48 protein-coding genes and 3 tRNA genes (2 of these 51 running past the window's edge) are annotated in these 57446 nt (G+C 71.0%); 23 read left to right on the top strand and 28 right to left on the bottom strand.

Annotated elements, in window-relative coordinates:
• Positions 1-345: the 5' portion of an AIM24 family protein gene (locus ACWD02_RS02045; RefSeq protein WP_451203480.1), read on the bottom strand. Its footprint begins 333 nt before the window's first position; only the first 345 of its 678 coding nucleotides appear in the window; it begins with the start codon at positions 343-345; the stop codon falls past the left edge of the window.
• A 142-nt stretch (positions 346-487) separates the two neighbouring features.
• Between ACWD02_RS02045 and recO the strand changes: the two genes are divergently transcribed.
• Positions 488-1240: a DNA repair protein RecO gene (gene recO, locus ACWD02_RS02040; RefSeq protein ID WP_451203478.1), complete on the top strand. Its 753-nt coding sequence runs from the start codon at positions 488-490 to the stop codon at positions 1238-1240.
• A 49-nt stretch (positions 1241-1289) separates the two neighbouring features.
• The gene (locus tag ACWD02_RS02035) at positions 1290-2111 is read left to right on the top strand and encodes an isoprenyl transferase (protein WP_365817162.1); all 822 of its coding nucleotides are present in this window, start codon (positions 1290-1292) and stop codon (positions 2109-2111) included.
• A 69-nt stretch (positions 2112-2180) separates the two neighbouring features.
• Here ACWD02_RS02035 and ACWD02_RS02030 read toward each other — a convergent pair whose 3' ends face one another.
• The 4 genes from ACWD02_RS02030 to ACWD02_RS02015 form a co-directional block, all read right to left on the bottom strand.
• A complete protein-coding gene (locus ACWD02_RS02030) occupies positions 2181-2594 on the bottom strand; it encodes a Fur family transcriptional regulator (protein ID WP_451203476.1) in 414 nt (137 codons plus the stop codon).
• Positions 2595-2674: 80 nt separating this feature from the next.
• Complete coding sequence (locus ACWD02_RS02025; protein WP_451204356.1) at positions 2675-3580, bottom strand: metal ABC transporter permease; 906 nt, start codon at positions 3578-3580, stop codon at positions 2675-2677.
• Positions 3581-3585: 5 nt separating this feature from the next.
• On the bottom strand, positions 3586-4395 hold the full coding sequence (locus ACWD02_RS02020; RefSeq protein WP_451203474.1) for a metal ABC transporter ATP-binding protein: 810 nt from the start codon (positions 4393-4395) through the stop codon (positions 3586-3588).
• A 35-nt stretch (positions 4396-4430) separates the two neighbouring features.
• Positions 4431-5432 carry a metal ABC transporter substrate-binding protein gene (locus ACWD02_RS02015; RefSeq protein WP_451203472.1) on the bottom strand — a complete coding sequence of 334 codons (1002 nt, stop codon included), beginning with the start codon at positions 5430-5432 and terminating at the stop codon, positions 4431-4433.
• Positions 5433-5588: 156 nt separating this feature from the next.
• Here ACWD02_RS02015 and ACWD02_RS02010 point away from each other — a divergent pair, with 156 nt between their 5' ends.
• Both ACWD02_RS02010 and ACWD02_RS02005 read left to right on the top strand, forming a co-directional pair.
• Positions 5589-6968 carry a glycine--tRNA ligase gene (locus ACWD02_RS02010; protein ID WP_190081032.1) on the top strand — a complete coding sequence of 460 codons (1380 nt, stop codon included), beginning with the start codon at positions 5589-5591 and terminating at the stop codon, positions 6966-6968.
• A gap of 92 nt (positions 6969-7060) precedes the next feature.
• Positions 7061-7273 carry a hypothetical protein gene (locus tag ACWD02_RS02005; protein WP_451203469.1) on the top strand — a complete coding sequence of 71 codons (213 nt, stop codon included), beginning with the start codon at positions 7061-7063 and terminating at the stop codon, positions 7271-7273.
• A 59-nt stretch (positions 7274-7332) separates the two neighbouring features.
• Here the strand turns inward: ACWD02_RS02005 and ACWD02_RS02000 are convergent, their stop codons facing one another.
• Both ACWD02_RS02000 and ACWD02_RS01995 read right to left on the bottom strand, forming a co-directional pair.
• Entirely contained in the window at positions 7333-7761 is a 429-nt protein-coding gene (locus ACWD02_RS02000; protein ID WP_451203467.1) for a protein-tyrosine phosphatase family protein, read from the bottom strand.
• Positions 7758-9233 carry an MFS transporter gene (locus ACWD02_RS01995; RefSeq protein WP_451203465.1) on the bottom strand — a complete coding sequence of 492 codons (1476 nt, stop codon included), beginning with the start codon at positions 9231-9233 and terminating at the stop codon, positions 7758-7760. Before ACWD02_RS01995 ends, ACWD02_RS02000 begins: the two co-directional genes overlap by 4 nt.
• Positions 9234-9776: 543 nt before the next feature.
• Between ACWD02_RS01995 and dusB the strand changes: the two genes are divergently transcribed.
• Positions 9777-10907, top strand: a complete 1131-nt coding sequence (gene dusB / locus ACWD02_RS01990; protein ID WP_451203463.1) for a tRNA dihydrouridine synthase DusB — start codon at positions 9777-9779, stop codon at positions 10905-10907.
• A gap of 590 nt (positions 10908-11497) precedes the next feature.
• Positions 11498-14260 carry a pyruvate, phosphate dikinase gene (gene ppdK / locus ACWD02_RS01985; RefSeq protein ID WP_451203461.1) on the top strand — a complete coding sequence of 921 codons (2763 nt, stop codon included), beginning with the start codon at positions 11498-11500 and terminating at the stop codon, positions 14258-14260.
• 127 nt (positions 14261-14387) lie between these two features.
• Here ppdK and ACWD02_RS01980 read toward each other — a convergent pair whose 3' ends face one another.
• The 8 genes from ACWD02_RS01980 to ACWD02_RS01945 all read right to left on the bottom strand — a co-directional run bounded on the left by ACWD02_RS01980 (position 14388) and on the right by ACWD02_RS01945 (position 26808).
• The gene (locus ACWD02_RS01980) at positions 14388-14936 is read right to left on the bottom strand and encodes a hypothetical protein (protein WP_451203459.1); all 549 of its coding nucleotides are present in this window, start codon (positions 14934-14936) and stop codon (positions 14388-14390) included.
• A 10-nt stretch (positions 14937-14946) separates the two neighbouring features.
• Positions 14947-19443, bottom strand: coding sequence for an RHS repeat-associated core domain-containing protein (locus ACWD02_RS01975; protein WP_451203457.1), 4497 nt, complete (start codon positions 19441-19443; stop codon positions 14947-14949).
• A gap of 627 nt (positions 19444-20070) precedes the next feature.
• Complete coding sequence (locus ACWD02_RS01970; protein ID WP_451203455.1) at positions 20071-21009, bottom strand: oxidoreductase; 939 nt, start codon at positions 21007-21009, stop codon at positions 20071-20073.
• Between the two features lie 73 nt (positions 21010-21082).
• A complete protein-coding gene (locus ACWD02_RS01965) occupies positions 21083-21859 on the bottom strand; it encodes an SDR family NAD(P)-dependent oxidoreductase (protein ID WP_451203453.1) in 777 nt (258 codons plus the stop codon).
• Between the two features lie 127 nt (positions 21860-21986).
• Positions 21987-22571: a TetR/AcrR family transcriptional regulator gene (locus ACWD02_RS01960; RefSeq protein ID WP_451203450.1), complete on the bottom strand. Its 585-nt coding sequence runs from the start codon at positions 22569-22571 to the stop codon at positions 21987-21989.
• A gap of 45 nt (positions 22572-22616) precedes the next feature.
• Complete coding sequence (nirD, locus tag ACWD02_RS01955) at positions 22617-22940, bottom strand: nitrite reductase small subunit NirD (protein WP_451203448.1); 324 nt, start codon at positions 22938-22940, stop codon at positions 22617-22619.
• The gene (nirB, locus tag ACWD02_RS01950) at positions 22940-25546 is read right to left on the bottom strand and encodes a nitrite reductase large subunit NirB (RefSeq protein ID WP_451203446.1); all 2607 of its coding nucleotides are present in this window, start codon (positions 25544-25546) and stop codon (positions 22940-22942) included. Before nirB ends, nirD begins: the two co-directional genes overlap by 1 nt.
• The gene (locus ACWD02_RS01945; protein WP_451203443.1) at positions 25546-26808 is read right to left on the bottom strand and encodes an NAD(P)/FAD-dependent oxidoreductase; all 1263 of its coding nucleotides are present in this window, start codon (positions 26806-26808) and stop codon (positions 25546-25548) included. The genes nirB and ACWD02_RS01945 overlap by 1 nt, the downstream gene beginning before the upstream one ends.
• Before the next feature lie 463 nt (positions 26809-27271).
• Here ACWD02_RS01945 and ACWD02_RS01940 point away from each other — a divergent pair, with 463 nt between their 5' ends.
• From ACWD02_RS01940 to ACWD02_RS01930, 3 genes are all read left to right on the top strand, one after another.
• Complete coding sequence (locus ACWD02_RS01940; RefSeq protein WP_451203441.1) at positions 27272-28717, top strand: ferredoxin reductase family protein; 1446 nt, start codon at positions 27272-27274, stop codon at positions 28715-28717.
• Positions 28718-28753: 36 nt separating this feature from the next.
• Entirely contained in the window at positions 28754-28945 is a 192-nt protein-coding gene (locus ACWD02_RS01935) for a hypothetical protein (protein WP_451203439.1), read from the top strand.
• A gap of 114 nt (positions 28946-29059) precedes the next feature.
• Entirely contained in the window at positions 29060-29842 is a 783-nt protein-coding gene (locus ACWD02_RS01930) for a sulfite exporter TauE/SafE family protein (RefSeq protein ID WP_451203437.1), read from the top strand.
• A 55-nt stretch (positions 29843-29897) separates the two neighbouring features.
• Here the strand turns inward: ACWD02_RS01930 and ACWD02_RS01925 are convergent, their stop codons facing one another.
• From ACWD02_RS01925 to ACWD02_RS01915, 3 genes are all read right to left on the bottom strand, one after another.
• Positions 29898-30500, bottom strand: a complete 603-nt coding sequence (locus ACWD02_RS01925) for a class F sortase (protein WP_451204354.1) — start codon at positions 30498-30500, stop codon at positions 29898-29900.
• Between the two features lie 228 nt (positions 30501-30728).
• Positions 30729-31280 carry a hypothetical protein gene (locus tag ACWD02_RS01920; protein ID WP_451203435.1) on the bottom strand — a complete coding sequence of 184 codons (552 nt, stop codon included), beginning with the start codon at positions 31278-31280 and terminating at the stop codon, positions 30729-30731.
• Positions 31281-31641: 361 nt separating this feature from the next.
• On the bottom strand, positions 31642-32433 hold the full coding sequence (locus ACWD02_RS01915; RefSeq protein WP_451203433.1) for an aminotransferase class IV family protein: 792 nt from the start codon (positions 32431-32433) through the stop codon (positions 31642-31644).
• An 83-nt stretch (positions 32434-32516) separates the two neighbouring features.
• Between ACWD02_RS01915 and ACWD02_RS01910 the strand changes: the two genes are divergently transcribed.
• Entirely contained in the window at positions 32517-33185 is a 669-nt protein-coding gene (locus ACWD02_RS01910; protein ID WP_451203431.1) for an NADPH-dependent FMN reductase, read from the top strand.
• 13 nt (positions 33186-33198) lie between these two features.
• On the opposite strand, the gene ACWD02_RS01905 is transcribed toward ACWD02_RS01910, so the two are convergent.
• Positions 33199-34845, bottom strand: a complete 1647-nt coding sequence (locus tag ACWD02_RS01905) for an ATP-binding protein (protein ID WP_451203428.1) — start codon at positions 34843-34845, stop codon at positions 33199-33201.
• Positions 34842-35558, bottom strand: coding sequence for a hypothetical protein (locus ACWD02_RS01900; RefSeq protein WP_451203426.1), 717 nt, complete (start codon positions 35556-35558; stop codon positions 34842-34844). The genes ACWD02_RS01905 and ACWD02_RS01900 overlap by 4 nt, the downstream gene beginning before the upstream one ends.
• Before the next feature lie 193 nt (positions 35559-35751).
• On the opposite strand from ACWD02_RS01900, the gene cutA reads away from it, so the two are divergent.
• From cutA to ACWD02_RS01885, 3 genes are all read left to right on the top strand, one after another.
• Entirely contained in the window at positions 35752-36108 is a 357-nt protein-coding gene (gene cutA / locus ACWD02_RS01895) for a divalent-cation tolerance protein CutA (RefSeq protein WP_451203424.1), read from the top strand.
• Positions 36105-36542 carry a gamma-glutamylcyclotransferase family protein gene (locus ACWD02_RS01890; RefSeq protein WP_451203422.1) on the top strand — a complete coding sequence of 146 codons (438 nt, stop codon included), beginning with the start codon at positions 36105-36107 and terminating at the stop codon, positions 36540-36542. Before cutA ends, ACWD02_RS01890 begins: the two co-directional genes overlap by 4 nt.
• 281 nt (positions 36543-36823) lie before the next feature.
• Positions 36824-37135: a DUF6355 family natural product biosynthesis protein gene (locus ACWD02_RS01885; protein WP_451203420.1), complete on the top strand. Its 312-nt coding sequence runs from the start codon at positions 36824-36826 to the stop codon at positions 37133-37135.
• Positions 37136-37186: 51 nt separating this feature from the next.
• On the opposite strand, the gene ACWD02_RS01880 is transcribed toward ACWD02_RS01885, so the two are convergent.
• Both ACWD02_RS01880 and ACWD02_RS01875 read right to left on the bottom strand, forming a co-directional pair.
• On the bottom strand, positions 37187-39388 hold the full coding sequence (locus ACWD02_RS01880) for a molybdopterin oxidoreductase family protein (RefSeq protein WP_451203418.1): 2202 nt from the start codon (positions 39386-39388) through the stop codon (positions 37187-37189).
• Positions 39389-39791: 403 nt separating this feature from the next.
• Positions 39792-40547 (bottom strand): SanA/YdcF family protein, encoded by a 756-nt coding sequence (locus ACWD02_RS01875; protein WP_451203416.1) that lies wholly within the window; start codon positions 40545-40547, stop codon positions 39792-39794.
• Positions 40548-40742: 195 nt separating this feature from the next.
• Here ACWD02_RS01875 and ACWD02_RS01870 point away from each other — a divergent pair, with 195 nt between their 5' ends.
• From ACWD02_RS01870 to ACWD02_RS01850, 5 genes are all read left to right on the top strand, one after another.
• Positions 40743-41651: a sirohydrochlorin chelatase gene (locus tag ACWD02_RS01870; protein WP_451203414.1), complete on the top strand. Its 909-nt coding sequence runs from the start codon at positions 40743-40745 to the stop codon at positions 41649-41651.
• Between the two features lie 56 nt (positions 41652-41707).
• On the top strand, positions 41708-43021 hold the full coding sequence (locus ACWD02_RS01865) for a deoxyguanosinetriphosphate triphosphohydrolase (protein ID WP_451203412.1): 1314 nt from the start codon (positions 41708-41710) through the stop codon (positions 43019-43021).
• 142 nt (positions 43022-43163) lie between these two features.
• Positions 43164-44426: an NAD(P)/FAD-dependent oxidoreductase gene (locus tag ACWD02_RS01860; protein ID WP_451203410.1), complete on the top strand. Its 1263-nt coding sequence runs from the start codon at positions 43164-43166 to the stop codon at positions 44424-44426.
• A gap of 43 nt (positions 44427-44469) precedes the next feature.
• On the top strand, positions 44470-46386 hold the full coding sequence (dnaG, locus tag ACWD02_RS01855; protein WP_451203408.1) for a DNA primase: 1917 nt from the start codon (positions 44470-44472) through the stop codon (positions 46384-46386).
• A 118-nt stretch (positions 46387-46504) separates the two neighbouring features.
• Positions 46505-47827: an RNA polymerase sigma factor gene (locus ACWD02_RS01850; protein ID WP_451203406.1), complete on the top strand. Its 1323-nt coding sequence runs from the start codon at positions 46505-46507 to the stop codon at positions 47825-47827.
• Between the two features lie 17 nt (positions 47828-47844).
• Here ACWD02_RS01850 and ACWD02_RS01845 read toward each other — a convergent pair whose 3' ends face one another.
• The 4 genes from ACWD02_RS01845 to ACWD02_RS01830 form a co-directional block, all read right to left on the bottom strand.
• Positions 47845-49767, bottom strand: a complete 1923-nt coding sequence (locus ACWD02_RS01845; RefSeq protein ID WP_451203404.1) for an ABC transporter ATP-binding protein — start codon at positions 49765-49767, stop codon at positions 47845-47847.
• Positions 49767-51500, bottom strand: coding sequence for an ABC transporter ATP-binding protein (locus tag ACWD02_RS01840; RefSeq protein WP_451203402.1), 1734 nt, complete (start codon positions 51498-51500; stop codon positions 49767-49769). The genes ACWD02_RS01845 and ACWD02_RS01840 overlap by 1 nt, the downstream gene beginning before the upstream one ends.
• Before the next feature lie 139 nt (positions 51501-51639).
• Positions 51640-53070, bottom strand: coding sequence for a xylulokinase (locus ACWD02_RS01835; protein ID WP_451203400.1), 1431 nt, complete (start codon positions 53068-53070; stop codon positions 51640-51642).
• Between the two features lie 62 nt (positions 53071-53132).
• Positions 53133-53435, bottom strand: a complete 303-nt coding sequence (locus tag ACWD02_RS01830; protein ID WP_451203398.1) for a YtxH domain-containing protein — start codon at positions 53433-53435, stop codon at positions 53133-53135.
• A 189-nt stretch (positions 53436-53624) separates the two neighbouring features.
• On the opposite strand from ACWD02_RS01830, the gene ACWD02_RS01825 reads away from it, so the two are divergent.
• The 4 genes from ACWD02_RS01825 (at position 53625) to ACWD02_RS01810 (ending at position 54450) form a co-directional block, all read left to right on the top strand.
• A tRNA-Asn gene (locus tag ACWD02_RS01825) sits at positions 53625-53697 on the top strand.
• A 5-nt stretch (positions 53698-53702) separates the two neighbouring features.
• Positions 53703-53775, top strand: a tRNA-Asn gene (locus tag ACWD02_RS01820).
• A gap of 175 nt (positions 53776-53950) precedes the next feature.
• A tRNA-Ile gene (locus tag ACWD02_RS01815) sits at positions 53951-54024 on the top strand.
• A gap of 192 nt (positions 54025-54216) precedes the next feature.
• Positions 54217-54450 carry a hypothetical protein gene (locus ACWD02_RS01810; RefSeq protein ID WP_451203396.1) on the top strand — a complete coding sequence of 78 codons (234 nt, stop codon included), beginning with the start codon at positions 54217-54219 and terminating at the stop codon, positions 54448-54450.
• A gap of 25 nt (positions 54451-54475) precedes the next feature.
• Here ACWD02_RS01810 and ACWD02_RS01805 read toward each other — a convergent pair whose 3' ends face one another.
• A complete protein-coding gene (locus ACWD02_RS01805; protein WP_451203394.1) occupies positions 54476-56077 on the bottom strand; it encodes a GAF domain-containing protein in 1602 nt (533 codons plus the stop codon).
• A gap of 69 nt (positions 56078-56146) precedes the next feature.
• The gene (gene mreB / locus ACWD02_RS01800) at positions 56147-57184 is read right to left on the bottom strand and encodes a rod shape-determining protein MreB (protein ID WP_451203393.1); all 1038 of its coding nucleotides are present in this window, start codon (positions 57182-57184) and stop codon (positions 56147-56149) included.
• Positions 57185-57434: 250 nt separating this feature from the next.
• Between mreB and ACWD02_RS01795 the strand changes: the two genes are divergently transcribed.
• Positions 57435-57446 carry the beginning of an MFS transporter gene (locus ACWD02_RS01795; RefSeq protein ID WP_451203391.1) on the top strand. Its footprint extends 1251 nt past the window's final position, so the window shows 12 of its 1263 coding nt (coding positions 1-12); the start codon lies at positions 57435-57437; its stop codon lies off the right edge, out of view.

Here is a 57446-nt window from a genome sequence, read left to right as displayed (position 1 = left end):
CGCGTCGAAGCACAGGACGTTGCGGCCGTTGACGGTGAGGACGTCGCCCGGCTCGATGTCGACGATGAAGCAGTTCTGCGCCTCGTGCGCGAACCACGCCTCGCCCTGGCCGCGCACCGCCATCAGCGGAAGACCCTCACCGGTCATCGCCCGCTTCAGCATGCCGCCCACGCCCTGGCCCTTGCGCTCGAACTGGAGGTCGCCGCGGTAGGCGATCATCGCGCCCTGCCGTGCGTGCATCTCGCCGTTGACCGCGTACTTGATGGACTTGGCGTTCTGCAGTGTCATCCCGGGGACGACGGACTGCTGCGCCATGTGCTCCGTGGAGAACAGCTCACTCTTCATGCGGGCATTTTGGCAGGCGTGACTGATATGACCAGGGGTCCGGACGAGCCGGTGCACGCCGGCCACGGCTCCGTGCCACCGCGGTCACGGCTCCGGTGCCACCCCGGCCACGGCTGTCGGCCCCGTACGCGAGAATGGGGCCATGAGTCTGTTCCGTGATGACGGCGTCGTGCTGCGCACCCAGAAGCTGGGTGAGGCGGACCGCATCATCACGCTGCTCACCCGCAGTCACGGACGGGTCCGTGCCGTCGCGCGCGGAGTGCGGCGCACGAAGTCCAAGTTCGGGGCCCGGCTGGAGCCCTTCTCCCACGTCGACGTGCAGTTCTTCGCGCGCGGCAGTGAACTCATCGGCCGCGGGCTCCCGTTGTGCACACAGAGTGAGACCATCGCTCCGTACGGTGGCGGGATCGTCACCGACTACGCGCGCTACACCGCGGGCACGGCCATGCTGGAGACGGCGGAACGGTTCACCGATCATGAGGGCGAGCCCGCCGTCCAGCAGTATCTGCTGCTCGTGGGCGGTCTTCGGACCCTCGCCAACGGCGAGCACGAGCCGCATCTCATCCTCGACGCGTTCCTGCTCCGCTCCCTCGCCGTGAACGGGTACGCGCCCAGCTTCGACTCCTGCGCGAAGTGCGGAATGCCCGGACCGAACCGGTTCTTCTCCGTGGCCGCGGGCGGCTCCGTCTGTGCCGACTGCCGGGTGCCCGGCAGCGTCGTACCCTCGTCGGAAGCCCTCGGCCTGCTCGGCGCGCTGCTCACCGGGGACTGGGAGACGGCGGACGCGTGCGAGGCGCGGCATGTCAGGGAGGGCAGCGGGCTTGTTTCCGCCTATCTGCACTGGCACTTGGAGCGCGGGCTCCGCTCATTGCGGTACGTAGAGAAAACCACGTGAGCCACGCAGGCCACGTAACAGAGAACAGCTAGGTAGGAGAGAGCCCCCCATGGCACGACGCGGAATCCTCGGACGGTCCCGCCGTGAGTACAAGGTCCCCGAGCCGCACCCCTCGGGCGCCACGCCGCCGAAGATCCCCGGCGAGCTGGTGCCGCAGCATGTGGCGATCGTCATGGACGGCAACGGCCGCTGGGCCAAGGAGCGGGGGCTGCCGCGCACCGAGGGACACAAGGTCGGCGAGGGCGTCGTCCTGGACGTGCTCAAGGGCTGCCTGGAGATGGGCGTCAAGAACCTCTCGCTCTACGCCTTCTCCACCGAGAACTGGAAGCGCTCGCCCGACGAGGTGCGCTTCCTGATGAACTTCAACCGCGACGTCATCCGGCGCCGGCGGGATGAGATGAACGAGCTCGGGATCCGGATCCGCTGGGTGGGGCGCATGCCCAAGATGTGGAAGTCCGTCGTCCAGGAGCTCCAGATCGCCCAGGAGCAGACCGTCGACAACGACGCGATGACCCTGTACTTCTGCGTGAACTACGGCGGTCGCGCGGAGATCGCGGACGCCGCGCAGGCCATCGCGCGCGATGTCGCGGCGGGCAAGCTCGATCCGTCGAAGGTGAACGAGAAGACCTTCGCCAAATACATGTACTACCCGGACATGCCGGACGTGGACGTGTTCCTGCGCCCCAGCGGCGAACAGCGCACCTCCAACTACCTGATCTGGCAGTCGAGTTACGCCGAGATGGTCTTCCAGGACGTGCTGTGGCCGGACTTCGACCGGCGCGACCTGTGGCGGGCCTGCCTGGAGTACGCCGGGCGCGACCGCCGCTTCGGCGGGGCGATCCCGAACGAGGAAGAGATCGCCAACAGCTGAGGCACCGACGCAGACGCACTGTGGGCCCGCACCGAAGCCGGTGCGGGCCCACAACGCGTTCAGGTCACTTCACTTCCGCGCGCACTCCGCGCACGTGCCGAAGATCTCGACCGTGTGCGCCACGTTCACATACCCGTGCTCGGAGGCGATGGCCTCGGCCCACTTCTCGACCGCCGGGCCCTCGACCTCGACCGCCTTGCCGCACACCCGGCAGACCAGGTGATGGTGGTGGTCGCCGGTGGAGCAGCGACGGTAGACCGACTCGCCCTCATCCGTGCGCAGCACGTCGACCTCGCCCGCGTCGGCGAGGGACTGAAGCGTCCGGTAGACCGTGGTCAGGCCCACCGAATCGCCCTTGTGCTTGAGCATGTCGTGCAGGTCCTGCGCACTGCGGAACTCGTCCACCTCGCCCAGGGCCGCCGCCACAGCGGCGCGCTGCCGGGTGGATCGGCCTCGTACCGGGGGTCCCGCAGCCGTTGTCACAGGTGCCTCCTCAACTGAAAAACTCGCACGATCGCCCGCACATCTGTCATATCCCGTCGGGCCATTGTGCCAGCTCGCTCTCAGACGGTGACCTCGTCCGCCGGTCGCCGCGCCTCGGGAACGTCCTTGGTGACGTCCGCCGTGCAGGTCGCCTCCGCGGCACTCGTCGCCCGTGCCCGGCGCCGGGCCAAGGGGGTCGCGAGCGCCGTCAGGACGACGAAGACGCCGATCGCCATCAGGACGATCGTCGCCCCGGGCGGCACGTCCTGGTAGTACGAGGTGACCGTGCCGGAGAGGGTCACGGCGGTGCCGATGACCACCGACAGGATGAACGTCACCTTGAACGAACGGGTGATCTGCTGGGCCGCGGCGACCGGCACCACCATGAGCGCGCTCACCAGGAGCAGGCCCACGACGCGCATCGCGACGGTGACCGTCACGGCGGCCGTGACCGCGATGAGGAGGTTCAGGGCGCGCACCGGCAGCCCGGTCACCCGCGCGAACTCCTCGTCCTGGCTCACCGCGAACAGCTGCTTGCGCAGGCCGACCGTGACCAGGACCACAAAGGCGGCCAGCAGGCAGATCGCCGTGACGTCGGAGTCCGAGACCGTCGAGAGCGAGCCGAAGAGGTACGAGGAGAGGTTCGCGTTCGAGCCGGTGTCCGAGAGGTTGATCAGCAGGACACCGCCCGCCATGCCGCCGTAGAAGAGCATCGCGAGCGCGATGTCGCCGCGCGTCTTGCCGTACGCCCTGATCAGCTCCATGGTCACCGCGCCGACGACGGCGATGAGCGTCGCCATCCACACGGGGCTGGAGTTGAGCAGGAAGCCGAGGCCGACGCCGGTCATCGCGATGTGGCCGATGCCGTCGCCCATCAGGGCCTGGCGGCGCTGGACGAGGTAGATGCCGATGGCGGGGGCCGTGATGCCGACGAGGACGGCGGCGATCAGCGCCCGCTGCATGAACTCGGTCTGGAAGATTTCCATCATCATCAGGTCAGCAGTCCCGTGCGGATCGGCTCGTACTCGTCGGCCGAGTGCGGATGTACGTGGTCGTGGCCGGGCAGCGCGTGCTGTCCCGTGGCCTTGGGCGGCGGACCGTCGTGGGTCACGCAGCCGTCGCGCAGGACGACCGCGCGGTCGATCAGCGGCTCAAGCGCGCCCAGCTCGTGCAGCACGAGCAGGACCGTCGTACCGGCCGCGACCTGCTCGCGCAGGGTCTGCGCGAGGATCTCCTGGCTCGCCAGGTCGACGCCCGCCATCGGCTCGTCCATGATCAGCAGCTCGGGCTCGGAGGCGAGCGCGCGGGCGATCAGCACGCGCTGGTGCTGGCCGCCGGAGAGGGCGCTCACGGAGTCCTTGGCGCGGTCGGCGAGACCGACGAGCCCGATGGCCCGGTCGACCGCCACACGGTCCGCCTTGGACGTCCAGCCGAGCCTGGTGAGCTTCGTGCGCGAGAGGCGACCCGAGGAGACGACCTCGCGGATCGTCGCGGGGACGCCGCTCGCGGCCGTGGTGCGCTGCGGCACGTAGCCGATGCGGGCCCACTGCCTGAAGCGCTTCAGGGGGGTGCCGAAGAGGCTTATGTCGCCGCTGGTGAGGGGGACTTGGCCGATCACGGAGCGGACGGCGGTGGACTTGCCCGAGCCGTTCGCGCCGAGCAGCGCGACGACCTCACCGCGCCTCACGGTGAGGTCGATGCCGCGCAGCACCGGGCGCGCGCCGAGGGTGGCCGTGGCCGCCCTCACGGATATGACGGGCGGGAGGGACCCCGCTCCCTCCATGGCTTCCGTGGCTTCCATGGCGTGCGCCTCCGATGCTGCTGCTAGCGGTTCTTTCACTTCGCGCCGAGTGCCTTCTCCAGGGCGCCGAGGTTCGACTCCATGACCTCGATGTAGTCATCGCCCTTGGACTTGTCCGTAATTCCCTCAAGGGGGTCAAGGACGTCCGTCTTGAGGCCCGCGTCGTTCGCGAGGGTCTTGGCGGTCTTGTCGCTGGCGAGGGTCTCGAAGAACACCGTGGAGACCTTGTCCTTCTCGGCGATGTCCTGGAGCTCCTTGATGCGGGCGGGGCTCGGGTCCGACTCGGGGTCGACGCCGGAGATGCCCTCCTGGTCCAGGCCGTAGCGCTCGGCGAGGTAGCCGAAGGCGGAGTGCGTGGTGATGAAGGTCTTGGTCTTCGTGTCCTTCAGGCCGCCCTCGAACTTCGTGTTCAGCGCGTCCAGCTTCTTGACCAGGGCCTTAGTGTTCTTCTTGTACGCCGCCGCGTGGTCGGGGTCGGCCTTCTCCAGCGACTTGCCGACACCCTCGGCGACCTCGGCGTACTTCACCGGGTCGAGCCAGACGTGCGGGTCGGCGCCGGCTTCGCTCTCTTCCCCGTGGCCGTGCTCGTCCTCTTCGGCATGCTCGTCCTCGGAGTGCTCTTCGCCGCCGTGGCCGTGGTCGTGGCCGACCCCCGTGCCGTGCTTCTCCAGCTTGGTGAGGGTCGCGGCATCCACGGTGTTCTTCACGCCGGACTGGCCGATGGCGTCGTCGACGGCGGGCTGGATGCCCTTGAGGTAGAGGATGACGTCCGATTCGCCGAGGGTGGCGGTCTGCCTCGGGCTGAGCTCCAGGTCGTGCGGCTCGACACCCGGCTTGGTCAGGGTGTCCACGGAGACGTGGTCGCCGCCGATCTCCTGGGCGAGGTACTGCATGGGGTAGAACGACGCCGTCACGTTCAGCTTGCCGTCGCCGTTCTTGTCCGCGGCGCTGGAGGAGGAGCAGGCGGTCAGGGCCGTGAGGCCGAGAACCGTGGCGGACGCGAGGGCGGCGGTGGGTATCAGGCGACGTACGTTCATGACACTCATTTTCAACAAATCTGGAAACGATTGTCAACTAGCGGTCGTCGCGGAGGCCGGTCGGGACCCAGACCCGGAACCGATTTGATTAGGGGGGTAAGGCCGCCGGTAACCTGAGTCATTCGCTTCGCCCACCGTCGTAATGAAGAGAGCACCGTGGCCGCCGACAAGATCGACAGCATCGTCAGCCTGAGCAAGCGCCGTGGCTTTGTTTACCCGTGCAGTGAGATCTACGGCGGCCAGCGTGCCGCCTGGGATTACGGGCCGCTCGGCGTCGAGCTCAAGGAGAACCTCAAGCGCCAGTGGTGGCGTTACATGGTCACCTCGCGCGAGGACGTGGTCGGCATCGACTCGTCGGTGATCCTGGCCACGGAGGTCTGGCAGGCCTCGGGTCACGTCGCGACGTTCTCCGACCCGTTGACCGAGTGCCTCTCCTGTCACAAGCGCCACCGCGCCGACCACCTGGAAGAGGCGTACGAGGCCAAGCACAACCGTCCGCCGGAGAGCCTGGCCGAGGTCAACTGCCCCAACTGCGGCACCAAGGGCCAGTTCACCGAGCCCAAGCAGTTCTCCGGCATGCTCTCCACGCACCTCGGCCCCACGCAGGACAGCGGCTCCGTCGCCTACCTGCGCCCCGAGACCGCGCAGGGCATCTTCACCAACTTCGGCCAGGTCCAGCAGACTTCCCGCAAGAAGCCGCCGTTCGGCATCGCGCAGATGGGCAAGTCCTTCCGCAACGAGATCACGCCCGGCAACTTCATCTTCCGGACCCGCGAGTTCGAGCAGATGGAGATGGAGTTCTTCGTCAAGCCGGGCGAGGACGAGAAGTGGCAGGAGTACTGGATGGAGCAGCGCTGGAACTGGTACACCGGCCTGGGCCTGCGCGAGGAGAACATGCGGTGGTTCGAGCACCCGAAGGAGAAGCTCTCCCACTACTCCAAGCGCACCGCTGACATCGAGTACCGCTTCCGCTTCGGCGGCAGTGAGTGGGGCGAGCTGGAGGGCGTCGCCAACCGCACGGACTACGACCTGTCCGCGCACTCCAAGGCGTCGGGCCAGGACCTGTCCTACTTCGACCAGGAGGCCGGCGAGCGCTGGACTCCGTACGTCATCGAGCCCGCGGCGGGCGTCGGCCGCACGATGCTCGCGTTCCTCCTCGACTCCTACATCGAGGACGAGGCCCCGAACGCCAAGGGCAAGCTGGAGAAGCGCACGGTCATGCGCTTCGACCACCGCATCGCCCCGGTGAAGGTCGCGGTGCTTCCCCTTTCGAGGAACCCGGAGCTGTCGCCCAAGGCCAAGGGCCTGGCGACCGCTCTCCGGCAGAACTGGAACATCGAGTTCGACGACGCGGGCGCCATCGGCCGCCGCTACCGCCGCCAGGACGAGATCGGCACGCCGTACTGCGTGACGGTCGACTTCGACACCCTGGACGACAACGCGGTCACGGTCCGCGAGCGTGACTCGATGAAGCAGGAGCGCGTCTCCCTCGACCAGATCGAGGGCTACCTCGCCTCGCGCCTGGTGGGCTGCTGACGCTGCCCCCTCGGCCGTCGGCTGAGTGAAGGTTGAAAGAAGGCCCCGGTTCCGCATACGGAACCGGGGCCTTCTGCTGCACACTGTTCGCCATGCCTTCGATGACCACGAGCAAGGTCAGCAGATGGGACCAGCACGGGCGCGAGCATGTGGTGCACGTACGAAAGTCGGGCGTGCAGCGGCAGTTGAGCTGCGACACGTGCGACTGGAAGAGGCGGGTGCAGTTCCTGCCGTGGCTCAAGGCCGAGGAACACCTGGCGGAGGAGCATCAGGCGACGGTGGATCCGTCCACTCCTGGGACTTAGGCGTCAGTGGGCTTGGCGTCAGCGGGCGTAGGCGTCGGTGGGCGCAGGCGTCGGTGGGGTCAGCCGAAGCGCCGCACGAACCGGCGCTGCCACGGGGTCTCCACCGCCCGCGGCGCGTAGTGCTCCCGCACATAGGCCACCGCCTCGCCGCCCGGCACCCCGTCCAGTACCGCCATGCACGCCAACGCCGTTCCGGTGCGCCCCTGTCCGCCGCCGCACGCGACCTCGACCCGCTCGGTCCGCGACCGCTCCAGCGCCTCGCGCAGGGCGGTGGCCGTCGCCGCGCGGTCGGTGGGCAGGCGGAAGTCGGGCCAGCGCAGCCAGCGGGACTCCCAGGGGGCGACCGGCGGCTCCTTGCCCAGCAGATACAGCGCGAAGCCGGGCGTCGGGCCGTCCGGAAGCGGATGCCGCAGGCCGCGGCCGCGCACGAGCCGGCCCGAGGGAAGTCGCAGTACGCCCGGTGTCGTGGGGTCCCAAGTAGCGGTCACGGCGCGAGCGTAGTGCGGGAGTTGGGGCCGGGACCTGGTTTCTGGGGCACGGCCTCCAGGCGTTCGGCTGTCCGTCGTGCGGTTTCCCGCGCCCAGTGGCCGCTGGTCAGGGCGCCGAGGAGGAGGACCGCGAAGCCGCAGCCCGCGATGATCCACCAGGCGGGGCGGCTCGCCTCCGTGAAGGTGGCGGCGTACGAGGAGGACCCCACCCCGGAGGCGAGGACCGCGCCGATGACGGCGACGCCCAGCGTCTGGCCGATCTGGCGGCTCGTGGAGGCGACGGCGGCGGCGACGCCCGCCTGGGAGCGGGGCATCCCGGAGACGGCGGTGCTGGTGATGGGGGCGTTCACGAAGCCGAAGCCGAGGCCGAAGAGCACGTAGCCGAGGAAGAGCGTCGCGTTCGTGGTCTCCGCGTCGAAGGCGGCGAACAGGACGCCGGACGACGTCATCGCGACACCGGCGACCAGGAGGGGGAGGCGCGGGCCCCGGCTGCCGACCAGACGGCCCGACAGCGGGGCGCAGACGAAGGTCATCGCGGCCATCGGCAGCATCCACACGCCCGCGTGCAGCGCGTTCAGGCCGCGCACGTTCTGGAGGTAGAGCGTGGAGAGGAAGAGGAAGCCGCCGAGCGCCGCGAAGGCGCTGACCGCGATCACGGTGGCCCCGCTGAACGGGGCGGAGCCGAAGAAGCGGAGGTCGATGAGGGGGTCGGCGCGACGCGGCTCGTAGGCGATCAGGCCGATGAGGGCGAGGAGCGCGGCGCCCGCGAAGACGATGGTCAGCGGCGAGGTCCAGCCCGCCGACGGCGCCTCGATGATCGCGTACGTCAGGGCTCCGAGCAGCACCATGATCAGGAGCTGGCCCACGGGGTCGGGGCGGCGGGGCCTGGGGGCACGGGACTCGGGGACGTAGCGGATGGTGAGGAGGAGCGCCGCGAGGCCGACCGGCAGGTTGATCCAGAAGATGGAGCGCCAGCCGACGGAGTCCACGAGGAGGCCGCCCACGAGCGGGCCCGCAGCCATGGAGATGCCGACGACGCCGCCCCAGACGCCGATGGCGCGGGCGCGCTCGCGCGGCTCGGTGAAGGTGTTGGTGATGATCGACATCGCGACCGGGTTGAGCATGGAACCGCCGACCGCCTGGGCCATGCGGAACGCCACGAGGGACTCGAGGTTGGGCGCGAGGGAGCAGGCGACGGAGGCGACCGTGAAGATCACGAGCCCCACCTTGAAGATCTTCCGCCGCCCGACCCGGTCCGCCGTCGACCCCGCGAGCATGAGAAGCGCGGCGAGCACGAGGGTGTAGGCGTCGATCGTCCACTGCATGCCGGAGATGCTGGTGCCGAACTCCCGCGCCATCGAGGGCAGCGCGACGTTCAGGACGGTGTTGTCGAGGCTGACGATGAGCAGGCTCATGCAGCAGATCGCGAGAACGAGCATGCGACGGCGGTGCGTGAGCTCTTGCTGGGGCATGCGTTCGACGGTATCCCGGGGGGACGGGGGGCGCCCCGTCAGGGGCGCGGGGAACGGCGCGAGCAAGCACAGCGATCCCGCACTGTGCCGACGGCCGGTGGGGGGCGCCCGTCAGGGGCGCGGGGAACGGCGCGAGCAAGCACAGCGATCCCGCACTGTGCCGACGGCCGGTGGGGGGCGCCCGTCGGGGGCGCGGGGAACGGCGCGAGCAGGCACAGCGATCCCGCACTGTGCCGACGGCCGGTGGGGGGCGCCCGTCAGGGGCGCGGGGAACGGCGCGAGCAGGCACAGCGATCCCGCACTGTGCCGACGGCCGGTGGGGGCGCCCGTCAGGGGCGCGGGGAACGGCGCGAGCAGCCACGGCGCGAGCGGCCACGGCGGACCCGCTCCGGGAGTACAGATGGCGGGAGCGCCCCGCAAGGACCCGGCGGCCACAGAGGGTCCGCACCGCCCGGCGAAGGCAGGCGCAAGGGCACGGACGCGGATGAGGGACAATAAGAGGTCTGCCCTCGCTCACAGCTCGTCCCGGAGGAATCCCGCGCCATGGAGCCCCAGCTTCAGATCGGCCCGCACGCCGTGCGGCCGCCCGTCGTGCTCGCGCCCATGGCGGGCATCACGAACGCGCCGTTCCGGACGCTGTGCCGGGAGTTCAGCGGGGGCAAGGGCCTCTTCGTCAGCGAGATGATCACCACTCGGGCGCTGGTCGAGCGCAACGAGAAGACCATGCAGCTGATCCACTTCGACGAGACCGAGAAGCCCCGGTCCATCCAGCTGTACGGCGTCGACCCGGCCACCGTCGGCAAGGCCGTCCGCATGATCGCGGAAGAGGACCTGGCCGACCACATCGACCTGAACTTCGGCTGCCCCGTCCCCAAGGTCACCCGCAAGGGCGGCGGCTCCGCGCTCCCGTACAAGAGGCCCCTCCTCCGCGCGATCCTGCGCGAGGCCGTGAGCGGCGCCGGGGACCTGCCCGTCACGATGAAGATGCGCAAGGGCATCAACGACGAGCACATCACCTTCCTCGACGCGGGCCGCATCGCCGTCGAGGAGGGCGTCACGGCGATCGCCCTGCACGGCCGCACGGCCGCCCAGCACTACGGCGGCACCGCCGACTGGGACGCCATCGCCCGCCTCAAGGAGCACGTCCCCGAGATCCCGGTGCTCGGCAACGGCGACATCTGGTCCGCCGCCGACGCGGTGCGGATGATGAAGGAGACCGGCTGCGACGGAGTCGTCGTGGGCCGCGGCTGCCTCGGCCGCCCCTGGCTCTTCGCCGACCTGGTCGCCGCCTTCGAGGGCACGGGCGCGCCCAAGGCGCCTGACCTGCGCGAGGTCTCGAAGGTCATGATCCGCCACGCGACGCTGCTCGGCGAGTGGATCGGCGACGAGGCGCGCGGTGTCATCGACTTCCGCAAGCACGTGGCCTGGTACCTGAAGGGCTTCGCGGTCGGCTCGGAGATGCGCAAGCGGCTCGCGATCACCTCGTCCCTCGCCGAGCTGGAGGACGGGCTCGGCGAGTTGGACCTCGACCAGGCGTGGCCGGCCGGAGCGGACGGCCCGCGCGGCCGCACCTCGGGCAACAACCGCGTCGTCCTGCCGGACGGCTGGCTGAAGGACCCCTACGACTGTGCGGGCATCAGCGAGGACGCGGAGCTGGACACGTCGGGCGGCTGAACCCGCCGCAGGCGATCTCGCAGGCAATCCCGCAAACGATCCCGCAGGCGATCCCACGGGGGACCAGGGAGCGCCCGCGTTTCCCCCTGACCTCGTGATCGACAGAGATTTGGCCTGAACCCCTTTCCTGACCGGAGTGCGCGAACACCGCTCCGGCGATGGCCGCTGCCCCGCTCGGCGTACGAGCGGCCCGCGACCGTCTCGCCACGCGTCCGGATACTGACATCCGGCCGCCTGAAACGGCGTGATTCTCGCCACCCCTGATAGGCGTTGCGCTCAGATGAGCGGTTTCAGGGTGACTGCACTTCTCCAAGGGGTGGCACTCAGTGCCACTGCTCGATCATTCATGAGGTGAACTCACATCTGAGAATGAGCCGCTCATGTGAGCGAAACGCCCGGTCTACGGGCGTTGCGTCTTCAAGAGTTGAACGAATGATCGCTCCTCCAGCTACCGCTGAGTCACTTTCGATCTACTGGCGGACGGGTGGTTACGGCCGCATGACGCACAAGTGGACGTACCCATGCGCCTTCGATCTGGGTATGTTCCTCGCCGTCAGGGCAGCCACCGAGTCCTCGAGGAGTCGAGACCCGTGTCGGAAAACAAAGATCCCCACGTAGCGCAGAACGACGCGAACGACGCGAGCGACGCGAGCGATGCGGCCGTGAAGTTCGTTTACGACTTCACCGAGGGCAACAGGAACCTCAAGGACCTTCTCGGCGGCAAGGGCGCGAACCTCGCCGAGATGACCAACCTCGGGCTGCCCGTCCCTCCGGGCTTCACGATCACCACTGAGGCCTGCAAGACCTACCTCGCCAGCGGCGAGGAGCCGGTCGAGCTGCGCGACGAGGTGAGTGCGCACCTCGACGCCCTCGAGAAGACGATGGGCAAGAAGCTCGGTCAGGCCAATGACCCGCTGCTCGTCTCGGTCCGCTCGGGCGCCAAGTTCTCGATGCCCGGGATGATGGACACCGTCCTGAACATCGGGCTCTCCGACAAGTCGGTGACGGGCCTCGCCAAGCAGTCCGGCGACGACCGCTTCGCGTGGGACTCCTACCGCCGCCTCATCCAGATGTTCGGCAAGACCGTCATGGACGTGGACGGCGAGCTCTTCGAGGACGCCCTGGAGGCCGCCAAGGCCGCCAAGAAGGTCACGGTCGACACCGACCTGGAAGCCGCGGACCTGAAGAAGCTGGTCACGAAGTTCAAGAAGATCGTCAAGACCGAGGCGGGCCGCGACTTCCCGCAGGACCCGCGCGAGCAGATGGACCTCGCCATCCGCTCGGTCTTCGAGTCGTGGAACACCGACCGCGCCAAGCTCTACCGCCGCCAGGAGCGCATCCCCGGCGACCTGGGCACCGCGGTCAACATCTGCTCGATGGTCTTCGGCAACCTCGGCCCGGACTCCGGCACGGGCGTCGCGTTCACCCGCGACCCGGCCAGCGGCCACCAGGGCGTGTACGGCGACTACCTGCAGAACGCGCAGGGCGAGGACGTCGTGGCGGGCATCCGCAACACCGTCCCGCTCGCGGAGCTGGAGCAGATCGACAAGAAGTCGTACGACCAGCTCATGCAGATCATGGAGACCCTCGAAACGCACTACAAGGACCTGTGCGACATCGAGTTCACCATCGAGCGCGGCCAGCTGTGGATGCTCCAGACCCGCGTCGGCAAGCGCACCGCCGGTGCCGCCTTCCGCATCGCGACGCAGCTCGTCGACCAGGGCCTGATCGACGAGGCCGAGGCGCTGCAGCGCGTCAACGGCGCCCAGCTCGCCCAGCTGATGTTCCCGCGCTTCGACGACACCGCGAAGGTCGAGCAGCTCGGCCGGGGCATCGCCGCGTCACCCGGTGCCGCGGTCGGCAAGGCGGTCTTCGACTCGTACACGGCCATCAAGTGGTCGCGTTCGGGCGAGAAGGTCATCCTCATCCGCCGTGAGACCAACCCCGACGACCTCGACGGCATGATCGCCTGCGAGGGCATCCTCACCTCCCGCGGCGGCAAGACCTCGCACGCCGCCGTCGTCGCCCGCGGCATGGGCAAGACCTGTGTCTGCGGCGCCGAGGACCTGGAGGTCGACACCAAGCGGCGTCGCATGACGGTGGGCGGCACCGTCGTCGAGGAGGGCGACGTCGTCTCCATCGACGGCTCGACGGGCAAGGTCTACCTGGGCGAGGTGCCCGTGGTCCCCTCGCCGGTCGTCGAGTACTTCGAGGGCCGCATGCACGCCGGCGCCGACGACGCGGACGAGCTGGTCGGCGCCGTGCACCGGATCATGGCGTACGCGGACCGGGTACGCCGCCTGCGGGTGCGTGCCAACGCGGACAACGCCGAGGACGCACTCCGTGCCCGCCGCTTCGGCGCCCAGGGCATCGGCCTGTGCCGTACCGAGCACATGTTCCTCGGTGAGCGCCGCGAGATGGTCGAGCGGCTGATCCTCGCCGACGCGGACGGTGAGCGCGAGGAAGCCCTCAAGGAGCTCCTGCCGCTCCAGAAGCGCGACTTCGTGGAGCTCTTCGAGGCGATGGACGGCCTTCCGGTCACCGTCCGCCTCCTGGACCCGCCGCTGCACGAGTTCCTGCCGGACATCACCGAGCTGTCCGTCCGCGTCGCCCTCGCCGAGTCCCGCAAGGACTCCAACGAGAACGACCTGCGCCTGCTCCAGGCCGTGCACCGCCTGCACGAGCAGAACCCGATGCTGGGCCTGCGCGGCGTACGCCTCGGCCTCGTGATCCCCGGCCTGTTCACCATGCAGGTACGGGCCATCGCCGAGGCCGCCGCCGAGCGCAAGAACGCCAAGGGCGATCCGCGCGCGGAGATCATGATTCCGCTCGTCGGCACGGTCCAGGAGCTGGAGATCGTCCGCGAGGAGGCCGAGCAGGTCATCGCCGAGGTCGAGGCGACGACGGGCGTGGCGCTGAAGCTGGCGCTCGGCACCATGATCGAGCTGCCGCGTGCCGCGCTCACGGCGGACCAGATCGCCGAGGCCGCCGAGTTCTTCTCCTTCGGCACGAACGACCTCACGCAGACGGTCTGGGGCTTCTCGCGGGACGACGTGGAGGCGAGCTTCTTCACGGCGTACCTGGAGAAGGGCATCTTCGGGGTCTCGCCCTTCGAGACCATCGACAAGGACGGCGTGGGCAAGCTGGTGAAGGACGCGGTCAAGGCCGGCCGCGCCACCCGCCCCGACCTGAAGCTCGGCGTCTGCGGCGAGCACGGCGGCGACCCGGAGTCCGTCCACTTCTTCCACGAGGTGGGCCTGGACTACGTCTCCTGCTCCCCGTTCCGCATCCCGGTGGCCCGCCTCGAAGCCGGCCGTGCCGCCTCCGAGTCGGCGGGCAGCGACCACCGGTAGAACTCCGGGACCGACGCCGTGTCCCCGACCCTCACCGATGCGGCGTCGGTCCCGGTTCACCACGAAGGGGCAGTTCCCTGTGCGGGGGAGCTGCCCCTTCGGTCGTTCCCTGCCGCTACCGGCTCATTCAGCTCAACTCGCGGCCGGCGGCCCGGTTCGCCGCGATGTTCCGGGTCTTCCTGGTGCGGGCCGACTCGGCGACCACGGCGAGTACCGCCCGCGATTTCGACCACTCGGCGAGGTGGCGCTGCATCCAGTCGGTGACCTCCGCCAGCTCGTCCGGTGTCGGCACGTGGCCGTCCTTGACGGACAGGTAGAACAGCCAGTCGTGGATGCGGCGGCGGATGAAATCGCGGAACGACGCCGTCTTGAGCCGTTCGACCTCCGGCAGCAGTTCGTCCGACCACCGCCGGAACTCGTCGGGACCATTCACTTCGTACGCGATCTCGTCCACGAGGGCGACCACCGCCGTCTTGGCCCCCGACTCGTCCGGGTCGCGCAGGATCGTGGCCACGATCGCACGGTCCCGATCGCGGCTGGGCGAGGCGGCGGTCGCCGAGACGACGCGCAGGTACGCGGACGTTCGGGCGTGGTCGTCCGCGACGGCTTCGTCGACGTCCACGTCGGTGATGCCGGCTTCCGCCAGCAACTCGGCCACATCGGAATGCAGTGTCATGGGGTCATCCCTACTTGCAGGGTTTCTTGGCGGCCTCGGCGGCCTCGCGCTGTTCCTTCGCGGCCCGCTCCTCCGCCTGGCTCCGCCTGCCGAGCTTCCTGACGGCGGTCCTGATCTGCGGCTTGAAATGCTCCACCGCTTGTCGCTGCTTGCTCGAAAGCTCCGGTTGGTTGTGGAGGGGTTTGCCGTTCGGACCGATCCTGACCTCGCGGCCTCCGCCACCGGTGACATGCGCGTGCGCCGGCTTGTCGACGTCGTACTCGTGCACGACGATCTTCACGCCGTTCTTGCTGACGTCGAGGAGGGAAAGGCCGAGCGGGTCGATCCACATGAACGGGTTCGGGACGTAGTTGTGCGGCGCGAAGCCACCGGCGAGACCGATCGGGTCCGAGGTGAGGTAGCGGGCGGTCTCGGGGTCGTAGTGCCGGAAGTAGTTGTAGTGCAGCCCCGTCTCGGGGTCGTGGTACTGGCCGGGGAAACGCAGGGGCGTGTAGGCGGTCGCGTCTCGGTTCCAGACCGTGGTGCCCCAGAGGGTGGTCCTGGTGCGCCAGGCGATGTCGCCCTGCTCGTCGAGGAGTTCGGTCGGGGTGCCGACGAGGTCGGTGACGATGGCGTAGAAACGGGCGTCCACCTCTTCGTCGGTGAGGTGCTTGCGCTCGGTCTGGGCCAGGGGGCACAAGCCCTCATGGTCCCATGTGAGGGTCACCGATTGGGGTGCGTCCGGGGCGTGGCTCGTCTGTTCGCAGAGAGTCATGTCGTCCCAGGTGAAGTCGACCTGTTCGGCCACCCCCTGCTCCGTCACGCGCTGCTTGGACACGCGGCGGCCCAGGGGGTCGTAGAGGTAGCGCCACCTCGTGCCGTCGGGGGTCACCACGGACGTGAGGCGGTCCTCCGCGTCCCATTCGTAGTGCCAGGTGTCTGGCTTGCGGGACAGGCGGGTCTTCTGGCGCAGGGTGGTGCGGCCTGCCGTGTCGTACTCGTAGCGGACGTTGCCCGCCGCGGTGATACGGGTGCCGGTGTACGCGCGAGGGCCTGTCGCCTCCTGACCCGGCATGGGGGCCGGCCAGGAGGCGTCGGTCTGGTTGCCCGCCTCGTCGTAGGCGTAGCTTTCCGTCCAGCCTGCCGCGCGGACCGCGGTCACCCGGCCCGCCGCGTCCAGGTCGAAGCGCCGCGTGCCGTTGAGCCGGTCGTCCATGGCGGTCAGGTGGTCGTCCGCACGGTACGTGTACGCACGCTGCTGGATCCGCCTGCGGGCCGGGCCCATCAGATCCTGTTTCGCCAGGCGGCCCACGGCGTCGTACACGTTCGTCAGGGTCAGGACCTCGCCGACCGTGCGGGTGAGCTCCCGGCCCGCCTCGTCGTGCGTGAACGCCAGCCGCTTCCCGGACGCGGTCATCTCGGTGCGACGGCCTGCCGCGTCGTAGGTCCAGGTGCTCGTCGCGCCGGACGGTGTGGTGCGGCCGATGCGGCGGCCCACGGCGTCGTAGGTGCAGGTCAGGGTGCGGCCGTTGACCGTCTCCGAGAGGAGCCGGCCTGCCGCGTCCCTCTCCAGGGTCAGTGTCACGTCCGGGCTCACCGCCTCGGTGAGGCCGTCCGTCGCGTCGTAGGCGTAGCGCGTGATCGCGGCGCCCGCCACGTTCTTGGTGACCGTCCGGCCGAACACGTCCCGCTCGAAGGTGATCACGTCGCCCGCGGCCGTCGTACGGGACACCAACTGGCCGGCCGCGTCACGCGTGTACGTCAGGGTGCGGTCGTCGAAGTCCGTCTCCGCCACCAAGCGGCCCGCCGGGTCGTACTCGTAACTCCAGGTCAGACCCTGCGGGTTGGTGACCTTGCGGAGCTGGAGCTGGGTGTCGTGCTCGAACTCGTGGCGGGCGCCGTCGGGGTCCGTGCGGGCCGCGATCAGGTCGAAATGCGTGTACTCGTGCGTCGTGGTCGCGCCCATCGCGTCCGTGTGCGAGACGCAGTTCCCCTCGCCGTCGTACGTCCACGACTCCGACGAACCGTCCGCCTCCGTGCGCCGCGCCGGCCGGCCCTCCACCGTCCACTCAAGGCGCGTGGTCGCGCCCGTCGGGTCCGTGATCGTGCTCACGCGGCCGAAGGCGTCGAGGTCGTAGCGGGTCACCGCGCCCAGCGGGTCGGTGACCTCCAGCGGCAGCCCCGCCGCGTTGCAGCGCAGCTCGGTGGTGTGACCGAGGGGGTCCGTGACGGTGGACACGGCTCCGGTGGCGTCGTGCGTGAAGCGATGCGTCGTGCCGTCGGGGGCGGTCACGCTGGTGCGGTTGCCGTGCGCGTCCCATGTCTGGCGCTGGACGGCGCCGTCCGGGCCGACGATCTCGGTCAGCAGGGCGAGGTCGTTGTACTCCGCGGTGGCGCACGTGCCGTCCGGAGCACGTGTCGCGATCAGATTGCCGTGCTCGTCCCAGGTGTTCTCGGTGCGGCGCCCCAGCGCGTCTGTGCGGGCGAGCAGGTCGTTCCGGCTGTCCCACTCGCTGTGGACGGTGCCGCCCAGCGGGTCCGTCTCGGACAGGAGCTGGCTGAGGTCGTTGTAGCGGTAGACGGTGGTCCGGCCGAGGGCGTCGGTGTAGCGGGTCTCCTGCTCGTCGGGGCGGTACTCGATGGTGCAGGACAGGTGTCCCGCGGTGCTCTCGCCGCTGACGCAGCGGTCCTCGTCGTCGTAGGTGAAGCGGTACCAGGTGTGGTTGCTGTCGGTCCAGGACGTGATGCGGGCCCGGTCGTCGTAGTCCATGCGCAGCCGCGGTCCGGCCGAGTCGTGGACCTCGGCCAGGTTGCCGACCTCGTCGTAGCCGTACGCGGCCACCAGTGTGCCCCCGGTGCCGGGTCCGGGGGTGAGCAGCCGGAGCGCGGTGACGCGGTGGTCGTCGGTGTCCACCTTCAGGTGGTAGCCGCCGGTGTGGCGTATGGCCGTGGGTGCGCCGGTGGGGTCGTGGTCGATGTCGATGCGGTTGCCGTTGCGGTCGGTGATGGCTCGCAGCGGCAGGATCTCGTGACGTTCTCCGGCAGGGGGGTTCGTCTGTTCCCCGGCCGTGGGCTCCGCGGTGGGCGTGGCCGGGAGGAAGTGGCGGACGTGGCCGGTCTGCGGGTCCGCGACCGTGACCGTGCCCGCGTCGTCGATGCTCAGCGGCCTGCGGGGGCCGTGGGCGGGGAGCAGCGGCGCACCGCCGGGGGAGGGGTGGGGGTAGGACAGCAGCTGGCCGTCCTCGGTGACGTAGACCATGCCCTGGTCGTCGATCTCGACCCGCTCGTCCAGCGTCGAGGCCCACGAGTCGCCGTACCAGTGGCCCCATCGGTACGTGGACAGATGCGTGCGCTGGAGGACCAGGGGGAGCAGGCCCGGCAGGTCGACGTCGGTCAGCTCCATGAGCATCTCGCCGGAGATCATGTCGATGGGGTCGCCGTTCTTGCAGCGGCCCTTGGCCGGCTTGCCCTTGCCCGCCACCTTCTTCATGCCACCCGATAGGGCCTTGCGGAGCCCCCCTCCCGCGGAGCGCAGCCCGCGGGCTGCGGACTTGAGACCCTTGGCCGCTCCGGCGAGGCCGCGGAGGGAGGTCAGGGCCTTCATGCCGGGGATGCAGTCCAGGGCGGCGAAGGCCACGTCCAGTAGCCCTGCTTCCCCATTCGCGTATTTATGAAGGGTGTCGGCGAGGACCACGAGTGCGGCGACCAGGACGATCGCGGCGAGGATGGGCCCGCCGACGATCAACGCGATGACGCCCAGTACGGCGACGACGACCTTGCAGACGGCGACGATGGTGTCCCAGTTGTCGGTGACCCAGTCCCCGACCTCTTCCCACCACTTGCGGTTCTGGATGCCGGCGTCGGAGGCCTCCTCGAGCTTCTTCTTCGCCGTCCCGGCCGCGTTCTCGCGCATCTTGCGGGCGTCCTCGGCCATCTTCTTCGCGGCGTCGAGGTGACTCTTGGCGACGGAGACGTCCGACTTGGCGGCGGTCTGGGCCTTCTCGGCGGAGTTGGCGTTGCGGGTGGCGGCCTTGACCTTGTCCGGGTCGGGCTTGGGCACGTCCTTGCCGGCCTTGGAACCGCCGTCGTCGTCCTTGTACTTGTCGGCTTCCTTGCCCGCCCGGTCCACCCAGGAGTCGGCCGAGGTCAGGCGGGACTGGGCGGCGCTGAGACTGGTCTGGGCTTCGCGGCCCTGGGCGAGGGCTTTGTCGGCCAGGGCCTGGGAGCGTTCCAGCTCCGGCCAGTAGGAGGAGAGGGCGTCGCCCGCCATCTCGTAGCTCTTCTTGAGCTTCTTCAGCTTGCCCGGCGCGTCCTCGAACTCCGCCGTGAAGGACTCCGCCGTTTTCCCCGCCCAGGTGAGGATCGCATCCTCGCCCGCCATCCCCTTGATGTCGCGAAGAACCTTCGACACGTCATCGGCGAAGTCGTGCAGATTCTTCGCGAGATTACGGACTCTGTCCGGATCACCGGGCGTCGGATCCTTGTCCAAGTCAAGGACATGCCAATCCGCCGGACGATTCCCCGCCATCTTGCTCCCCCGTCACTTCACACACTTACGTCCCGAGACGCACCAGAAACCCATCTGGCAGTGCTCGCGCAACGGTATCCGGTCGAGCGGGTCGTCCGGCGGGCGCGGATGCCGCCCCTTCGGATGTCAGCGGCGTGCCTCGCGCAGCATGGCCGCCAGAGCCCGCCGGGTGGGACACTCGCGCCAGTTGCACTCGCAGCGGGGGCAGTTCAACGCGTGGGTCAGCATCGCGCGGTACGCCCGATCCGCATGATCCTCCGCCAACCCTGCGGTGCTCCCGCGCCCGCCGTGCTCCACCATGTCGTCTCCGTCCGGTCTCGCGCGCCCCGGGCCGCGCGCGGTTGCCGGAGCCTTACCGCAGGACTTCCGTGGAATCGGGGCCGATGGACGCGGCGGGGAGGCATGTGCGGGCGGGCTGTGGGTGTGCGGGCCCTGGAGTGCGCCCCCTCTGTGTGCCCGGGGTGAGCGATGGGGCCAATCGTCGCTATCCAGCGGGGACTTGAGTACGGCGCAGGCGCACGCCAGAACGCCTTGCACGTCGCCGCGTCCGCCGGCTTCGCCAGGACCGGCCGCGTGGCGCCGCAAGGCGGAAGCGGGAGAGGCGCGGCCTCTCGCCTCTTCGGAGCCTCACCCCTTGAGGGCCGCGTACCGCACCCCCGTGAGCCCCTCCGACGCCTCCCAGAGCCGTTCGGACGCCGTGTCGTTCAGTGTCCACTTCGCTCGCCAGGACCGTGCCGGTGCGCCCTGCCAGCCCAGCACCCTGGGTCCGGTGAACGAGTCGGGGCGGACGCCCGGTGCGGTGGACGCGTACAGCGTCGGCAGGGCGCCCTTCGTCGCGGGCTGGGCCGCGAGGCGGTTGCCCAGCCACATCACGCGCTCCACCACCTTGCGGCCCTCCATCTTGGGGGCCGCCGACTGGAGGTTCGTCTCCGCGTAGCCGGGGTGCGCCGCAGCGGCGACGGTGTCGGAGCCCGTGGCCGCGAGGCGCCGTGCCAGTTCGTGGACGAAGAGGAGGTTCGCCGACTTGGAGCGGCCGTAGGCGACCCAACGCCGGTAGTCTCGCTCGCTGTTGAGGTCTCCCATGTCGATGTTCGCCAGTGCGTGGAAGGCGCTGGACACGGTGACGATCCGGGACCCCGGTGTACGCAGGAGCCGGGGCACCAGCAGGCCGGTGAGCGCGAAGTGGCCCAGGTGGTTGACGCCGAACTGCGTCTCGAAGCCGTCCGCCGTCTGCCGGTAGGGCAGCGCCATCACACCCGCGTTGTTGACGAGGAGGTCGAGGCCGCCGTTGTCGTCGTCACGGTCGTACGACTCCGCGAACTCCCGTACCGACCCCAGGTCACCCAGGTCGAGGCGCCTGAACTCCGCCTGCGCGGACGGCACTTCGGCCCGCAACTGCTCCAGTGCGCGCGTCCCCCGCTCCTCGCTGCGGCAGGCGAGTACCACGCGCGCGCCACGACGGGCGAGTTCGCGCGCGGTGACGTAGCCGATGCCGCTGTTGGCGCCGGTGACCACGGCGGTGCGGCCGCTCTGGTCGGGGATGTCGCTCGCGTTCCAGCCCGTCATGACACAGCTCCCTCTGCTTGGGCGCACGCCTGTTCCTACCCGAGAGTAGGCAGCCCGAGCCTAGGGCAGGGACTCAGGCCGCGGCACCCCCGTCCATCACCAGATCCGCGCCCACCACCGACGCCGATTCGTCCGAGGCGAGGTAGAGCACGGCGGCCGCGACCTCCGCGGTCGACGAGACGCGGCCGAGCGGTGTCGCGCCCTTCATCCGCTCCGCTCGCTCGGCCTCGCTCTCGCCCGGACGCAGCGACATGGTGGTGTCGGACGAGCCGGGGCTCACCGCGTTGATCCGCACCCCGTCGCCGATGTGCTCGACCGCGGCGCCCTTGGTCAGCGCGGAGACGGCAGCCTTGGTGACGCCGTAGCCGATGGTGCCCGGCAGGCTGGTGTGGGCACCGAGGTTGGAGGAGATGTTGACGATGGCCCCGCCGCCGGGCTGTGCGCGCATCTGCCGCACCTCGGCCTGGAGCGCGAGCAGTACGCCGGTGACGTTGATGTCGAGCATCGTCCGCCAGTCCTCCTCGGGGAGTTCGGCGACCGGCTGCCCGGCCCGCAGGATGCCCGCGTTGTTGACGGCCACGTCCAGCGAGCCGAACCGCTCGACGGTGGCATCGACGAGCGCCGCGAGGTCCTCGGAGCGCGACACGTCGGCCGGGACGGCGAGCGCCGTGCCGCCCGCTTCCTCTATGAGGCCCACGGTTTCCTTGAGGGGGCCTTCGGTTCGCCCGGCGACGACGACGTTCGCGCCCTCGGCGGCGAAGGCGAGCGCCATGGCACGGCCGAGGCCGGAGCCGCCGCCGGTGACGAGGGCGGTGCGGCCGGCGAAGCGGGTGCGCGGTGCTGCGGTCATGAGGAACTCTTTTCTTGAACGATCGGTTCAGTATCAGGTCATGAAAAAAGAAGCCAGGAGGATCAAGGGAAGAAGGTGGCGGGGGAAGAAGGGGCGGGGGAAGAAGGAGCGGGGAAAGGAGGGGGGCTCAGTCGAGCAGGGTCAGCGCCTGCTCCGTCGCGTCCCGCACCCGCGCCGGGTCCTTCGACGCCTTGCCGACCACGCGCAGCCCCTGCATCAGGGTCAGCAGCATGCGCGCGATGGCGAGCGGATCGCGGTCCTCGGGCAGTTCGCCCTGCGCCTGGGCGCGGACGAGCGCGGAGTGCAGCAGCGTCTCCATGTACTCCCAGCTGCGCTCGACGCAGCGGGTCGCCGCCGCGTCGTGCGGGCCGAGCTCGGCCGCCGTGTTCGTGATGAAACAGCCGTTCAGGCGCGCCGCCTCGGAGGCGGCCTCGCGCCCGAAGCGGCGGACCACCGAGCGGACGGCGGGCAGTGCGGGGCCCGGCTGTGAGAGCTCCGCGAGCAGCCGCGGGTTCTGGGACTCGGCGTACCGCTCGAGGGCCTTCAGGTACAGGTCGTGCTTGTTGCCGAAGGTCGCGTAGAGGCTGGCGCGGCCGATGCCCAGTTCTTCCACGAGGTCGGCCATCGATGTCGCCTCGTAGCCGCGCCGCCAGAACAGCTCTAGGGCCGACTGGAGCGCGGCGTCCGGATCGAATTCCTTGGTCCTGGCCACGAGGAAAGACTAGAGCTGGCTGGAACGATCGGTCAAGTAATCTTCCTATGCCAGCCGGACCCGGTGCGTCTCCACCGTCACCGAGTCATCGTCCAGGCACCGCCCCGTCTCCAGGTCGAACCGCTGCTTCAGGAGCGGCGAGGCCACGAACGGCCGGCCCGCCGCCGCGCCGAGCAGGCCGCGCGAGAGCACCGCGGCGCCCGTGAACGGGTCGCGGTTGTCGATCGCGTACGCGCGGCCCGCGCGGTCGATGAAGAGCGCGGCCTGACGGCCGTCGGGGAGCAGCGCGGCGATGCCACGGCCCGGCTGGAGGTGCGCACGGTCGCAGACCTCGAACCAGTCGTCGTCCAGGCGGAGTTGAATGCTCATCAGGATGCAGCACCTTCCAGGTCGCGGGGGCGGGAGCCGATGGAGAGCAGCGGCAGGTCCGGCTTGATCTGGTCCCGTTCGGGGACGAAGCTCACGGTCGGGTCCGGGACGTCCGGCGCGTTCACGAAGGACACGAACCGCGCGAGCCGCTCGGGGTCGTTGATGGTCTCGGACCACTCGTCGCGGTAGTGCGCGACATGGTCGGCCATCAGGGCCTCCAGCTCGTCGCAGAGGCCGAGCGAGTCATGGACGACCACGTCCCGTACGTGGTCGAGGCCGCCCTCGATCCGCTCCAGCCAGGTCGACGTGCGCTCGAGGCGGTCCGCCGTACGGATGTAGAACATCAGGAACCGGTCGATGAGGCGCACCAGTTCGGCGTCGGACAGGTCCTGCGCGAGCAGGTCAGCGTGGCGCGGGGTCGCGCCGCCGTTGCCGCCCACGTACAGGTTCCAGCCGCTCGACGTGGCGATCACCCCGAAGTCCTTGGACTGGGCCTCCGCGCACTCACGGGCGCATCCCGAGACGGCCGACTTCAGCTTGTGCGGGGAGCGCAGGCCGCGGTAGCGCAGCTCCAGGTCGATCGCCATCCGGACCGAGTCCTGCACGCCGTAACGGCACCAGGTCTGCCCGACGCAGGACTTCACCGTCCGCAGCGACTTGCCGTACGCGTGCCCCGACTCGAACCCGGCGTCCACCAACCGCGTCCAGATGAGCGGCAGTTGCTCGACGCGCGCGCCGAACATGTCGATGCGCTGGCCGCCGGTGATCTTCGTGTAGAGACCGAAGTCCTTGGCCACCTCGCCGATCACGATCAGCTTCTCCGGGGTGATCTCACCGCCGGGGATGCGCGGCACGACCGAATAGGAGCCGTTCTTCTGGAGGTTGGCGAGGAAATGGTCGTTCGTGTCCTGGAGGGAGGCCTGCTCGCCTTCGAGGACGTAGCCGTCGGCGCCGATCGTCGGGGCCAGCGAGGCGATGATCGAGCCGACCGTCGGCTTGCAGGTCTCGCAGCCCTCCGTGCCACGGGCGGACTCGCGGCCGTGGGAGTCCAGGAGCCGCCGGTAGGAGGTGATCCCCAGGGTGTGGACGATCTCGTACAGCTCCTGGCGCGTCTGGGCGAAGCAGCCGCACAGGCCCTTGTCGACCTCGACACCCGACGCCTCCAGCTCGTCGTTGACCAGCTGGCCGAGCACCTTCACACAACTGCCGCAGCCCGTACCGGCCTTGGTGCACTTCTTCACCTCGGGCACGGTGGTGCAGCTGTGCTCGGTGACGGCGCCGCGGATGGAGCCCTTGGTGACGTTGTGGCAGGAGCAGATGACCGCCGAGTCGGGCAGCGAGGACGGGCCGATCGACACCGGGCCGCCCGCGCCCGCGGGAAGCACCAGCTGCTCCGGCGAGACCGGCGGCACGCTGCCGGTCATCGGCCGCAGCACGCCATACGCCTCCGCGTCACCGACCAGGACACCGCCGAGGAGCTCGCCGCCCGCGCCGATGACCAGCTTCTTGTACGTTCCCGAGCGCGAGTCGGAGTAGACGACGTCGAGGCAGTCCGGGGTCGCGCCGTGCGCGTCGCCGAAGGAGGCGACGTCCACGCCGAGGAGCTTCAGCTTGGTGGAGAGATCGGCGCCGGTGAAGCTCGACTCCTCCGCGGCGATCGCGGCGGCGACGGTCTCGGCCATCTCGTAACCGGGCGCGACCAAGCCGTAGACCCGGCCGTCCGACGCCAGGGCGCACTCGCCGATCGCGTACACGGCCGGGTCACTGGTGCGGCACTGCTCGTCGACGGTGATGCCGCCGCGCTCGCCCACCGACAGGCCGCTCTCGCGGGCGAGTTGGTCGCGCGGCCGGACACCGGCGGAGAACACGACGAGATCGGTGGCGAGTTCACTCCCGTCCGACAGCTTCATCCCGCTGACGGCGCCCTCCGTGCCGACGATCTCCTGCGTGCCGACGCCCGTGTGCACGGTCAGGCCCATGCCGGTGATGGTGCGCAGGAGCGCGGCGCCACCGCCCTCGTCGACCTGTACCGGCATCAGCCGCGGCGCGAACTCGACCACGTGCGTGTCGAGTCCGAGCCCGCGCAGCGCGCCCGCCGCCTCCAGGCCGAGGAGCCCGCCGCCGACGACGGCGCCGGTCGTGGCGTACGTCTTCGCGTACTCCTCGATGGCGAGCAGGTCCTCGATCGTGCGGTAGACGAAACACCCGGTGGTGTCCTTGCCGGGCACCGGCGGCACGAAGGGGAAGGAGCCGGTCGCGAGGACGAGCGTGTCGTAGGCGAAGGTCTGCCCGGAGCGCGCGGTGACGGTCCTCGCGTCACGGTCGACGGACTCGGCGGGGTCGCCGACGTACAGCTCGATGCCGTGCTTCTCGATGAACTCCGGGTCAGTGAGGGAGAGTTCGTCGGGCGTACGGCCCGCGAAGTACGAGGTGAGCTGGACGCGGTCGTATGCGGGCCGTGGCTCCTCGCACAGGACGACCACGCGGTGCGTGTCGGTGAGGCCGCGCGCGGCGATGGCCTCCAGGAAACGCTGGCCGACCATGCCGTGCCCGACCAGCACGATGGTGTTGTCGTGCGCGCTGTGGCGGGGGGTGTCCGTGGGCATCAGAGGCCTCCGTCGTGGGTGAGCAGGTGGAGCAGGGGGCTGCCGTCGGCGGGCAGCGGGTCGTCGGCCTCCCAGGCGCGGGCGAGCGCGCCGACGGCGGTCAGTTCGCCGAGCAGTACGCCGCCGACGAGCCGGTCACCGCGCACGACGACCTTGCGGTACGTGCCACGGGTGGCGTCCGCGAGCTGGACGACGTCGTCGTCGGGCCGGTGCTCGGGGTCGCCGAAGGCCGCCAGGTCCAGAGGAGCGGAGCCGGGACGTCCGTTGTGCAGGGTGAGGCGGGTGAGGGCGCGGGTGCCGGAGTAGGGGCGGGCGTCCCCCGGGGAGAGCAAGGTGTCCGCCAGGGCGTCGGCCTGTTCCAGCGCGGGCGCCGCCAGGCAGCGGGCCTCGCCGGAGTGCTCGGCGCAGTCGCCGATGGCGCGGATGTGCGGGTCGGAGGTGCGCAGCTCGTCGTCGACGACGATGCCACGGCGTACGTCCAGGCCCGCGGCCTGCGCGAGCCCCGTGCGGGGGCGGACGCCGCAGGCGAGGACGGTGAGGTCGGTGCCGAGTACGTAGCCGTCGGCGAGCTCCACGGACCGGACCGCGCCGTCGGACTGCCGCACGCCGCGCACCCGGCACTCGGTGTGCACCTCGACCCCGAGCTCGGTGAGGTGCCGGTGGACCAGTGCGCTCGCGGCCGGGTCGAGCTGCCGCTCCATGAGCCGGTCACCCTGCTGGGTGAGGACGACCTGCGCGCCGCGCACGGCCAGCGCGCGGGCCGCCGATACGCCGAGGAGGCCGCCGCCGATGACTACGACGCGGGTGCCCGTTCCTGGCCGTACGGCCTCCGACAGGGCCAGGCAGTCGTCCATCGTCCGGAAGGCGTGCACGCCCCGGGGCAGTTCGGTGGCGCCGGGTTCGAAGAGACCGCGGAGGGGTGGGAGTACGGGGTTCGAGCCGGTCGCGAGTATGAGAGTGCCGTACGGGACGACGCTGCCGTCCGCGCAGTGGACGAGGCGGTCCGCGCGGTCCACGCGGACGGCGCGGGTGCGGAGGAACTCGCCGGGGACGGGCGGGAGGCCGATGACCTCGGGGCCGAGGCGCCCGGAGAGGACGTCGGCGAGGAGCACGCGGTTGTACGGTGCGTGCGGCTCCTCCCCGATGAGGGTGACGTTTCCGGAGCCCCCGAGCCGCTGGGCGAGGCGGACACCGGCGAGGCCGCCGCCGATCACCACCACGCGTGAGTGCGGGCTCTGGGGGCCCGGGGTCGAAGAGGTCATGTACGGCAGAGTGCGGGGGCGGTGTTACCCGTCCGCATCCTGACTGTTTCCCGGGGGGAACGCTGCCCTCAGCGGGGGGTGGGGTGGGCTGTGAGGGGGCTGGCCCCTGGGCCTTCGTTGGCCTAGCTGGGCCTTCCCGGCCGGCCGGTCGGCCGTTTGCCCCGCGTCTTGCTCTGGCCGAATGGGCCCCTCCCTCCCGCCCGCCCGTTTGCCCCGCGTCTTGTCCTGGACGAACAAGCCCCTCCCGCCCACCCGCCCGATTGCCCCGCGTTTTGTTCTGGACGAACGGGCCCTTCCCGCCCGCCCGCCCGATTGCCCCGCGTTTTGTTCTGGGCGCGCTTGCCTTGTCGGTTGGGTGGCTGGGCTTAACGCCTGTTGAGGCAGTCCTCAAGCCCGCCTTAAGGATCAGCAGTATTCGCCTGACCAGCCATTTTTACCCGCGTCCCGCGCCTAGTCTGCGGCCGTGACCACCGACGTGACCGATTCCCGGCTTGACGCGTACCCCGCGCTGTCCGCGTACCTGCGGCAGACGGACGGGCCGCAGGTTCCGCCGATGCCACAGATGCCGCCGCGGCCCCGGGCCGCCGCCACCCCCGTCCCGCCGATCCGCGTCACCCCCACCACCCTGCGCAACGGAATCCTCGGCCTGGCGCTCGCCGTCACCGCGCTCTGGGCCGTCCAGGTCGAACCCTCGGCCCGGCTCGACGTGCTCTTCGCGACCGGTGCCCACCTCACCGGCCTGCTCGCCGGGTACGGCGTCCTCGTCATGCTCTTCCTGATGGCCCGCGTGCCCGCGGTCGAGCACGGGGTCGGTGCCGACCGGCTCGCCCGGCTGCACGCCCAGGGCGGCCGCTACGTCCTCACCCTGTGCCTGGGCCACGCCCTGCTCGCCCTGTGCGGATACGCCGCCCACGCAGGCACCGACCTCCTCAGTGCCGGTCTCGACCTGCTCGGCTACCCGGGCCTCGCCCTCGCCGCCGCCGGCACGTGCCTGCTCGTGGCCGTCGGTGTCACCTCGGCGCGTGCGATGCGGCGCCGCGTCCCGCACGAGACCTGGCGGGCCGTGCACTTGCTGACCTACCTCGGCGTGGCGCTCGGCTTCGTGCACCAGCTCGCGGGGCCCGACGTGGCGGGCAGCATCCTGACGGTGTGGCTGTGGTCGATGCTGCACGCCACGGTGGCCGTGCTGCTCGTCTGGTACCGCGTCGTCGTGCCCGTGCGGCAGGCGCTGAGGCACAGCCTGCGCGTCATCGACGTACGCGACGAAGGACCCGGCGTCGTGTCGGTCGTGATGCAAGGCATCGGGCTCGACGAACTGCGCGCCGAACCCGGACAGTTCTTCCGCTGGCGCTTCCTGTGCCGCAGGCTCTGGCGCACCGCGCTGCCGTTCTCGCTGTCCGCGCCGGTGCGCGACGACACCCTCCGGATCACCGTGAAGGCCATCGGCGACCACACGCGGCGGATGCGGCGCCTGAAGCCGGGGACGCGGGTCCTTGCCACCGGGCCCTTCGGCGCGCTGACCGCCCACCGGCGTACGCGGCGCAAGGTGCTGCTGCTCGCGGGCGGGGTGGGGATCACCCCGATGCGGGCGCTGTTCGAGACGCTGCCCGGCGGGCCCGGGGACCTCACGCTCCTCTACCGGGCGGGCAGCGCGGAGCAGCTCGTGCTGCGGGAGGAGCTGGAGGCGATCGCCCGGAGCAGGGGAGCGGGGCTGCACTATCTGCTCGGGCGCTCCGACGCCTCCTTCGATCCGCTCGCACCGCAGGCCCTGCGCAATCTGATCCCCGACCTCGCCGAGCACGACGTATATCTGTGCGGGCCGCCCGGGATGACCGCGTCGGCCACCGTGTCGCTCGTACGGGCCGGGGTGCCCCAGGAGCGCATACACGCCGAGTGCTTCACCTTCTGAGAATGATGAGTACGCGAACCCTGGAGAGGGGCTGACGTGGGACGTCACCGCAAACCCGTGGGCCCGGCCCTGGGCCCCACCCTGCAGGCCCGCCGCAAGCTGGCGACGGGCCTCGCCGGAGCAAGCGCGCTGGTCGCCACCGTCCTCGCCCTCACGGTCGACCCGGCGGCACCGCCGGCTCCCGATCGCGTACCGGCGGGGGTTCCGGCACCTCAGGCGGCGCCGTGACGAGGGAGAACGAAACCTCTGAGAACGGAACCTCTGAGAACGGAACCTCTGAAGTCCCTCAACTCCTCCTCTATTCGTGGACGGCGTGATCACCCCCTCCATAGGGTCGCGATCATGCCCGACATATCTCTGACCACCGTCGTCGTCCTCTGCATCGCCGCACTCGCGGCCGGCTGGATCGACGCGGTGGTGGGCGGCGGCGGGCTCCTCCTGCTGCCGGCCCTGCTCCTCGGCCTCCCGGCCGGGACCCCGGCCGCGCACGCCCTCGGGACGAACAAGGCCGTGGCCATCGTCGGGACGACCGGCGCCGCGGTGACCTACGTCAGGAAGACGCCGGTCGACGTGCGCACCGCCGTACGGATCGGCCTGGCCGCGCTCGCCGGGTCCATGGGCGGCGCCTTCTTCGCCGCGGGCATGAGCACCGAGGTGCTCAAGCCCGTGATCATGGTGGTGCTGGTCGGCGTCGGGGCCTTCGTCATCTTCAGGCCCGCCTTCGGCACCGCGCCCTCCGCCCGCCCCGCGTCACCGAAGCGCATCCTCGCCGCCATCGGCCTCGCGGGCCTCGGCATCGGGTTCTACGACGGTCTCATCGGGCCCGGCACCGGCACCTTCCTGGTGCTCGCGCTGACCGCCGTGCTCCACCTCGACCTGGTGTCCGCCTCCGCCACCGCCAAGATCGTCAACTGCTGCACCAACGCGGGCGCCCTCGCGATGTTCGCCTGGCAGGGCGCGGTCCTGTGGCAACTGGCCGCGCTGATGGCCGTCTTCAACCTCGCGGGCGGCATGTTCGGGGCGCACACCGCGCTGAAGAAGGGCAGCGGCTTCGTCCGGATCGTGCTGCTCACCACCGTGTTCGGGCTCGTGGCGAAGATGGCGTACGAGCAGTGGGTCGCGTAGCGGTGCGCGTGGCGGTGCGCGTGGCGGGGTTCGGCCCTCCGCCCCTGAGCGGGGGTCAGCGCACACCCGTCAGGTGCGCGAACACCACGACGTTGCCCTGATACCCCGTCGTCTTCGAGTAGCCGCCGCCGCACGTGATCACCCGCAGCTCCGGCCGGTCCGCCGCGCCGTACACCTTGGCGTCCGGGAACTTCTTGGCGTCGTAGACCTCGTTCGCGTCGACGGTGAACACCGCGACGCTGCCGTCCCTGCGCTCGATCTCGATGGTGCGGCCCCGGGTCAGACCGCCCAGGTCGTAGAAGACGGACGGGCCGTCCGCGTTGTCGACGTGCCCCGCCACGACGGCGGTGCCGGTCTCGCCGGGCGTGGTCCCCGACTCGTACCAGCCCGCGAGATTCGTCTTCTTCGGCGGCGGTACGTCAAGGCTGCCCTGCGGCGTCAGGCCGAGCCCCATGAGAGGCGCGTCGATCCGGATCGAGGGGATCCGGATCCGGTCGGGCGGGGACGGGGGCAGCGCCGCGGCGGCCGGGGCGTCGCCGGACCGGGGGTGGGCCGACGCGGCCTGCTCGGCGGACGGCTGCGGCGGGGGGTGGGACTCCGTGCCGTTGTGCAGCAGCCACGCGCCGGAGCACAGGGCGACGACGGTGACCGCGCCTATGGCGGAGTTGACGGCTTTCCTGCCGGGATTCTTCCCGCCCGGATTCTTCCTGCCGGGGTTCTTCCTCCCCGGACTCTTCCTGCCCGGACTCTTCCTGCGCGTCAATCGACTCGTCCCCCTCAGGGTTCGGGGAGGCCGGTCCCCACACCCCTCTCCGGGCCCACGAGGGACAGGCGGATCCGGAGAGGGAGGGGGCTGGCGGTACCGGTGGACAGCGGAGGGTGTCCGTCAGATCCTGTCGCCTCTCGCCCGGCGATGCAGGAGCCAGGTACCGCCCGCGGCGGCGACGGCAAGCGCCGCCACTCCCGCCGCGGTCTGCACGGGGTCGGGGCCGAGAGCACCGCCGACCCCCGTCTTCACATGGCCCTTCGGGGTCACCTGCTGCTCCTCGCGGGCGGCGGCGGTGGAGGTGATCGTCACGATCAGGTCGCCCGCCACCTGCTTGCCGTCCGCGCCGGAGCCGGAGCACTGCGCGGCGATCTCGTAGGTGCCGGGCTGGGCCGACGGGGGCACCTCGAACGTGCCGGTCGCTTTCTCCTTCTGCGTGTCCGGGGCGAGCGTGAAGGTGCCGGCGCCGACCGCGCTCGCGTCGCCCGTCGCGGTTCCCTCGCTGCCGCAGGCGGTGGTGTCCACGGTGACCGTGGAGCCCGGCATGACGGTGGACGGGCGGACCTCGAGGCCGCCGCCCGCGTCGCGTACGGCGGCCGCGGCGGGGGGCGCCATCAGGGCCGCCGACGCGACGGCGAGCGCGGCAGTGGTCAGCAGGCGGGCTTTGCGCATCGTGCTTGCTCCTCCGAGGGGCCATCAGAGGGCACGGCCCGCGGCACCTCCAAGTGCCGCTGCGTCGGTCGAACCCCGCGCTACCGAGGTAAGTGGCACTCGGCTGCGTACGCCTCCTGAAGAGCTGTCAGAAACTCTGTGGGGGAGCGGCTTCTGACGCTTCGGCGGGAACATTCCAGCAGGTCACTCGGCGTGTCGCCGAGCAGTGTCCGAAGAGGGGGCAAGGCGCCTGTGAATGGGTGACCCTTGAGCTGACCGGACGCCTCCCCGCGCCCCCTCCTTTCACTTTCCCCTCGTGCCCTTCCTGCCCTTCCTGCCCCTCGTGCCTTCCCCGAGGCCCGTGGTCCGACCTGACCCCGCCTCAGACGGCGTCCCGGGGAACGTCGGCGTAGAGCTCCGCCAGTGTCCCCATCAGCTTCTCGTCGACCGCGAAGCCGGTGTCGTCGATCCGCCGCACCGGCGCGATGCCGCGCGCGTTGGTGACGAACGCGGCCGTGTACGAGGAGAGGTCGGCGAGCGTGACAGGGGCCCGGCGCGTGGGGATGCCGGCGGCCGAGAGGCGAGCTTCGAGCAGCTGCATGGTGATGCCGGTCAGGCAGGGCGCGTCGGGCCAGACGACCTCGGTGCCGTCGTGGAAGCCGATGTTCGTGACGGCGCCTTCGCTGATCGTTCCGTCGGGGGCGGTGAGCAGCGCGTCGTCGAAGCCCGCGCGCCGGGCGAGCTCTCCGTGGCGGGCCTGCCCGAAGCCGCCGATGTGCTTGATGTGCGGGAAGGGCCGCTGATAGGGGACGGACCGCAGGGCCTGCGGGCTCTCGGGCATCTCGCCCGGCGCCCGGACGGTGACCGTCACGGACGGCTCGCCATCGGGTGCGTGGACGTGGACGCGTACGGAGGCATCGGTGATGTCGTCGCGGAGCACGTGCCGGATGAGCCCGCGCACGTACTCGCCGTCCAGCTCCCGGTCGAACAGCTCACGGGTGGCCGCGTCGAGCCGCTCCAGGTGCAGCCGGAGCCCACGCGTCGCACCGCCGCCCCTGACCTGCATCGCGGTGAAGTGCCCCACGCCGCCGAGCGCGGCCCACAACAGCCGGTCCGCGGTCACGTCCCGCCCGTCGATCTCAATGCGTTGCAGGGGCGGAGGAGTTGTCGTCATGGCCGTCACCGTACGACGCCTCCGTGAAACTCCCCGCACGTCCCGCTTGACCTCAACCTAGGTTGAGCAACGAGGGTCTTCTCATGACCCAGAACACGAATGCCGCTGATTCCGCGTCCACTGCCAGTTCCTCCACTGCCACGTCTTCCACCACCGCGTTCTCCACCGCGTCCGCCGCGCCCCTGCGCGTCGCCGTCATCATCGGGAGCAATCGCGAGGGCCGCTTCGGGCCGATCGTCGCCGATTGGCTGCTCGCGCGGATCGGGGAGCGGGCGGACTTCGAGGTGGATGTCATCGACCTGGCCGATTCCCACCTGCCGACCGCGCTGTCCTTCAACCCGTCGCCCGAGACCCTTGCCGAGCTCGGCAAGGTCACGCCGAAGCTGGCCGCCGCCGATGCCTTCGTCGTCCTCACCCCCGAGTACAACCACTCCTACCCCGCCTCCCTCAAGAGCCTCATCGACTGGCACAACGCCGAGTGGCAGGCCAAGCCCCTCGCCTTCGTCTCCTACGGAGGGCTCTCCGGCGGCCTGCGCGCGGTCGAGCACCTGCGCCCGGTCTTCGCCGAGCTGCACACCATGACGATTCGCGACACCGTCTCCTTCCACAACGCGGGCGGCCTCTTCGCCGACGACGGCACCCACAAGGACCCGACGGCCGCGAATGCCGCCGCCAAGTCGATGCTCGACCAGCTCCACTGGTGGGCGTGGGCCCTTCGCAGCGCCAAGGAGGCCCGTCCCTACGGGAATTGAGGGAGGGCAAGCTTCACGCCTCCGGCAGGCGCACCGTCGCCACCGCGCCGCCGCCCGGCGCGTTGCGCAGCTCCAGCCGCGCGCCGATCGCCTGGGCCTGGCCGAAGGCGATGGTCAGGCCGAGGCCCGTGCCCTGGCCGCGTTCGCTGGCGCCGGTCTGGAAGCGCCGAGGGCCGTCCTTGAGGAGATGATCGGGGAAGCCGGGCCCGTGATCACTGACCGTGACCACGGCCCCGGCCACCCGCACGTCGACGGGGCCGGCCCCGTGCCTGCGGGCGTTGGCAACGAGATTGGCAATGATCCGCTCCAGCCGCCGCGCATCGGTGCGGACGAGCGTGTCGCTCGATCCTGACCCTGAGTCCGAGCCTGGGCCTGGGCCTGCGCCCGGGGCCAATCCTGAACCCGAGCCCGGTCCCGATTCCGGTCCCGATTCCGGTCCCGGTCCCGGCCCCGGTCCTGAGCCGGATCCCGCGCCGGATCCCGAGCCGGAGCCTGGTCCAGAGCCCGCTCCCAAGCTTGAGCCCGAGCTTGATCCCGATCCCGAGTCTGCGCCTGAGCCCGGTCCCGATTTCGAGCCGGAACCGGAGCCTGCGCCTGAGCCCAGTCCCGATGCCGAGCCCGTGGCCGCGTGCGGGTCCAAGTGCGGGTTCGAGTGCGGGTTCCAGTGCGGGTTCCAGTGCGGGTTCGCGTCGTCCGGGCCGTTTGGCGTCGTGAAGTGCACCGTGCACCCCGACCGCCGCACGATCCCCTCCGTGAGCGCGCGCAATGGATGCGTGCCCAGGTCGGGGTGTTCCATCTCCGCGTCGAGGCGCGCCACTTCGAGCAGGTCCTCGGTGAGGGTGCGCAGGGCGAGCACCCGGTCGCGCACCAGCTCCGTGGGGCGGCTCTGCGGCAGCAGTTCGGCCGCGGTGTGCAGACCGGTCAGCGGGGTGCGCAGCTCATGGGCGACGTCAGCGGTGAAGCGCTGCTCGGCCTCGAGGCGCCGCTGCAGGGACGCCGCCATCGTGTCGACGGCGGCGGCCAGTTCGGCCACCTCGTCCTTGCCGGGCCGGCTGCCCGGCACGCGCGGATGGTCGATACGGGCGTCCAGATCGCCCTGGCTGATGCGGCGCGCGGTGGCCGCGGCGGTCCGCAGCTCGCGGCTGAGGCGGCTGGCGAGCGCGGCGCCGCCCAGTGCCGCCAGGATGACGACGACGGCTCCCGAAGCCAGCAGTTGCCGGTCGAACTCCGCCATCTCCGCGGCCTGTTCGGCCAGCGGCTCACGGACCGAGAGCACCCGGTCGCCGACCGGGCGCGCCGCCCACACGACGGGGTGCTCGGCGCTCATGTCGAGGTACGTGGTCCGGCGCCCGTCCAGAGCGGCGGTCCGCAGGGACGCCGGCAGATCGGGTGCGTCCAGGGCGGCGTCCGTACGGGCGTCTCGGGCGTCTCCTGCGGTGTCGACCTGCCCCGTCAGCTCGTACAGCTGACGTACCCGCACCAGCTGCGCGGTCGCCCCCGACCTGGCGCTCTCGGAGACCTGTTCGAGCCGTGCCTGGTGGACGAGGACCCCGATGGCGACGGCGACGACCGCGCAGCCGAGCGCGAGCAGTGCGGCGATCTTCCAGCGCAGACCGAGGGCGTTGAGGGCGGCGCGGACGCGTCGGCCGATGCCTCTCACCGTGGCCCGCCCGTGCCGCGCGAGGGCTGCGGAGTGGGCGTCGGTGACGGGGAGCCGTCGGAACCGGCGTCCTCCTTGTAGTTCTTGGTGTCGCTCACCGTCGACATCCGTACGCCGTCCCAGTGGAACCGCACGGCCTGCTGGCCGCCGTCCGCGCACGAGCTGCGCACCAGCAGGTCCTTGCCGAGCGTCTCGATGCTCACGCGCTTCCCGGAGGTGAACAGGACCGGATAGACGCGTCCTTCGCGTTCCGCGTAGACGGAGAGGACGCTGCGGCCGCTTTCCGTGTCGGCGGCCACGAGCAGCTCGGGGCGCCCGTCGCCGGTCAGGTCCGTCAGGAGCGGCGGCCGCAGTCCTGCTTGCCCGGGGCGGTCGATCTCGCCCCGGTCGGCGAGCGGCTTCATCCGCGGATCGGCCCGCAGGACCTCGCGGAAGTCCTCCGTGCGGAGCCCGCCCTTGCCCGGCTTCGGCAGCCCTTCCAGGGCTTCCGGCGGCGGCTGGTGGGTGGCGGTGTCGGCTCCGGGCGCCTCGGGGGACGCGCTCGACCATGCAGGCCAGAGGGGCCGGGGGCGCGGCTGCACGGACACGGACGGCGCGGGCTCACCGGCATCGAGCCCGTCCACGCTGCCGCATCCGGCCAGCACGACGGCCGCCGTGGCGGTGAGGACGGCGGCACGGCGCAGGAGGCGGCGGTGGGGACAGGAAAGGTTCATGGCTCCACCGACGGTAGGAAGCGCGCGTCACGGATAACGGGAGGTTGTGTAACAGACAGCGGTATGTGGGATGAAAACGCGCCATTCAGGACCTTCGACCTGGCCACTGGCCCCCGGCCCCGGCCGCCGCCGCCCCTGCCCAGCCCGACGTCCCCCCGGGCTCGCACGCTGCCGCTCCGGGCAGAATCGGCGTATGACCTCGACGTACGAAACCGGCTCCGGGCCCGGGCGGGCAACGGTGCTCACCGTGTTGACCACGACCGACACCGCGCAGAAGGCGGAAGACCTCGCGAGCGGTGCGGTGGCCGCTCGGGTCGCCGCGTGTGCGCAGATCGTCGGGCCCGTCACCTCCGTCTACCGGTGGGAGGGCGCCGTCGAGACCGCCCGCGAGTGGCAGATCCTGTTCAAGACGGCCGCCGCGCGGTACGAGGCCCTGGAGTCCTGGCTGACCGAGGCCCACGATTACGACACCCCCGAGATCATCGCGACGCCGGTCGTGCGGGGGAGCGCGGACTACCTGGAGTGGGTGGAGCGGGAGAGCGCCGGATGACGAAGGAGGGGGGCCGGCTGCCGTTCTTCGTGTACGGGACGCTGCGGCCGGGGGAGCGGAACCACGACGTCCATCTGCGCGGCAGCATCGAGGCGGAGTGGCCGGCCTGGCTCCCGGGGGCGGTTCTCTACGAAGGGCCCGGCTATCCGTACCTGGTGGAGAGCGCCGAAGGCGGCCCCGTGCACGGCGAGTTGATCACGGCCGCCCCTTCCGCGTACGACCGGCTCCTCGCCGACCTCGACGCGCTGGAGGAGTACGCGCCGGGCAACCCCCGCAACCTGTACGAGCGCGTGCGGCGCGAGGTGGTCCTCCTGGGCGGGGCCCCGGCGAGCGCGTGGGTGTACGTGGCGGCGCCGTGGGTGGCGACGAGGCTGCGTGCCTCGGGGGCGGTGATCGGGGGAGGGGACTGGATGTCCCGCCGGACCGGCCGGTGAGGCGCGGGCCACGCGGTCACGCCTCACCCGCAGGCCCGCGCTGCGACGCACTTGGCGACGCGCATAGCGATGCACATAGCGACGTGCCTAGCGACGTGCTTTGCGACGCGCTTTGCGCAGCTCAAACGCCTGCGCACTCGATCTGGTGGACTGAATCACCCGTGCGAGCGACCCACGCGCAGCGCATGATCACCAAGAGTTGCCGCTGTGGCACTCTCCGTGTGCACCAGTCGGTGCGCGAGTCGGTGCGTGAGCACCACGTCCTCAGCAGGAGTTGCCCCATGAGCCTTCGCCGTTCGCTGCCGGCCCTCGTCGGCGCCGTAGCCCTCACCCTCGGCCTCCCCGTGGCGGCCGCCGCGTCCGCTCACGCCCCGTCCGCTCCCGCCTCGTCCGCCGTCATGAACCCCTGCGGCTTCTACGAGACGGGCAGCGACGCGTTCTACAACCACTGCACGGGCGACGGCTCGAACGTCGTCATCAAGGTGGAGGTGGCCATGGCCCCCGACTACGAGCGCTGCGTGGGCCCGGGCAAGCTCTGGCTGGGTTCGGCGAGCAAGATCCAGGGCGCGCACTACGTGGGACGCACCTGCTGACCTTCGCTCTCGCCCATTGACCGCGGGCCGGGGGGTTCCCCCGGCCCGCGGTCACGTCCGAGCGCCGGCCCGGCCGTCGGCCCGTTCGAGCCGCACCGCGCACACCTTGAACTCCGGCATCCGCGAGACCGGGTCGAGCGCCGGATTGGTCAGGGAGTTGGCCCGGCCCTCGCCCGGCCAGTGGAACGGCATGAAGACCGTGTCCGAGCGGATCGCGGTGGTGATCCGCGCCGGGGCGACGGCCCGCCCCCGCCGCGAGACGACGGTCACCGGCTCACCCTCCCCGACCTCGAGGCGGGCGGCGAGCCGCGGATGCAGCTCCACGAAGGGCCCGGGAGCGGCGGAGTTGAGCTCGTCGACACGGCGCGTCTGGGCCCCCGACTGATACTGCGCGAGGACCCGCCCGGTGGTCAGGAGCACGGGATACTCCGCGTCCGGCTCCTCGGCGGCGGCGCGATGGACCACCGGCACGAACCGTGCCCGCCCGTCCTCGGTGGCGAAGCGGTCGAGGAACAGGCGCGGGGTGCCCGGGTGTTCGACATCAGCCCCGGGCGAGGCCGCAGCCGCGGCCGCGACCGCCGCCGCGGCCCCGTCCCCGTCCCCGGACGCCTCCTGCGCCGACCCGTGCTCGGGGCCTTCGCTCGCGGGGCAGGGCCAGAACACCCCCTCCCCGTTTCCTTCCTTCAGGCGTGCGTACGAGATCCCCGAGTAGTCCGCCGCTCCGCCCGCGCTCGCCCGGCGCAGCTCGTCGAAGACCTCCTCCGGGTCCGTCGGGAAGCCCTTCTCGTGGCCCAGGTGGGCGGCGAGACCGTGCAGCACGTCCAGGTCGCTCCGTACGCCGTCGGGAGCGCTCACGGCCTTGCGGCGCAGCAGTACCCGCCCCTCCAGGTTCGTCACCGTGCCCGTCTCCTCGGCCCACTGCGTCACCGGCAGGACGACATCGGCGAGGCGGGCCGTCTCGGAGAGCACCACGTCGGCCACCGCCAGGAAGTCGAGCGACCGCAGCCGCTCCTCCACATGCGCGGCGCGCGGCGCCGAGACGACCGGGTTGGAACCCATCAGGAGCAGTGCCCTGATGTCCCCGCCGAGCGCGTCGAGCAGTTCGTACGCGGACCGGCCGGGCCCCGGGAGTGAATCCGGGTCGACGCCCCACACCCCCGCCACGTGGGCCCGCGCCGCCGGGTCCGTCAGCTTGCGGTAGCCGGGCAACTGGTCGGCCTTCTGACCGTGTTCGCGTCCGCCCTGGCCGTTGCCCTGCCCGGTCAGGCAGCCGTACCCGGCGAGTGGGCGGCCCGCGTTGCCGGTCGCCAGGCAGAGGTTGATCCACGCGCCCACCGTGTCCGTCCCCTTGGACTGCTGCTCGGGTCCGCGGGCGGTGAGCACCATGGCGGCCTCGGCGTCGCAGAACATCCGCATGGCGTCCCGGAGTCGGGGCACGGGAACGCCGCTGATCCGCTCCACGTACTCCGGCCAGTGCGCCATCGCCGCCGCCCGCGCGTCCTCCCAGCCGCTGGTGCGCTCCGCGATGAACGCCTCGTCCGTCCGGCCCTCGGCCACCACCAGGTGCAGCAGGCCGAGGGCGAGGGCGAGGTCGGTGCCGGGGCGCGGTGCCAGATGCAGGTCGGCCTGCTCGGCGGTGCGGGTCCTGCGCGGGTCGACGACGATCAGCTTTCCGCCGTTCTCCCTCAGCTCCGTCAGGTACCGCAGGGCGGGCGGCATCGTCTCGGCGAGGTTCGAGCCGACGAGGATCACGCAGCCGGTGCGGGGGATGTCCGCCAGCGGGAAGGGCAGGCCGCGGTCGAGCCCGAAGGCCCGCTGCCCCGCCGCTGCCGCCGACGACATGCAGAACCGGCCGTTGTAGTCGATCTGCGACGTGCCGAGTGCCACCCGTGCGAACTTCCCCAGCGCGTACGCCTTCTCGTTCGTCAGACCCCCGCCGCCGAACACTCCGCACGCGTCCGCGCCATGTTCCGTACGCGTGCGGGAAAGGCCCTCGGCGACGCGGGCGACGGCCTCCTCCCAGGTGGCCGGTTCGAGCCGGCCCGTGGCGTGGGATCGGATGAGTGGCTCGGTCAGGCGCACCCGGGAGGAGAGCACAGCGGGCGCCGTACGGCCCTTGCCGCACAGCGCGCCCCCGTTCACGGGGAACTCGGGCCGCTCCACGACCTCCGTCCCGCCGGGACCGGTGGCCAGGCCCATCCCGCATTGCAGCGCGCAGTACGGACAGTGGGTCGGTGTCGCCTTGGTGTGCATACGCTCCAGCATCCGCCGGACGTGTTACACCCCCCGACGCGCTCGCGTTACACACACGGTAATCCGACCTCATAACCCCCCGCCCCCCACTGTGAGCGCCCCCGCAACCGTCAGGGTCACGGGCCGACCCACGACCGGCACTCGGCGGCCGAGCGGGAGCAGGCAAAGGCGCCCCGTCAGGGGCGCGAGGACGGCCCACGACCGGCACCCGGTGGACAAGCGGGAGCAGGCAAAGGCGCCCGGTCAGGGGCGCGGGGAACGGCGCGAGGACGGACCACAACCCGCACCTGGCGGACAAGCGGGAGCAGGCAGACGCGCCCCGTCAGGGGCGCGAGGAACGGCGCGAGGACGGACCACGACCGGCACCCGGCGGACAAGCGGGAGCAGGCAGACGCGCCCCCGCTCAAGGCCCAGGGGCCAGACGAGGCATGGCAAGCGCCCGGCCCACGCCCGGCTCCCGGGGCCCCAGGAACCGAGGATCCGGTCGAAACGTCGCGTCCACCGCCGCCTTGCCCGCCGCGAACAGCTCCCGCGCCCCGCCGTAGTACCAGGTCGCGTCATGCTTGGCGTCGACCCCGACGCCGTACGACGAGACGCCCGCCGCGCGGCACAGCGCGACGGCCCTGCGTATGTGGAAGCCCTGGCTGATCAGCACCGCCCGGTCCACGCCGAACACCTTCTTGGCGCGCACGCAGGAGTCCCAGGTGTCGAAGCCCGCGTAGTCACTGACGATCCGCCGCCCCGGCACCCCGCGCTCGGTCAGATACGCGCGCATGGCGTCCGGCTCGTCGTACTCCTCGCGGCTGTTGTCGCCGGTGACGAGGACGACCTCTATCCGCCCCGCCTCGTACAACTCGGCAGCCGCGTCCAAGCGGTGCGCGAGATACGGCGAGGGCTCGCCCTTCCACAGCCCGGCACCGAAGACGACCGCGACCTGCGTGCGCGGCACGTCGGCCGTCGTGCGCAAGCGCCCCTCCGCCGTCACGAACAGCCAGGTGGCGGGCAGCAGCGCCACCACGCAGAGGGCCATGAAGGTCTGCACGGCCCGCCGCTGCCCCCGCCGCGTACGCGGAACCCGCAGCCACCCCGGACGCAGCGACCCCGGACGCAGCCACCCCGGACGCTTCCACTGCACCCGCAGCCACCCCGGACGCTTCATCCCGTGCCCCCGTTCCCCCGTGCCCCGAGCCGGATCCCCCCGGATCCGATCACTGCCCCAACGGTAAGCGACCCCACCGACAACCCACCTAGGACAGCGCACTGACAACGCGCCACCGCCATCGGTGAGCCAGGCCGAAAGGCCCCGTCACCGGCACGCAACGCGACCGAAATGCGACGCGGTCATCCTCGGTCCATGACGCCGTCGAACCCTCTTCGTGACGAGTCCGGCAGCACCCCTCCCGAAAGTACGGCGCACATCATGAACCGGATCACCGCCCAGCTCGGCAACCAGCTCGCCCTCGTCACGCTCGACGGCAGGCGCCGCCCCGCCCCGCGCCGCCCCGCCCCGGCACCCGACCTCGTCGTGGTCGCCCACGGCAGCCGTGACCCCCGCGCCCTCGCCACCGTCACGGCGCTCCTGGCACGGGTCCGCGAGCTGCGGCCCGGCCTCACCGTGCGCCTCGGCCACATCGAGCTGAACGAACCCCTGCTCGGCGACACCCTCGCCGATGCCACCGGCTCCGCGGTCCTCGTGCCGCTGCTGCTCAGCCGCGGCTACCACGTCAAGCACGACATCCCCGAGGCCGCGGCCCTGGCGCCGCACCTCGACACGCGCCTGGCCGCCCCGCTCGGCCCGCACCCCCTGCTGGTCGAGGCGCTGCACGACCGGCTCGTCGAGGCGGGCTGGACGCCCGAGCCCGGCCGGGCGGGGCGCCGCACCGGCGGCGTGGTCCTGGCCGCGGCCGGCTCCCGCGACCCCGACTCCGCCACGGACACCCGGCGCACGGCGGACCTCCTCGCCCAGCGGCTCGGCGTACCGGTGGTTCCCGCGTACGCCACACCGACCGCGGCCGCCCCGCTCAGCGTGGCCGCCGCGGTGCGTTCCCTCGCCGCCCGTGGCCGCCACCGCACCGCCGTGGCCTCGTACTTCACGGCACCCGGCCGCTTCGCCACGCAGTGCGCCGACGCCGCCCCCTGGATCGCGTCGGCCCCCCTCGGCGATCACCCGTCGATGGCCCGCCTCCTCCTGCACCGCTACGACACGGCCCGCGCGACCTCCCCCGCCACCCACCTGCCGCCCCGTCAGCTGACCTCCGCCTGACGCCCGCACAGGGCCCTGAAGCCCTCTTTGTCACTGCTTGCGTTTACTGTCGGTGCATGGAAGGCACTGCACCGAACGCGTACGACGAAGAGGCGGCCTATGACAAGGCCGCCGTCGAGCGATGGGCCACCGAGCCCGACAAGAGGCCGGGGCGCACCGCCTTCCAGCGGGACCGCGCGCGTGTCCTGCACTCCGCGGCGCTGCGCCGCCTCGCCGGGAAGACCCAGGTGGTCACCCCCGGCACGCGCAGCAACGAGGCGTGGGACGCCAGTGCCCGTACCCGTCTGACGCACTCCCTGGAGTGCGCCCAGGTCGGCCGCGAGCTCGGCGCCGCCCTCGGCTGCGACCCGGACCTGGTGGAGACCGCCTGCCTCTCGCACGACATGGGCCACCCGCCTTTCGGCCACAACGGCGAGCAGGCGCTGAACGAAGTCGCCGAGAGCTGCGGCGGTTTCGAGGGCAACGCCCAGTCCTTGCGCCTCCTCACCCGTATCGAGCCGAAGCGCTTCGTGAGAAGCGAGGAGACGGACGAACTGGTCGGCGTGGGGCTCAACCTGACCCGGGCCGCCCTGGACGCCGCCACCAAGTACCCCTGGCCGCGCGGCGCTCACCCCACCGACCCGGACTCTCCCAAGTTCGGCGTCTATGAGGACGACCGGCCGGTCTTCGACTGGGTCCGCAAGGAGGCTCCCGGCCGCCGCACCTGCTTCGAGGCCCAGGTCATGGACTGGGCGGACGACGTGGCGTACTCGGTGCACGACATCGAGGACGGCCTGCACGCCGGGCACCTCGACCCGAACCTCCTGCACGCCGAGCCCGAGCGCCAGGACATCTTCGCCGTCGCCATCGGTCGCTACGTACCGGCGGACACCGACCCCGAAGAGCTCTCCGAGGCCCTCGACCGCCTCCTGGACCAGGAGTGGTGGCCCCATGGGTACGACGGCTCGGCCATCGCCCAGGGCCGCCTGAAGGACGCCACCAGCCAGCTCATCGGCCACTTCTGCCTCGCCGCCGAGACCGCCACCCGCCTGCGGTACGGCAAGGGGCCCCTCACGAGGTACGCGGCCGAACTCGTCGTCCCGCGCGAAGCCCGCCACGAGTGCGCGGTCCTCAAGGCCGTCGCCGACCGGTATGTGATGCAGCGCCCCGCCCAGGAGAGGCTGCGTGCCGATCAGCGGATCGTCGTCGCAGAGCTGGCCGAGGCGCTCACGGCCAGGGCCCCCGAAGGACTCGACCCGCAGTTCCGCGCGCTGTACGACACGGCGCCCGACGACCGCGCGGCCCTGCGCGTGGTCGTCGACCAGATCGCGTCGCTCACGGACGCCGCCGCGCGTTCCCTGCACGCGCGGCTCACGGCGAGACAGCCCTGACATATAAGGCCCTGACATATGCGGAATGAGCCGATCGACCACGGGGCGTGACGAAAACTGGCCGGATCGGGTCGCAACCCCTTCCCGCATCACGCTCCGTGCGGGACGCTCCCCTGACGGCAAGGCTTTGAGGAGGCATCAAGTGGTCGACGCGGATCAGACGTTCGTCATTGTCGGAGGAGGTCTCGCGGGCGCGAAAGCGGCCGAGACGCTCCGGTCGGAGGGCTTCACCGGCCGGGTGATCCTCATCGGCGACGAACGCGACCACCCGTACGAGCGCCCGCCCCTGTCGAAGGGATATCTCCTGGGCAAGGAGGAGCGCGACAGCGTCTTCGTCCACGAACCCTCCTGGTACGCGCAGTCGGACGTGGAGCTGCACCTCGGCCAGACCGTCGTCTCCATCGACCGCGAGGCCAAGGCCGTCCGCCTCGGTGACCGGGACGTCATCCACTACGACAAGCTCCTGCTCGCCACGGGTGCGGAGCCGCGCCGCCTCGACGTCCCCGGCACCGGCCTGGTCGGCGTGCACCACCTGCGCCGCCTCGCGCACGCCGACCGGCTGCGCCAGGTGCTGGCCGGTCTCGGCCGTGACAACGGCCACCTGGTGATCGCCGGGGCCGGCTGGATCGGCCTGGAGGTCGCCGCCGCCGCGCGGACGTACGGCGCGGAGGTCACCGTCGTCGAGCCGCAGGCCACCCCGCTGCACGCGGTGCTCGGGCCCGAGATCGGCCAGATGTTCACCGACCTGCACGCCGAGCACGGGGTGCGCTTCCACTTCGGCGCCACGCTCACCGAGATCGCGGGGGAGGACGGCCTGGTCCTGGCGGCCCGCACGGACGACGGCGAGGAGCACCCGGCGCACGACGTGCTCGCCGCGATCGGCGCGGCCCCGCGCACCGGGCTCGCCGAGGCGGCGGGTCTGGAGATCGCCGACCGCGCGCACGGCGGCGGTGTCGTGGTCGACGCCTCGCTGCGGACCTCGGACCCGGACATCTTCGCCGCGGGCGACGTGGCCGCCGTCCAGCACCCGCTCTTCGACACCAGGCTGCGCGTGGAGCACTGGGCGAACGCCCTGAACGGCGGTCCGGCCGCGGCCCGCGCGATGCTCGGCCAGGACGTGTCGTACGACCGCGTGCCCTACTTCTTCTCGGACCAGTACGACGTGGGTCTGGAGTACTCGGGGTGGGCGCCGCCGGGTACGTACGACCAGGTCGTGGTCCGGGGCGACGCGGGGAAGCGGGAGTTCGTCGCCTTCTGGCTGAGCGAGGGCCGGGTCCTCGCCGGGATGAACGTGAATGTGTGGGACGTCACGGACCCGATCCAGCGGCTGATCCGCGTCGGCGCGCGGCCGCCCGCCGAGGCCCTCTCCGACCCGTCCGTCCCCCTGGAGTCGCTGCTCGGGTGACGGGCCGGGCGGGAGTGTCACAGCAGGGCCGTAGTATTCCCACGTGGCAGGCAGGATCAATGACGAGGACGTGAAGGCGGTTCGGGACGCGGTCCCGATCGACGCCGTGGTCTCCGACTACCTCCAGCTGCGGAACGCGGGCGGCGGCAACCTCAAGGGCCTGTGCCCCTTCCACGACGAGAAGTCACCGTCCTTCCAGGTCAGCCCCAGCAAGGGTCTCTTCCACTGCTTCGGCTGCCAGGAAGGCGGCGACACGATCGCCTTCGTGATGAAGATCGACCACCTCACCTTCTCGGAGACGGTCGAGCGCCTCGCCGCCCAGGCGGGCATCACCCTGCGGTACGAAGAGGGCGGGTACAACCCCACGAGCCAGCGCGGCGAGCGCATCCGGCTCGTCGAGGCCCACAAGATCGCCGCGCAGTTCTACATCGACCAGCTGGAGGGCCCCGAAGCCGAGATCGGCCGGAAGTTCCTGGCCGAGCGCGGCTTCGACCAGGCCGCCGCCGCACACTTCGGCGTCGGCTACAGCCCCGCGGGCTGGGACCACCTCACCCGGTTCCTGCGCGGCAAGGGCTTCACCGACAAGGAGCTCGTCCTCTCCGGCATCTCCCAGGAGGGCCGCCGCGGCCCCATCGACCGCTTCCGCGGCCGTCTGATGTGGCCGATCCGCGACATCAGCGGCGAGGTCGTCGGCTTCGGCGCGCGCAAGCTGCGCGACGACGACAACGGCCCGAAGTACCTCAACACCCCCGAGACGCCGATCTACAAGAAGGGCCAGGTGCTCTACGGGGTGGACCTGGCCAAGAAGGAGATCGCCAAGACCTCCCGCGCGGTCGTCGTCGAGGGGTACACCGACGTCATGGCCTGCCACCTCGCCGGTGTCACCACGGCCATCGCGACCTGCGGCACCGCTTTCGGCGGCGACCACATCAAGATCCTGCGCCGCCTCCTGATGGACAACGGCTCGGCGCGCGTGATCTTCACCTTCGACGGTGACGCGGCAGGCCAGAAGGCCGCCCTGCGCGCCTTCGAGGACGACCAGAAGTTCGCCGCCGAGACGTACATCGCCATCGCGCCCGAGGGCATGGACCCCTGCGAGCTGCGTCTGGCCAAGGGGGACGCGGCGGTCGCCGACCTCGTCGAACCCCGCACGCCGCTCTTCGAGTTCGCGCTGCGCCAGATCGTCGCGCGCTACGACCTGGAGACCCCCGCGGGCCGCGCCGCGGCCCTGGACGAGGCGGCGCCGGTCGTGGCCCGCATCAAGAACAGCGGCGCGCAGCACGAGGTGGCCGTCCAGCTCGCCGGGATGCTCGGCATCCTGGACACCCAGTTCGTGGTCAAGCGCGTGGCCCAGCTCGCGCGTTGGGCCCGCGACCGGGGCGGCAGGGGCCCGGCCCCGCAGCAGCAGCGCCCGCACCAGAACCAGCAGTACGGGCCCTCGGCGCCGTCTGTGCCCTCAGGGCCCTCAGGGCCCGCACTCACCCTGCGCAGCCCCGCCCACCGCACCGAGCGCGAGCTGCTCAAGCTGGCCCTGCAGCGCCCTGAGCTGGTCTCCCCGGCCTTCGACGCGTACGGCGTCGACGAGTTCACCGCGCCGCCGTACGCGGCGGTGCGCCAGTGCGTCGAGGAGGCGGGCGGCGCCGAGGCCGGCATCCCCGAGCCGCAGACCTACCTCGCCCGCGTCCTGGACGCGGCGCCGGACGACACGGTCCGCGCCATGGTCACCGAGCTGGCCGTCGAGGCGATCCTGCGCAAGCAGGTGGACGAGATCTACGCGGGCACGCAGCTCGTCCAGGTCAGGCTGCGCGCCGTCGACCGCCGCATCCGTGACGTCCAGGGCAGCCTGACCCGCCTGAGCGCACAGGGCGACCCCGCACAACTGGCCGCGGTGCAGAACGAGTTGTGGATCCTCCAGCAGTACGCCCAGGCTCTCCGCGAGCGCGGCGCCGACGCACTCTGAGGTTATTCCGGCGGCAGGCTGGTTACCCGCCGGGTAACCGAGCGGTCACGCACCGGACTCAAAAAGTCACCGCACGCCCCTCGTGGCGGCCGTGTGTCGTACCCCACACTGGGTTGCGGTGCCTGAGTCCTCGGAGCGCGGCCGGCCCGCAGACAGCGGATGCGGATCCGGTACACCCGCGATTCCACACATCGTGTTCGGGACGGACAGCGGCGAGGCCGTCGAAGCCGATCCCGCTGTACCGCTGCCGCACGCCTCAGCAGCGATCATCATGGAGGTCGCCCCCGTGCAGACCCAGACCCTCAGCCAGAGCGAGACCGCCGTTGCCGCGGAAGCGGAGGCGGCGGCGGATACGGACGTCATCGCGGCCGTACCGCAGCAGAGCCGCGCCGCACGGCACCCGGAGGCGGGTCGCGAAAGCCCCGGGGTCCAGTCGGCCCCCGAACCCCCGGACGCCCCGGAGGCGCTCGAACCGGACAGCGGTGAGCTGCCCCTGCCGCCCGCGCCCCGCAGCCGCGCCGACACCGGCGGCCCCTCGTCCGACCTGTTCCGGCAGTATCTGCGCGAGATCGGCCGTATCCCCCTGCTGACCGCGGCGGAGGAAGTGGAACTGGCGCGCGGCGTCGAGGCCGGCCTGTTCGCCGAGGAGAAGCTGCGCCTCGCCACCGACCTGGACTCCCAACTCGCCCTCGATCTCGACAAGTTGGTGGTCGTCGGCCGGATGGCCAAGCGCCGCCTGATCGAGGCCAACCTCCGCCTGGTCGTCTCCGTCGCCAAGCGGTACGTGGGGCGCGGACTGACGATGCTCGACCTCGTCCAGGAGGGAAACCTGGGCCTCATCAGGGCGGTCGAGAAGTTCGACTACGCCCGCGGCTACAAGTTCTCCACGTACGCGACGTGGTGGATCCGTCAGGCGATGTCGCGGGCCCTCGCCGACCAGGCCCGCACCATCCGCGTTCCCGTGCACGTCGTGGAGCTCATCAACCGCGTCGTCCGCGTCCAGCGCCGCATGCTCCAGGAGCGGGGGTACGAACCGACCCCCGAAGAGGTCGCCGCGCACCTCGACCTGCCGCACGAGCGGGTCAGCGAGGTCCTGCGCCTGGCCCAGGAACCGGTGTCGCTGCACGCGCCCGTGGGCGAGGAGGACGACGTCGCGCTCGGCGACCTCATCGAGGACGGCGACGCGACGAGCCCCGTCGAGTCGGCGGCCTTCCTCCTCCTGCGCGAGCACCTGGAGGCGGTCCTCTCCACGCTCGGCGAGCGCGAACGCAAGGTGGTCCAGCTGCGCTACGGCCTCGCGGACGGCAGGCCCCGCACCCTGGAGGAGATAGGCCGGATCTTCGGCGTGACGCGCGAACGCATCCGCCAGATCGAGTCCAAGACCCTCAACAAGCTGCGGGACCACGCCTTCGCGGACCAGCTGCGCGGCTACCTCGACTGACCGTTCAACTGACCGGCTCAGTCGATCTCGGCCACCGCCTGCGCGAACTGAGCCGCGTACAGACGCGCGTACGCTCCCTCGGCCGCCAGCAGGTCGTCATGCGTGCCCTGCTCCACGATCGACCCGTTCTCCATCACCAGGATGGTGTCCGCGTCGCGGATCGTGGACAGCCGGTGCGCGATGACGAACGAGGTCCGCCCGTGGGCGAGCCGCGCCATCGCCTTCTGGATGAGCACCTCCGTACGGGTGTCGACCGAGCTGGTCGCCTCGTCGAGGACCAGGATCACCGGGTCGGAGAGGAACGCCCGTGCGATCGTGATCAGCTGCTTCTCGCCCGCGCTCACCCCCGTGCCCTCGTCGTCGATGACCGTGTCGTAGCCGTCGGGCAGCGTGCGGCAGAAGCGGTCGGCGTGAGCCGCCCGCGCCGCCTCCTCGATCTCCTCGCGGGTCACGTCCTTGGCCGCTCCGTACGCGATGTTCTCCGCGATGGTGCCGCCGAACAGCCAGGTGTCCTGGAGCACCATGCCTATGCCGGAGCGCAGTTCGTCGCGCGACATCTTCGCGATGTCGACCCCGTCGAGCGTGATGCGCCCGCCGGTGACCTCGTAGAACCGCATCAGGAGATTGACCAGCGTGGTCTTGCCCGCCCCTGTCGGACCGACGATCGCCACCGTGTGGCCGGGATCGACCTTCAGGGACAGGTCCTCGATGAGCGGCTTGTCCTTCTCGTAGCGGAAGGACACCTGCTCCATCTCGACCCGGCCGCGTGGCTGGTCGGGACGCATCCCGGGCACCGGGTCGGCCTCCTGCTCCTCGGCGTCGAGCAGCTCGAAGACCCGCTCGGCGGAGGCGACACCGGACTGCACCAGGTTCGCCATCGAGGCGACCTGCGTGAGCGGCATCGAGAACTGCCGTGAGTACTGGATGAACGCCTGCACGTCGCCGATGGACAGCGCGCCGGACGCGACCCTGAGGCCACCGACCACGGCCACGAGCACGTAGTTGAGGTTCGACATGAAGAACATCAGCGGCTGCATGGCCCCGCTGTTGAACTGCGCCTTGAACCCGGCCTCGTACAGCGCGTCGTTCTGCTCGGCGAACGCCTTCGCCGACTCCTCCTGGCGCCCGAAGACCTTCACCAGGTTGTGCCCGGTGTACATCTCCTCGATGTGCGCGTTGAGCTTGCCGGTGGACTTCCACTGCTGCACGAACTGCGGCTGCGACCGCTTGCCGACCTTCGTCGCCACGAAGAACGACAGCGGCACGGTGACGAGCGCCACCAGGGCGAGCAGCGGCGAGACGTAGAACATCATCACCAGTACGCCGACGATGGTGAGCAGCGAGTTCACCAGCTGACCCATGGTCTGCTGCAGGGTCTGGCCGATGTTGTCGAGGTCGTTCGTCGCCCGGCTGAGCACCTCGCCGCGCTGCCGCTTGTCGAAGTACGACAGGGGGAGCCGCGACAGCTTCGCCTGGACGTCCTCGCGCATCCGGAACACGGTCAGGTTGACCGCCCGGTTCACCAGCCGCGTCGCGACCGCCATCAGGAGCCCCGCGAACAGGAACACAACCAGGGCGAGCAGCAGCACCTCGCCGACGGCGCCGAAGTCGATGCCCTCGCCCGGCGTGAAGTCCACACCCTTGAGCATGTCGGCCATGCCGCCGTCGCCCTTGTCGCGCAGGGCCTCGATGGCCTGCTCCTTGGTGACGCCGTCGGGCATGTCACGGCCGACGATGCCCGCGAAGAGCAGGTCGGTCGCCCGGCCGAGGATCTTCGGTCCGAGCACGGTGAGCGCCACGCTGATCGTGACGGCGGCCAGCATCGCGTACAGCGTGGCGCGCTCGGGCCTGAACTGCGCGAGCAGCCGCTTGCCCGACCCCTTGAAGTCCATCGACCGGGAGTCCGGCCCCATCATCTGTCCGCCACCCGGACCGGCCATCACGCGGCCTCCGCTTCCGTCAGCTGGGAGAGCACGATCTCCCGGTAGGTCTCATTGCTCTCCATCAGCTCCTGATGGCGTCCCGTCCCCACGACCCGGCCCTCGTCCAGGACGATGATGCGGTCGGCGTCCCTGATCGTCGCCACGCGCTGGGCGACGATCACGACGGTCGCCTCGGCGGTCTCACGGCCGAGCGCGGCGCGCAGGGCGGCGTCCGTGGCGTAGTCGAGGGCCGAGAACGAGTCGTCGAAGAGATAGATCTCGGGGCGCTGTACGAGCGTCCGCGCGATGGCGAGGCGCTGGCGCTGCCCGCCGGAGACGTTCGTGCCGCCCTGCGAGATGGGCGCGTTCAGGCCCTCCTCCAGGCTTTCGACGAAGCCCTTGGCCTGGGCCACGTCGAGCGCGTGCCAGAGCTCCTCGTCGGTCGCGTCGGGGTTTCCGTAGCGGAGGTTGGTGGCGACCGTGCCGGCGAAGAGGTACGGCTTCTGCGGCACCAGGCCCACGGTCCTCGCGAGCAGCGCGGGCTCGATGGTGTGCACGGGCACGTCGTCCACCAGGACCTCGCCCTCGGTGGCGTCGATGAGCCGCGGCACGAGGCCGAGCAGCGTCGACTTGCCGCTGCCGGTCGACCCGATCACGGCGGTCGTCTCGCCGGGCCGCGCGACCAGGCCGACGGCCTTCAGGACGGGCTCCTCGGCGCCGGGGTAGCGGAAGCCCGCGTCGCGGATCTCCAGGTGTCCGTGGCGCCGCAACTCCCGTACGGGGGAGGCCGGGGGCACCACGCTGCTCTCGGTGTCCAGGACCTCCTCGATGCGCTCGGCGCAGACCTCGGCGCGCGGCACCATCATGAACATGAAGGTGGCCATCATCACGGACATCACGATCTGCATCAGATACGCGAGGAACGCGGTGAGCGCCCCGATCTGCATGCCGCCGCTGTCGATGCGGTGCGCGCCGAACCACACCACGGCGATCGAGGAGACGTTCACGACGGTCATGACGATCGGGAACATCAGGGCGAGCAGCCTGCCGGTGGCGAGCGACACGTCGGTCAGGTCGGCGTTGGCCTTGCGGAAGCGGTCCTTCTCGTAGTCGTCGCGGACGAAGGCGCGGATGACGCGGTTGCCGGTGATCTGCTCGCGCAGCACACGGTTCACGGTGTCCAGGCGCACCTGCATCGTGCGGAAGAGCGGGCGAAGGCGCTTCACGATCAGGCTCACGCAGATCGCGAGGACGGGGACGACGGCGATCAGGACACCCGAGAGCGGTACGTCGAGGCCGAGGGCCATGATGATGCCGCCGACGCACATGATCGGCGCCGAGACCATCAGCGTGAACGACATCAGGACCAGCATCTGCACCTGCTGGACGTCGTTCGTGGTCCGGGTGATCAGCGTCGGCGCGCCGAACTGCCCCAACTCCCGTGCGGAGAACGACTGCACGCGGTCGAAGACGGCGGCCCTGACGTCGCGGCCGAGCGCGGCGGCGGTGCGGGCGCCGTAGTAGACGGCGCCCACGTTGCAGACCACCTGGGCGACGGTGACGGCGATCATGATGCCGCCGAACGACAGGATGTAGCCCGTGTCGCCCTTCACGACACCCTTGTCGATGATGTCGGCGTTGAGCGTGGGCAGATAGAGCGAGGCGCACGTCTGCAGGAACTGCAGCAGCACCAGCAGGGCGATGGGTTTCTTGTACGGGCCGAGGTGGGTCCGCAGGAGTCGTATGAGCACGAGGTCTCTCGAGAGGCGTGGGCAGGGTTCCGGGCGGAGTCGCCCCCATACTCCGACACCGCACCCGCCCGTGCGCAACCGATTAAGCCATGACCCGGTAAAAGATTAGTCCGGGTCAAGAACTCGGCGCCCCCAAGCCTCAGACGTCAAGTGCCCCGGGGTGCGTCTGTTCCCGCACGGTCCGGTACTGCTGCCGTACCGCCTGCCCCACGGCGTGCTCCTCGCCCGGCTCGAAGACCTGCGCGGCCGCGCCCTGCCAGTACGGCAGCCGGCCGTTCAGCGCCCAGGCCGCCTGCCGCGCCGCACCGATCGCCGCGTAGTCCGCGGGCTGCGGCACCACGACCTGCGTGCCGAGCAGCATCGGCGCCGCCGCCTGCACCGCGGGCAGTTCGGCCGCCGCGCCGAGCAGGAAGACCCGGCGCACCTCCACGCCCCGCGACCGCAGCACGTCCAGCGCGTCCCCGAGCCCGCACAGCATGCCCTCGAAGGCCGCCCGCGCCAGATGCTCCGGCCGCATCGACTCGCGCCGCAGCCCGGTCAGGGTGCCCGCGGCGTGCGGCAGGTTCGGCGTCTTCTCGCCCTCCAGGTACGGCAGGAGCACAAGCCCGTGCGCACCCGGCGTCGACTTCATGGCCAGCTCCGAGAGCCCCTCCAGATCGGGCACCCCCAGCATCTCGGCCGCGCCGCGCAGCACCCGCACGGCGTTCAGCGTGTGCACCACGGGAAGATGCATGCCGGTGGCGTCCGCGAGCGAGGTGATCGTCCCGCTCGCGTCGACCAGCGCCTCGTGGTGCACGGCCATCACGGACCCCGAAGCGCCCAGCGAGACGACCGCGTCGCCCTGCTGGACCCCGAGACCGAACGCCGCCGCCATCGTCTCGCCCGTACCCGCCGAGATCAGCAGCCCCTCGGGCGTCGTCCCCGCCGCCTCGGCGGGTCCGATCACCTCGGGCAGCATCGCCTGGTGGCCGAGCGCGAGTTCGACGAGATCGGGGCGGTACGTGCCCGTCGCCGCCGACCAGTAACCGGTCCCGGAGGCCCCGCCCCGGTCGCTCGTGCGCCGCGCGGGCCGTCCGAGGAGCTGCCACACCAGCCAGTCGTGCGCCTGCATGAGAGAGGCGACGCGCCGCGCCGCCTCAGGTTCGTTCTTCGCCAGCCAGCGCAGCTTCGTCACGGGGTGCGCCGCCTGCGGGACGCATCCGACGGCCTGCGCCCAGGCCTCGCGGCTGCCGAGCCCGTCGATCAGGTCGGCGGCCGCGACCTGCGCCCGCCGGTCGTTGCCGACGAGCGCGGGCCGCACGGTGTTGCCGTGCTGGTCCAGGGGGACGACCGCGTTCTGCTGCGCGGAGACGCCGATGGCCTGTACGCCTTCCAGCAGCCCACCGCCCGCCGCCTCACCGAGCGAGAGCAGCCAGGCCTGCGGATCCACGTCCGACGGACGGCCGCCTCCATCGGGGCCCTCCGTCGGATGCGGGGCATAGCCCTGCTTGAGTACGGCACCCGTGTCCGCGTCACAGACCACGATGCGCGTGAAATCGGGCGAACTGTCCAACCCTGCGACTATCCCCATGCCTGGAATTCTGCCGCACCGCACGACGTGACCCGTACCCCAGCTCCCAGGAGCCGCCCCGGTTACGTGTTGGTGGTGCCCCAGTCGTCCTCACCACTGCCCTGCCCGCGCTCGCGCAGCGACCGAACCCGGTCGGCCACCGAGTCCGGGACCCGGTCCCCGACCTTCTCGGACACGGTGTGGAAGGCCTTGCCCGCCACGTCGCGGCCCTGCTGTGTCGCGGACTCCACGGTGTTGCGCACCGCCGGGTTCTGCGCGAACTCGCGGGCGGACTTCCTCAGCTTCTCGTAGCGCTCGCGGCCTGCCCGGGTACCGAGCACGTACCCGAGAGCCAGTCCCGCGACGAATGTGAGCCGGTAGCGCATGGCTGCCACCCTTCCCTTGCCTCGGCATCGATCGTCTGTTCGCTCATCTGTTGCCCTGTGCGGGCGGTGGGGATGCGGTGGGGATACCGATTGGCGGAGCACCCCCCTGCTTGCGCTAATGTATGTGTCGCAGCGACCGCCCGCCGCCTGGAGAGTTCCCAGGTAGCTGCGTTCGATGCAACGAGACGATCCCCTGTAGCTCAATTGGCAGAGCAGCCGGCTGTTAACCGGCAGGTTACTGGTTCGAGTCCAGTCGGGGGAGCTCGGTCTCCTGTAGCTCAATTGGCAGAGCAGCCGGCTGTTAACCGGCAGGTTACTGGTTCGAGTCCAGTCGGGAGAGCTGTGAGAAGGACCCTTGAGATTGCCCTCAAGGGTCCTTTTTCGTGCCTGGTGGAACCATCGGGGCAGCCCTGTGGTCCTCATGGTCGAGCGATGCCGACCATCCGAAGCAGGAGATCGTATGAGCGGCTATGCTGCGGCAGACGGCGCGCACAAATGTGCGCGACGCGCCGTTAGGGGCGGTAGCTCAGCCGGTTAGAGCAGCGGACTCATAATCCGTCGGCCGTGGGTTCGAGTCCCACCCGCCCCACCGAAGCGCTGGGGCGCAGGAACGATTCCACCTGCGTCAGCAGCGCAAACCTCCCCCGTCCTTCTCTTTGAAGTGACGTGCGGATGAGCATCAGCCCCAAAATCCGGGGCAGCAGGGGCTCATGAAGATATTGATCGTCCTGGTGGTCATCGGCCTGGCCGCGGCCTGGTACCTGCAGTCGCGGAAGCGGCGTTGAACGCGCACGCCGGATCCACGGCAGCCGCGCCGGTGGCCGTGCATCCGCCCGCGGGCACCGGAGGCCGCCGGGTGACGGTCCGAGGGGAGATCCTCGGCCTCGCGCACTCCGACGCGGACGTGGTCGAGTTCCTGCGCGTCGCCGGGCTGCCGGACGCCGAGGAACTCCTGGACGATCCCGGCTGGGTGAAATGGCGCGGCGGGGTGGCACACCACTACGAAGCGGCGTAGGCGCGGCTCCGTAGACGGCCTCCGTCTAGAGGGGGGCCTGCCAGGTGGCTGTCGTGCCCGTGCCGACGCCGTCCGTCGTGCCGTCGTCGTAGACCGTCAGGCGTACGCCCGTCCGGCCGTCCGGCAGTGTCGCCCTCGCGTCCACCGCCACCTCGATGCGGGTGACGTCGGGGCGGCGGGACGCGGTGGCCAGGGCGCGGCGCAGGGCTGCCAGGAGGTGACCCGCCGTCGGCTCCGTGACGCGGGCGTCGACGGCGCCGGTGAAGTGCACCGATGGCTGGACGCCGACCACCGCCGCCGCGCCCGCCGTCTCGCGGAGCACCTTGCCGCGGAACGTGGTCGGGGCGTCGGCCGGCGGCTGCTGGAGCGCGAAGATCGCCGTACGGACCTCCTGGATGGTGGACTCCAGCTCGTCAACGGCCTGGTCGAGGGTGGACTCCACCTGCGGCGACGTGTCCCTGCGCCGGGTCGACTCCAGCATCATGCCCGTCGCGAAGAGCCGCTGGACGACGAGGTCGTGCAGGTCGCGGGCGATGCGGTCGCGGTCCTCGAACACCGCGAGGCGCTGCCTGCTCTGCTGGGCGTCCGCAAGGACGAGGGCCAGCGCGGCCTGTGAGGCGAACTGGGTGGCGAGCAGGCGCTCCACGGAGGTGTAGGCGCGCTCGCCCCTGCGGCGGGGCAGTGCGAGCGTCCCAATGAGCCTTCCGCCCGCCTGCAGCGGCAGCATCATGCTCGGCCCGAAGTTGGTCCGTACGTGCGTGGTCATCCGGGGGTCGGTCGCGGAGTCCTCGACGAACACCGGCTCGCCCCCCAGCAGTTGTTCGAGGACCGCGCTCCCGGGCTCGATGGTCGTGCCGATCAAGTCGTTCTGCAGTGCGTGGGGGTGGGTGTCGGCCCCGCTCGGGGGCGTGAGGCCGTCCTCCTCCGCCGTCGCCGCCGCGACGATGCGCATGCCGCCCTGGTCCGTGGGCTGCAGGATCACCCCCGCGGAGGCGCTCGCCAGGATGCGGGCCTGCTCGGCGACCGTCATCAGCGCGTCGGCCGCCGGTTCGCCGGTGAGCAGGGCCGTGGTGACCGCGGCGGCGCCGTCGATCCACCGTTCGCGCTGCCTGGCCGCCTCGTAAAGGCGGGCGTTGCCGATCGCGATGCCCGCCTGGCTCGCCAGGACGCGGAGCAGTTGCAGGTCCTCCTCGGTGAAGCGGCCCGCGCGCTTCTCGGTGAGGTAGAGATTGCCGAACGCCTCGTCGTGGACGTGCACCGGAACGCCCAGGAAGCTGTGCATCTCCGGGTGCCCCTCCGGTACGCCGCACGAGCGGGGGTCCGCCGTCAGGTCGTCGAGGAGGAGCGGCTTCGGCTCGCGGATCAGGGTGCCCAAGAGGCCCGAGTGGCCGTCGGGGAGGGGCCCGATGCGCTCCCGCTCGGCCGCGGTCAGGCCCGCCGTGAACAGGTCGGTCAGCCTGCCGTGCCCGGGGTCGATGACACCGAGCGCGCCGTACCGGGCGCCGGCCAGCTCGGTCGCGCTCTCCACGATGTGCTGGAGCGTGGTGTGCAGTTCGAGGTCCGAGCCGACGCCGAGGACCGCGTCCAGGAGCGGCACCAGGGACAGGGGCAGGTCGTCGCCGTTCATCGCGCGGCGACCCACGCCTTCTCGACGGGGCCCGTCAACGTGACCACCAGGTGCCCGTGCCGAGCCCGGTCAGCCGGAGAGCGGGTTGAGGACCAGGGGCTGGATCTTGCCCTCCAGCATCGCCCCGAGCCCGAGCACGGCGCACACGTCCGGCCGTTCGGCGATCTGGACCGGCATCCCCGTCGCGTCCCGCAGCATCTGGTCGAGGCCGGGGAGCAGCGCGCTGCCGCCGACCATCATGATCCCGCGGTCGGCCAGGTCGGCGACCAGGTCGGGCGGGCAGTCCCGCAGCACCTTGCCGATGCCGTCCAGTACGGCGGTGAGCGGGGTGTGGATCGCCTCGCGGACGGCGGCGGTGTCCACGTGCACCGACCGGGCCAGACCCGTGGCGACGTCACGGCCGTGGATCTCGGTCGACTCGGGACCCTGCGGAGTGAGGCCGTTGCCGCGCAGGGCCAGCTGGAGCGGGCGTACCGACTGGCTGGGGAGCATCAGCTCGTGGTGGTGGCGCAGGTGCTGGACGATCGCGTTGTCGATGGCCTCGCCGCCGACCGGGATGCGCTGGGCCGTCACGATCGACCCGAGGGACAGCACCGCGACCTGCGTGGTCGCAGCCCCGCACACCAGGATCATCGTCGCCTCCGGCTGCTCCACGGGCAGCCCGCAGCCGACCGCCGCCGCGATGAGGGTGTCCACGAGCTCGACCCTGCGCGCCCCGAGCCCGACCATCGTCTCGACGGCGGCGCGCTGGGCCAGCGGGTCCGCGTCGTGCGGCGTGCAGGCGGCGGCGCGCAGCCGGGGCTTGCGGCGCAGGGTGCGGCGGAGCTTCTCGCCCAGGAGGTGGCGCAGCATGCGCTGGGCCATCTCGATGTCGACGACGGTGCCGCCGGAGACCGGCCGCACGACCCGGATGTATCCCGGGGTGCGCCCCGTCATCTGCTCGGCGAACTGGCCGACCGCGATGAGCGCTCCCGTCCGTGTGTTCACGGCGGCGGCGCTGGGTTCGTCGACGACGAGGCCCGCGCCCTTCACGAACACCCGGGTCCTCGCGGCACCCAGGTCGACGGCGATGTGGCAGCGGCGCAACTGCTCCAGACTGACGGTCATGGCAGATCCTCCCGAGAGCGCAGACCGTACGGGCCGTCGGACGACGGTCCTGTCTCGCATCGTGCGGTGGCCGCGGGCGGCGCGCGCGTTGGGCTGAGCCGGGTGGGGTGCCGCCGCACGGGTGGTCTTGATCGCGTCGCGGGCGGCGCAGTTAGCATCCCGTGTGACGCATACGCCCCCGGAAGAAGACGAAGCCGACGGCCCCCACATACCCGGAGCCGCCGGTGGCCCCCCGCTGTCCCCGCTACCAGTGGAGCCCCAG

It is taken from the genome of Streptomyces sp. NPDC002853, assembly GCF_053591915.1.
The sequence above is the reverse complement of the archived record's forward strand: the minus strand, read 5'-3'. Positions and strand labels throughout refer to the sequence as shown.

Coding starts and splice junctions, on each gene's coding strand:
- ACWD02_RS01930 (WP_451203437.1), top strand. CDS start 29,060: ATGCCCGACATATCTCTGACCACCGTCGTCGTCCTCTGCATCGCCGCA.
- ACWD02_RS01890 (WP_451203422.1), top strand. CDS start 36,105: ATGACGAAGGAGGGGGGCCGGCTGCCGTTCTTCGTGTACGGGACGCTG.
- ACWD02_RS01870 (WP_451203414.1), top strand. CDS start 40,743: ATGACGCCGTCGAACCCTCTTCGTGACGAGTCCGGCAGCACCCCTCCC.
- ACWD02_RS01880 (WP_451203418.1), bottom strand. CDS start 39,388: ATGCACACCAAGGCGACACCGACCCACTGTCCGTACTGCGCGCTGCAA.
- ACWD02_RS01845 (WP_451203404.1), bottom strand. CDS start 49,767: ATGGCCGGTCCGGGTGGCGGACAGATGATGGGGCCGGACTCCCGGTCG.
- ACWD02_RS01995 (WP_451203465.1), bottom strand. CDS start 9,233: ATGCCCCAGCAAGAGCTCACGCACCGCCGTCGCATGCTCGTTCTCGCG.
- ACWD02_RS01915 (WP_451203433.1), bottom strand. CDS start 32,433: ATGACGACAACTCCTCCGCCCCTGCAACGCATTGAGATCGACGGGCGG.
- mreB (WP_451203393.1), bottom strand. CDS start 57,184: ATGACCGTCAGTCTGGAGCAGTTGCGCCGCTGCCACATCGCCGTCGAC.
- ACWD02_RS01875 (WP_451203416.1), bottom strand. CDS start 40,547: ATGAAGCGTCCGGGGTGGCTGCGGGTGCAGTGGAAGCGTCCGGGGTGG.
- ACWD02_RS01805 (WP_451203394.1), bottom strand. CDS start 56,077: ATGAACGGCGACGACCTGCCCCTGTCCCTGGTGCCGCTCCTGGACGCG.
- ACWD02_RS01835 (WP_451203400.1), bottom strand. CDS start 53,070: ATGGGGATAGTCGCAGGGTTGGACAGTTCGCCCGATTTCACGCGCATC.
- recO (WP_451203478.1), top strand. CDS start 488: ATGAGTCTGTTCCGTGATGACGGCGTCGTGCTGCGCACCCAGAAGCTG.
- ACWD02_RS01970 (WP_451203455.1), bottom strand. CDS start 21,009: ATGACGGGCTGGAACGCGAGCGACATCCCCGACCAGAGCGGCCGCACC.
- ACWD02_RS01900 (WP_451203426.1), bottom strand. CDS start 35,558: ATGAACCTTTCCTGTCCCCACCGCCGCCTCCTGCGCCGTGCCGCCGTC.
- ACWD02_RS01945 (WP_451203443.1), bottom strand. CDS start 26,808: ATGACCTCTTCGACCCCGGGCCCCCAGAGCCCGCACTCACGCGTGGTG.
- nirD (WP_451203448.1), bottom strand. CDS start 22,940: ATGAGCATTCAACTCCGCCTGGACGACGACTGGTTCGAGGTCTGCGAC.
- dusB (WP_451203463.1), top strand. CDS start 9,777: ATGGAGCCCCAGCTTCAGATCGGCCCGCACGCCGTGCGGCCGCCCGTC.
- ACWD02_RS01975 (WP_451203457.1), bottom strand. CDS start 19,443: ATGGCGGGGAATCGTCCGGCGGATTGGCATGTCCTTGACTTGGACAAG.
- ACWD02_RS01920 (WP_451203435.1), bottom strand. CDS start 31,280: ATGCGCAAAGCCCGCCTGCTGACCACTGCCGCGCTCGCCGTCGCGTCG.
- ACWD02_RS01885 (WP_451203420.1), top strand. CDS start 36,824: ATGAGCCTTCGCCGTTCGCTGCCGGCCCTCGTCGGCGCCGTAGCCCTC.
- ACWD02_RS01980 (WP_451203459.1), bottom strand. CDS start 14,936: ATGACACTGCATTCCGATGTGGCCGAGTTGCTGGCGGAAGCCGGCATC.
- cutA (WP_451203424.1), top strand. CDS start 35,752: ATGACCTCGACGTACGAAACCGGCTCCGGGCCCGGGCGGGCAACGGTG.
- ACWD02_RS02035 (WP_365817162.1), top strand. CDS start 1,290: ATGGCACGACGCGGAATCCTCGGACGGTCCCGCCGTGAGTACAAGGTC.
- ACWD02_RS02020 (WP_451203474.1), bottom strand. CDS start 4,395: ATGGAAGCCACGGAAGCCATGGAGGGAGCGGGGTCCCTCCCGCCCGTC.
- ACWD02_RS01910 (WP_451203431.1), top strand. CDS start 32,517: ATGACCCAGAACACGAATGCCGCTGATTCCGCGTCCACTGCCAGTTCC.
- ACWD02_RS02005 (WP_451203469.1), top strand. CDS start 7,061: ATGCCTTCGATGACCACGAGCAAGGTCAGCAGATGGGACCAGCACGGG.
- ACWD02_RS02015 (WP_451203472.1), bottom strand. CDS start 5,432: ATGAACGTACGTCGCCTGATACCCACCGCCGCCCTCGCGTCCGCCACG.
- ACWD02_RS01830 (WP_451203398.1), bottom strand. CDS start 53,435: ATGCGCTACCGGCTCACATTCGTCGCGGGACTGGCTCTCGGGTACGTG.
- ACWD02_RS02025 (WP_451204356.1), bottom strand. CDS start 3,580: ATGGAAATCTTCCAGACCGAGTTCATGCAGCGGGCGCTGATCGCCGCC.
- nirB (WP_451203446.1), bottom strand. CDS start 25,546: ATGCCCACGGACACCCCCCGCCACAGCGCGCACGACAACACCATCGTG.
- ACWD02_RS01865 (WP_451203412.1), top strand. CDS start 41,708: ATGGAAGGCACTGCACCGAACGCGTACGACGAAGAGGCGGCCTATGAC.
- ACWD02_RS01965 (WP_451203453.1), bottom strand. CDS start 21,859: ATGACCGCAGCACCGCGCACCCGCTTCGCCGGCCGCACCGCCCTCGTC.